The sequence below is a fragment of the Sulfitobacter aestuarii genome (assembly GCF_042685005.1).
In the GTDB taxonomy this organism is placed as follows: domain Bacteria; phylum Pseudomonadota; class Alphaproteobacteria; order Rhodobacterales; family Rhodobacteraceae; genus Sulfitobacter; species Sulfitobacter aestuarii.
Map to the genome: position 1 here is coordinate 56,549 of NZ_JBHUMP010000011.1, position 55,293 is coordinate 111,841.

Consider the following 55,293-nt stretch of genomic DNA (forward strand, 5'->3'; position numbering starts at 1 on the left):
CCTCGTGTTTGGTTCTGTTCGATATGGAGGTCTGCGGGAAATGCGCAAGTTCATGCTGGGGATTGTCATCATTTTCGGCCAGATGGCCAGCGCCGAAGAGGTGGTGATAGCCGCCCTGGGCGATTCGCTGACTCAGGGCTACGGGCTGGCGCCTGCCGAGGGCTTCGTGCCGCAGTTGCAGGGCTGGCTCGACGCGCGCGAGGCGCAGGTGCGGCTGATCAATGCGGGTGTGTCGGGGGATACGACGGCGGGCGGGCTGGCACGGGTCGGCTGGACCCTGACGCCCGAGGTCGATGCGATGATCGTCACGCTCGGCGGCAATGACATGCTGCGCGGACTCGACCCTGCCGAGGCGCGGCGCAATATCGGAGGGATCCTGCAGGCGGCCGAGACGGCGCAGATCGAGGTGCTGCTCATCGGTATGCAGGCGCCGGGCAATTACGGCAGCGACTACAAGAGCGCCTTCGATGCGCTCTATCCCGAACTCGCGGCGCAGCATGAGAGCCTCTATGTCGAGAATTTCTTTGCCGCCCTGATCGAGGCGGCGGGCAGCAGCGACCCTTCCGCGCTCAGGGCGTATTTCCAGCCTGACGGGATTCATCCCAATGCCAAGGGCGTTGCACTGATCGTGAAGGAGATCGGACCCCAGGTTCTGGCGCTGGCCGCGGCGGCGCGCTGATCCCGCTTCGGCGCAAGCCGTGGCCCTGAAACGAAAAACGGGCGTTCGCACGCCCGCCTCCAGATCCGAAGTCCAGCCCTCTTCAGGCCAGCGAGATGTTGCTCGCGCTCTCGCGCCCATCCCGGCCGGCTTCGATGTCGAAGGTCACTTTCTGGTTGTCAGCCAGGCCGGTCAGACCCGCACGTTCCACCGCTGAGATGTGAACGAAAATGTCCTTGCCGCCCCCGTCGGGCGCGATGAAGCCGTAACCTTTAGTCGTGTTGAACCATTTGACGGTGCCAGAAGCCATGCTCCGTGTCTCCCATTGTTGCTCTGCCCGCAGGATGCGGCAGCTCGGCTCAGTCGAATATTGATCGTATCCAAGCCGTGGTCAGCAATGGTCGATAGTCTTCGCGTCGCATGTCGATATTGGATCCATATCTGTGAAAATCAAGTTTTTTCGCGGTCGGCGTACAATCGGCGATGGTTTGCAACGCGGCTTTTTCCCCTCCGCAGAAATTTTACCAGTTGATAAAAAAATGATTCCATGTGAGCATTTTTGCATAATCACGAAACTTCAGGGATCAATGACATGGCACGAGACGTCTTTGAGGCGGGAATTACAGCGGGGCGGCTGACGGCGGAGGAATACGCCAGCGGTTTCTCGGATCTGCATCTACCGCTCGACCAGCATGAGGCTTTGGTGGCGGCGGACCGCTGCTATTTCTGCCATGACGCCCCCTGTATCACCGCCTGTCCGACCGACATCGACATTCCGATGTTCATCCGGCAGATCGCCACCGGCACGCCGGATGCGGCGGCGAAGACGATCCTCAGCCAGAACATCCTCGGCGGCATGTGCGCGCGGGTCTGCCCGACCGAAACCCTCTGCGAGCAGGTCTGCGTGCGCGAGGTCGCCGAGGGCAGGCCGGTGCTGATCGGGCAGTTGCAGCGCTATGCCACGGACCATCTGCAGCAGCAGGGCAAGCACCCGTTCCTGCGCGCCGCGCCGAGCGGCAGGAAGGTGGCCGTGGTGGGTGCCGGACCTGCCGGGCTCGCCTGCGCGCATCGTCTGGCGATGCTCGGCCATGACGTCGTGATACACGAGGCCCGGCCCAAACCCGGCGGGCTCAACGAATACGGTATAGCGGCCTACAAGAGCACTGGAGATTTCGCCCAGGCCGAGGTCGATTGGCTGCTGCAGATCGGCGGCATCGAGATCCGCCATGAATCTGCGCTGGGTCGTGACGTGACACTGGACGCGCTGCGCGAGGAATACGACGCGGTGTTCCTCGGCGTCGGGCTGGGCGATGTCAACGCGCTCGACGCGGCGGGCGAGGACAAGGACAATGTGCGCGATGCGGTGGATTTCATCGCCGAACTGCGCCAGGCCGAGGATCTCGCCGCCCTGCCGATCGGCCGCGACGTGGTGATCATCGGCGGCGGCATGACCGCCATCGACGCGGCGGTGCAGGCCAAGCTGCTCGGCGCGCTCAACGTGACCCTGGTCTATCGCCGCGGTCGCGACCGGATGAATGCCAGCGATTTCGAACAGGATCTCGCGGCCTCCCGGGGCGTGCGCATCGTGACCCATGCGGTGCCTGTGGCGCTGCATGGCAACGGCGCGGTGCGGGAGATCGAGCTGGAATATGTCGATGAGGCGATGCAGGGCACCGGCGAGACGCTGCGCATGGCAGCCGACCAGGTGTTCAAGGCGATCGGCCAGAGCCTGCAGCGCGAGGGGCTGCCGGAGCTCGACGGACGCAAGCTGCGCGTCGACGGCGCCGGGCGCACGTCGCTCGAACGGGTCTGGGCCGGGGGCGATTGCACCGGTGTCGGCGAGGATCTGACGGTGACGGCGGTGGCGCAGGGGCGCGATGCGGCGATGGATATTCACAAGGTGCTGGTGGGTTGAGACCCACCCTACGGGAGGAAGACAGATGGCGGATCTGACGAGCAATTTCATCGGGATCAAATCCCCCAACCCGTTCTGGCTGGCCTCGGCGCCGCCGACGGACAAGGAATACAACGTGCGTCGCGCCTTCGAGGCGGGATGGGGCGGGGTGGTCTGGAAGACGCTGGGCATGGAGGGGCCGCCGGTGGTCAACGTCAACGGTCCCCGCTACGGCGCGATCTGGGGCGCGGACCGGCGTCTGCTGGGGCTCAACAATATCGAGCTGATCACCGACCGCCCGCTGGAGGTGAACCTGCGCGAGATGAAGGCGGTGAAGCGTGACTACCCGGACCGCGCGCTGATTGCCTCGATCATGGTGCCTTGCGAGGAGGAAGCCTGGAAGGCGATCCTGCCGCATGTGGAGGAGACGGGCGCCGACGGGATCGAGCTGAACTTCGGCTGCCCGCATGGCATGGCCGAGCGCGGCATGGGCTCTGCCGTGGGGCAGGTGCCGGAATATATCGAAATGGTCACCCGCTGGTGCAAGATGTACACGCGGATGCCGGTGATCGTGAAGTTGACGCCGAACATCACCAATGTGCTCTACCCGGCGGAGGCGGCCAAGCGTGGCGGCGCCGATGCGGTGAGCCTGATCAACACGATCAATTCGATCACCTCGGTGGATCTGGATCTTTTCGCACCCGAGCCGATGATCGACGGGAAGGGCACCCATGGCGGCTATTGCGGCCCGGCGGTGAAACCGATCGCGCTGAACATGGTGGCCGAGATCGCCCGCAACCCGGAAACGGCAGACCTGCCGATCAGCGGTATCGGCGGGGTCACGACCTGGCGCGACGCGGCGGAGTTCCTCGCGCTCGGGGCGGGCAATGTGCAGGTCTGCACGGCGGCGATGACCTATGGTTTCAAGGTGGTGCAGGAGATGATCTCCGGCCTGAGCGATTACATGGACAGCAAGGATCTGACCTCGGTCGATCAGATCGTGCGCCGTGCGGTGCCGAATGTGACCGACTGGAACCAGCTCAATCTCAACTATGTCGCCAAGGCCAAGATCGATCAGGACCTGTGCATTTCCTGCGGCCGCTGCTTTGCCGCCTGCGAGGATACCAGCCATCAGGCCATCGCCATGTCCGAGAACCGCACCTTCAGCGTGATCGAAGAGGAATGCGTGGCCTGCAATCTCTGCGTCAATGTCTGCCCGGTCGAGGATTGCATCACGCTCGAGGCGATGACGCCGGGCAGTGTCGATCCGCGCACCGGGCTCGTGGTGCAGCAGGAATATGCCAACTGGACGACACATCCCAACAACCCTTCCGCGAAGGCTGCCGAATAGGCGTCCTATTCGCCCGTGAGGGTTCAGGCCCGAGCGGGCTCAGGCCTGTTTCAGGAAGGGAGATGTCGGCAGCGGATCCGGCATCCTGACCTTGGGAAGTTTTTTGTGGAACGGAAAATTCTCAGGCAGCGCGGTCGGGTCGGATTGCCCGGCCCCGGCCGGGGGGCTCCCTTCATCCGCCTCGACCTGTGCGGCGAGGATCGAGCGGGGCGTCGCATCCGGCGGGCGGTTCGGCGCCAAAGGGAGGCTGTCGCGCGGGCGGGTCGGCTCCGCGCGCGGCGCAGGTGCATGACCCCCCGCATGGCCGCTGCCCGAACCCGAGCCGCCCGAATGCGACGCGGTGCTGCCGGTGCTGCTGCCTGCCGCCATGCCCTGCGCCGGGACGATCACCAGCGGGGTCTGCGCGGCTGTATGGATCGGCGGCGGGGGCGGCGGAGAGATGAAGGGATTGGCCAGTATTACAGAACTCATTTTCCTGCTCCTATCTCGATGAAGACAAATGCTGCACGCTGAGGAACAGGCTGCGCCGAAAGAATGAACCAAGGATTAAAGTGGCGGTGAATCTTCAGTTTTGGTTAATGCCCGGCACCTCCGGACCCGGCCTGTCGGAAAGCAGCGTCTCGAACATTTGCTTCAGATGCGCGGATGCGCCTGCATGCGGATTGCCCTGCGTGCCGAGCAGCACGCGGACCTGTGCCTCGAAATCGGCGTAATGCTGGGTCGTGGCCCAGATCGAGAAGATCAGATGCGCCGGATCGACCGGCGGCAGGCGATCCTGGCGCACCCAGCGCGCGATCAAGGCGCATTTCTCCTCGAACAGCGGCTTCAGCGCGTCCTCCAGCTGCGGCTGGATGCGGGGTGCCCCCTGCAGGATCTCGTTGGCGAAGAGGCGGCTCTCGCGCGGTAGATCGCGGGCCATGTCGAGCTTGCGCTGCACATAGGCGAGGATCTCGGCCTTGGGGTCACCCTCGGGGTCGAGCGCGACCAGCGGGTCGAGCCAGGTGGTCATCAGCTTGCTCAGCAGGGTGACGTGGATGTCTTCCTTGCCGTCGAAATAATAGAGGATATTGGGCTTGCTGAGCCCGGCCTCGGCCGCGATCTGATCAAGCGTGGCACCGCGGTAACCATGGCGCGAAAAGACTTCGAGCGCGGCATCGAGAATGGCGCGGCGGTTGCGTGTCTGGATCCGGCTGGGTTTCTTAGTGGCACCATCTGGCAAGGTGGCTCTCCGCATAATTTGTCGCAAAATTCAGCGCTTGGGGGGAGGCGCGCCGCTGTCTTGAAAGCAGTTCTTGACAGATAGAAGCCTAATCGCAATCGTGGATTTACCAAATGGTAAAATTTTGCGCTGCTGAAGCGCACAAGGAGGAAGCTGGTTATGGCCGCGCCCGGAGAGAACCTCAAGATCAATCCTGACCGTCTGTGGGACAGCCTGATGGAGATGGCGCAGATCGGCCCCGGCGTGGCGGGTGGCAACAATCGCCAGACATTGACGGATGAGGATGCCGCAGGACGCGCGTTGTTTCAGAAATGGTGTGAAGAAGCGGGCTGCAGCCTGGGGCTCGACCAGATGGGCAACATGTTCGCGCGTCGCGAGGGCGAGGACCCGGAGGCGCTGCCGGTCTATGTCGGCAGCCATCTCGACACCCAGCCGACGGGCGGAAAATATGACGGGGTGCTCGGGGTGCTCGGCGGGCTCGAGATCATCCGCACGCTGAATGATCTCGGCATCAAGACCAAGCACCCGATCGTGGCAACCAATTTCACCAATGAGGAAGGCACCCGCTACGCGCCCGCGATGCTGTCCTCCGGCGTCTTTGCCGGGATCCACACGCAGGACTGGGCCTATGAGCGTCAGGATGCCGAGGGCAAAAGCTTTGGCGATGAGCTGAAACGCATCGGCTGGCGCGGCGAGGAGGAGACCGGTGCGCGCAAGATGCATGCGTTTTTCGAACTGCATATCGAGCAGGGGCCGATTCTGGAGGCCGAGAACAAGGATATCGGCGTCGTTACCCATGGTCAGGGGCTGAGCTGGACCCAGGTGACGCTCATCGGCAAGGACAGCCACACCGGCTCGACCCCGATGCCGATGCGCAGGAATGCCGGGCTCGGCATGGCGCGGATTCTCGAGAAGGTCGACGAGATCGCCTGGTCCCATGCGCCGCACGCGGTGGGGGCGGCCGGGCATATCGATGTCTACCCCAATTCGCGCAACGTGATCCCCGGCAAGGTGGTCTTCACGGTCGATTTCCGCTCGCCGGACCTGTCGGTGATCGAGGATATGGAGCAGCGGCTGCGGCTCGACGGACAGACGATCGCGCAGGAGATGGGGCTGGAGATTTCCTTCGAGAAGGTCGGCGGTTTCGATCCGGTGGCCTTTGACGAGACCTGTGTCAGCGCGGTGCGCAGCGCGGCGGAGCGGCTCGGCTACAGTCACATGGACCTGATCTCCGGCGCCGGGCATGATGCCTGCTGGATCAACCGGGTGGCCCCCACGGCGATGGTCATGTGTCCCTGCGTCGATGGGCTGAGCCATAACGAGGCGGAGGAGATCTCCAGGGAATGGGCGAAGGCCGGTGCCGATGTGCTGCTGCATGCGGTGGTCGAGACCGCGGAGGTCGTCGGCTGAGCGTCTGGACAGGAGGCGGGCGCCACGGCAGGATTGCAGATGAAGAGGGATTGATGCGCGGGCCGTGGGTGATCCTTGGGAGGGGATGACCGGAATACACGGGCCGTGCAGCGAGGAAAACAATGCGCCGGGGGCCAGCCCCCGGACCCCCGGAGTATTTCGGGCATAAAGAAGCAGGCCCGCGGGGACGGGCCGCGACAGGGAGAATGAAGATGAGCAAGGTGATCAAGGGCGGCATGGTCTGCACCGCGGATCGGACCTGGAAGGCCGATGTGCTGATCGAGGGGGAGAAGATCAGGCAGATTGGCGAGGATCTGCAGGGTGATGAATATATCGATGCCGAAGGCACCTATGTGATCCCCGGCGGGATCGATCCGCATACCCATCTGGAAATGCCCTTCATGGGCACCACCGCGGCGGAAACATTCGAGAGCGGCACCTGGGCGGCGGCGGCGGGCGGCACCACGATGGTGGTGGATTTCTGCCTGCCGGGCGCGGATGGTTCGATCAGGAACGCGATCAACGAATGGCATCGCAAGAGCGCGCCGCAGATCTGTTCGGATGTCGGCTATCACATGGCGATCACCGGCTGGAACGAGGATGTGTTCAACGAGATGAAGGATGCCGTCGAGATGGGCGTCAATTCCTTCAAGCATTTCATGGCCTACAAGGGCGCGTTGATGATCGAGGATGACGAGATGTTCGCCTCTTTCAAGCGTTGTGCCGAGCTGGGCGCGCTGCCGATGGTCCATGCCGAGAATGGCGATCTGGTGGCCGAGCTGCAGCAGAAATATTTCGATCAGGGGATCACCGGGCCGGAGGGCCATGCCTATTCCCGTCCGCCCGAGCTCGAGGGCGAGGCGGCGAACCGGGCGATCACCATTGCCGATACCGCCGGCGTGCCGCTTTATATTGTCCATGTGTCCTGCGAGCAGACCCATGAGGCGATCCGCCGGGCGCGGCAGAAGGGGATGCGGGTTTACGGCGAGCCGTTGATCCAGTTCCTGACGCTGGATGAATCCGAATATTTCAACAAGGATTGGGACCATGCGGCGCGCCGGGTGATGTCACCGCCGTTCCGCTCGAAGGACCACCAGGACAGTCTCTGGGCCGGTTTGCAGGCGGGGAGCCTGCAGGTGGTGGCCACCGATCACGCGGCTTTCAATACCGAGCAGAAACGTGCCGGGCGCGAGGATTTCAGGATCATTCCCAACGGCTCGAACGGGCTCGAGGAACGTCTTGCCGTGCTCTGGACCGAAGGCGTGGAGACCGGGCGGCTGACGCCGAATGAATTCGTCGCCTGCACCTCGACCAATGTGGCGAAGATTCTCAACATCTATCCGCGCAAGGGCGCGATCGTGGAAGGCGCGGATGCCGATATCGTGGTCTGGGACCCGAAGATCAGCAAGACGATCAGTCCAAGCAATCATCATTCGGTGCTGGATTACAACGTCTTTGAAGGCTTCGAGGTCAAGGCGCAGAGCCGTTATACGTTGAGCCGGGGCGAGGTGATCTGGGCCTGGGGGCAGAACAGCCAGCCCAATCCGGGGCGCGGCAGGTTCATTCCGCGACCGGCGTTTCCCTCGGCCAATGTGGCGCTGAGCAAGTGGAAAGAGCTGAATTCGCCGAAGATGATCAAGCGTGATCCGCTCAATATCCCGGCGGGGATTTGAGCGACATGCGGGATCTTGCGGGCCGTCCGGAGGGCGGGGAGGCTGCGCGCGAAGGCGTGTCGGCCGTAAAACGGGACAGCGTGATCAGCGCCCGGCATCTGGATCTGACCTTTCAGACCAATGACGGGCCGGTTCATGCGCTGAAGGATGTCAATCTCGAGATCGAGGCGGGGGATTTCGTCAGCTTCATCGGCCCGTCGGGCTGTGGCAAGACCACCTTCCTGCGGGTCATGGCGGATCTGGAACAGCCGACCGGCGGCGAGGTCTTGGTCAACGGGGTGAGCCCCGAGGAGGCGCGCCGCGCACGGGCCTATGGCTATGTGTTCCAGGCTGCCGGGCTCTATCCCTGGCGCACCATCGGCGGCAATATCAGACTGCCGCTGGAGATCATGGGGGTGCCGCGCGCCGAACAGGCGGAACGGGTGCGGCGGGTGCTTGAACTGGTCGAGCTGGCCGGGTTCGAGCGCAAGTTTCCCTGGCAGCTTTCGGGCGGCATGCAGCAGCGCGCCAGCATTGCGCGGGCGCTGTCCTTTGATGCAGACATTCTGCTGATGGACGAGCCTTTCGGGGCGCTGGACGAGATCGTGCGGGACCATCTCAACGAGCAATTGCTGAAGCTCTGGGAGCGCACCGGCAAGACAATTGCCTTCGTCACCCATTCGATCCCCGAGGCGGTCTATCTGTCCACCAAGATCGTGGTGATGTCGCCGCGGCCGGGGCGGATCTCGGATGTGATCGACTCGCCGCTGCCGCGCGAGCGGCCTCTGGAGATCCGCGAGTCACCGGAGTTTCTGGCGGTGGCGCATCGGGTGCGCGAAGGGCTGCGGGCGGGGCATTCGGATGTCTGAGGTGAGACAGGTTGCGGCCGCGGAATTGAGTGCTTTCGGCATGAAGAAATCGGGGGGTCGGGCATGAGACGCAGTGTCGTTCCGGTTCTGGCGGTGCTCGGGTTCCTGTTGCTGTTCTGGTATGCGGCGGCGGTCTGGCTGAATGCGCCCTGGGCCTATGACAAGGCGACGCGTTCGGGCGCGGTGCTCGATGCGCGCAGCCTGGTGCTCGACACCTGGACGCAGGACAAGCCGAAATTGCCGGCGCCGCACCAGGTCGGGGCCGAGCTCTGGGCGACGGTGGTGCAGAAGAACATTACCTCGAAACGCTCGCTGGTCTATCATTCCTGGGTGACGCTCAGCGCGACGCTGCTGGGCTTTGCGCTGGGCACCGGGCTTGGCGTGTTGCTGGCGGTGGGGATCGTCTTCAACCGGACCATGGATATGTCGGTGATGCCCTGGGTGATCGCGAGCCAGACCATTCCGATCCTCGCGATTGCGCCGATGATCATCGTGGTGCTCAACGCGGTGGGGATTTCCGGTTTGCTGCCGAAGGCGATGATCTCGATGTATCTGTCGTTCTTTCCGGTGGTGGTGGGCATGGTCAAGGGGCTGCGCAGCCCCGATGCGATGCAGCTCGATCAGATGCGCACCTGGCATGCCTCGAAGGCGCAGAGCTTCTGGAAGCTGCGGCTGCCTGCCTCGATGCCGTATTTCTTCACCTCGCTGAAGATTGCCATGGCGGCGTCGCTGGTCGGCGCGATCATCGGGGAGCTGCCGACCGGCGCGGTGGCCGGGCTCGGGGCGCGGTTGCTGGCCGGGAGCTATTACGGGCAGACGATCCAGATCTGGTCTGCGCTGATCATGGCGGCGGTGCTGGCGGCGGCGATGGTCGGCAGTATCGGGCTGATCCAGCGGGTCACGCTGAAACGGATGGGGATGGCGGGATGATCTGGCTTGGTTTTGCGGTTGTGGCCTGGATCGTCGGGATGGCGGTGAACATGGCGCTGGCACGCAGGCCTGCCGGGCGCGGGGCGGCGCTGGCGGCGCCGCTGGTCTTCGGGCTGACGCTCATCGCGGTCTGGGAGGGGGTGGTGCGCGGGTTGCAGATCAACCAGGTGCTGCTGCCTGCGCCATCAGCAATCGCGGCGCGGCTGGTCAATTCCGTCGATCTGCTCTGGGTGGATTTCGTGCAGACCGTGCTGAAGGGCGCGCTTTCTGGCTATGTCATCGGCTGCGGCGCGGCGTTCCTGATCGCGCTGGCGATCGACAGGTTTCCCTTCCTGCAGCGCGGGCTGCTGCCGGTAGGCAATTTCGTCGCCGCCCTGCCGGTGATCGGCATGGCGCCGATCCTGGTGATGTGGTTCGGTTTTGACTGGCAATCCAAGGCCGCCGTGGTGGTGGTGATGGTGTTCTTTCCGATGCTGGTCAACACGGTGCAGGGGCTGCAGGCCAGCGATGCGATGCAGCGCGACCTTATGCGTACCTACGCCGCCGGATATTGGCGCACGCTGCTCAAGCTGCGGCTGCCCGCGGCAATGCCGTTCATCTTCAACGGGCTGAAGATCGGCACCACGCTGGCGCTGATCGGGGCGATTGTCGCGGAATTCTTCGGCTCGCCGGTCAAGGGCATGGGCTTTCGCATTTCGACCTCGGTGGGGCAATTGGCGCTGGATCTGGTCTGGGCCGAGATTGTGGTGGCGGCGCTTGCCGGTTCGGCGTTCTATGGTCTGATGGCGATGGCCGAGAAAACGGTCACGTTCTGGCATCCAAGCCAGCGCAAGTGAGTGAAGATACGATCAACAAGGGAGAGACGCGATGAAGATGATCAACAGCCTGGCCGCCGGGGCCGCCCTGGGGCTCTGGGGGACCTTGGCGCAGGCCGCCGATGATGTGACGCTGCAGCTCAAATGGGTGACCCAGGCGCAGTTCGCCGGATATTACGTGGCCCAGGACAAGGGGTTCTACGAGGAAGAGGGGCTCGATGTGACGATCAAGCCGGGCGGGCCGGACATCGCGCCGACCCAGGTGCTCGCCGGGGGCGGGGCCGATGTGGTGGTCGAGTGGATGCCCGCCGCGCTGGCGGCGCGTGAAAAGGGGCTGGCGATGGTCAATATCGCCCAGCCTTTCAAGAGCTCGGGCATGATGCTGACTTGCCGCAAGGATGCCGGGGTCGAGAGCACCGATGATTTCAAGGGCAAGACGCTGGGTGTCTGGTTCTTCGGCAATGAATTCCCGTTCCTGAGCTGGATGAGCAAGCTCGACATCTCCACCGAAGGGGGCGAAGACGGGGTCACCGTGCTGAAACAGGGGTTCAACGTCGATCCGCTGCTGCAGAACCAGGCGGCCTGTGTCTCGACCATGACCTATAACGAATATTGGCAGGTTATCGACGCCGGGCTGACGCCGGAAGATCTCAATGTCTTCAAATACGAGGACCAGGGCGTCGCGACGCTGGAAGACGGGCTCTATGTGCTGGAAGACAGGCTCGAGGATCCGGAATTCGAGGACAAGATGGTGCGGTTCGTCCGCGCTTCGATGAAGGGGTGGAAATACGCCGAAGAGAACCCGGACGAGGCGGCCGACATCGTGCTCGAGAATGATTCCTCCGGCGCGCAGACCGAGGAGCATCAGAAGCGGATGATGGGCGAGGTGGCCAAGCTGACCGCGGGCAGCAATGGTGCGCTTGATGAGGCCGATTACGAGCGCACGGTGCAATCGCTGCTCTCGGGCGGGTCGGATCCGGTGATCACCCAGGAGCCGGAAGGGGCCTGGACCCATACGATCACCGACAAGGCGCTGAACTGAGACCGGGAGGAGGGCTGTGATCGGCCGTCACCCCTGAGATTCGTACCTCAAACGCCAAGGGCCGATGCATGCATCGGCCCTTTCGCGTCGTTTCATCGCGGCGCCGCTTTACCGGCGCGTCGCCTCAGAGCACGGTGACCTTGGTGCCGATCGGAACGCGTTCGTAGAGATCCTTCACATGTTCGTTCAGCATACGGATGCAGCCGCTGGAGACCGAGCGGCCGATCGAGCTTGGCTCGGTCGTGCCGTGGATCCGGTAATAGGTGTCGCGGCCGTTCTGGAACAGGTAGAGCGCCCGGGCGCCGAGCGGATTGCCGGGGCCGCCGGGCTGTGCCTCGGTGTTGCCGATGAACCGCTTGTATTGCGCGGGATCGCGCTCGATCATCTCGTCGGTCGGGCGCCAGGTCGGCCATTCCTTCTTGACCTGGATGGTCGCGGTGCCGGTGAAGTCGAGTCCCGCCTTGCCGACACCGACGCCATAGCGCAACGCCCTGCCCGGTTCGGTCACGAGGTAGAGGTAGTGGCTGCGTGGCAGGACCAGCAGTTGCCCCGGCGTATATTGCGCCTTGATCGGAACGATCTGCGGGGTCGGATCATAAACGGCGCCCTGGGCCGGGAGGATCTGCGGCAGGGTCGCGGCGGCCAGACTGCTGGCCAGAAATGTACGGCGGCGCATATAATGCTCCATTATTCATTTGAATCAGGGTTGTAGTTTGGCGCAGCCAGCGATCTTGACAAGCCTTGACATTAAAAAACCGGCCGACCCATGGGGGCGGCCGGTCAGAACATCTTGCCGGAGGCCGGAGCCTCCCGCGGGCCTTAGGCCAGCTGGATGTTGGACGCCGATTCGCGGCCGTCACGGCCGGCTTCGATGTCGAAAGTCACTTTCTGGTTGTCGGCCAGGCCGGTCAGGCCCGCGCGCTCAACGGCAGAGATGTGCACGAACACGTCTTTGGTGCCGCCATCGGGCGCGATGAAGCCGAAGCCTTTAGTTGTATTGAACCATTTTACGGTGCCAGTGGCCATATCCGTAGTCTCCATTTTAATGCCATCCGCGGTAGTGCGATGGCCCGGCGTGGTCGGTCTATGATCGAAGACTGAGCGCCTGTTACGGAGACAGCGGGTCGAAAAAGAATAACGTCTGCCCGGCCTATATGGCAGTTGTGGGAGATTCGTTCAAGAGGCGGCGGAAATGCCGGTGCTTTGCGCTCTGGCACGGCATCATGCTGCCATAATTTCGGTTAACCTTTTGTTTCGCCACGGGCTGCCTCTCGCGGCACTTTCTCAGGATTGTCTTAATCGTGTCGCATTGGTGCCCGGTCTGCATGGCCTGTTGGCGATACGACGTTAACGATGTTGTCGCGGCCCGTTCGGTCCGGCATTTGGGGAAGGTTGAGACAAGATGCGTATTCTGGCTGTTGACGATGACCCGGTCATTTTGGACCTGCTGACAGGCTGTCTCACGGAACATGATCAATATGATCTGGTCTGCTGTGATTCCGCCGAGGCCGCATTCGAGAAGATCGAGGGGGCCTTGAGCCCGTTCGACTGTTTGCTGCTCGACATCATGCTGCCCGGGGTGGACGGGATCGAGATGTGCGAGGTGCTGCGGGCGCGCAAGAGCTATCGGACTACGCCAATCATCATGATCACCGCCAGCAAGGAGCCCGACCTGATGCTGCGGGCCTTCGATGCCGGGGCGACCGATTTCATCTGCAAGCCGCTCGACGGGGTCGAGCTCGGCGCGCGGATCAATTCCGCCGGGATGCTCAACGCCAGCCTGCTGCGCGAGCGCAATGCCCAGCACACGCTGGCCGAGCTCAGCGAGATGGCGAAGATCCGCTTCGACGAGGGGTTCGCGCTCGATGTCGAGGAGGTGAGCGACTTCCTGTCGCTGGAGAACTACCTGCTGCGCCTGCCTGCGGGCTGTTTCTCCATGTCGCTGTTTTCCATCGAGGTCGAAGGGGCGCGGGGGATCTATCGGTCGGTCAAGGCCGCGGCCTTCCGCGACAATCTCGAACAGGTGGCCCGCGCCGCGATCGACGGGCTGACGGAGTCGAATTTCCGCCTCGCCTATGCCGGTTCAGGGCGCTTTGTCGGGGTGGTGCTGGGGCGCCAGCGGCTCGATCTGCAGCGGCTCGCCGAGCGGATCGACAGCCATCTGATGCTGCATTGGAACCCGCGCAGCAGCCGGATCATGATGCCGCCGGTGCTGCGTGTCCGGGCGGTGAGCGAACAGCGTTTGTGGTCCGGTCTCGCGGCGAGCGACCGTCTGCGCGATCATCTGGCACACTTCGACCCGCTGCACGGGCTGGCGCGCGACAGCGAAGACGATCTCTTCGCCCGGCTCGAAACAGTGATCGAGCGCAAGGCATAGCGGCAGGGGGCCGGGTTGCGGCCCCTTACGCTGTTGCCGAGGGGGGCGCTTCTTCCACGCCGGGAAGGCACGTCCTGCGCCGCCCGGATCGGTGTGACCTGTTCAGGTATATTTTGGATATCCGGGGTCGGCCGCGTGCGTGCAACGCCCGAGACAGGTCCTGTCGGCCGATTCAGGCAGATGCCGGTGCGCGCGCGGTTTCCGCTGTTTCGCCGCTACGCGACTGCGCCAGCATCGCAATGCAGAGGCTCAGCAGGCTGACCGCCGTGCCGACCCCCATGTAAAGCCCGAGCGCCGCCAGGAAACTCGTATCGAGCAGCAGCAGGCTGCCGAGAAACGCCAGCACGCCCGCGATTCCTCCGATCAGAAACGATGCGATTGCCATGTGCTGCTCCCCTGTCGATCCGGTTGGATATCCGCCACAAGAGCGTGAATATGTGGCGAAATTCGGGCCGGGGACGGGAAATTGGCAGGCGGGGGCACCGCCGTTTTCGTTCGCTGTCGCTTTGAGCGGAATTGACGTAGACTGTCGGCCTGCAAGAGGAGGAGGAGATCATGCGATATGTCACGATAACCACCTGGGAAATCGCGGACGGTAACGACTATGACGTGGCGATGCAGAACATCCGCGAGAAGCGGCTGCCCGCGCTGAAGGAACTCGGCGCCAGCCGGGTGACCGTGGTGCGTACCAGCGAACGCACCTCGGCGGCGATCAGCGAATGGCCCGATGAGGCGACCCGCGATGCCGCGGAGCAGGCGATCGAGGAGGTTCGCCGCAAGGTGCATAGCGAGGATTTCGCCCGGATGACCGGCGAGATGAAAGGCGCGGTGGTTGCCGAGGTTTAAAAGGACCGAAGTGCGGTACCAAGCAGGATGGGTGATTTCACCCATCAATGATTAATCGACCCCCATCCGGCGCGCGCAAGACACCCTAAATGTCACCCGATGCCAAAAAAAAGGCGGGAGAAACTCCCGCCTTTCGCTATCCACCCAACATTCCCTACCGCACGAACTTCTTGTGTTTCAGACGCTTGGGCTCCAGCGCATCGGCACCGAGCCGCCGCTTCTTGTCCTCTTCGTAATCCGCGAAGTTGCCTTCGAACCATTCGACATGCGCCTCGCCCTCAAAGGCCAGGATATGGGTGCAGATCCGGTCGAGGAAGAACCGGTCGTGGGAGATCACCACGGCACAGCCGGCGAAATCGACCAGCGCGTCCTCGAGGGCGCGCAGGGTTTCGACGTCCAGATCGTTGGTCGGTTCGTCGAGCAGCAGCACGTTGCCGCCCGATTTCAGCAGCCGCGCCATATGCACGCGGTTGCGCTCACCGCCCGAGAGCAGGCCGACCTTCTTCTGCTGATCGCCGCCCTTGAAGTTGAAGGAGGAGCAGTAGGCCCGCGAGTTGACCTCGGCATCCCCCAGCTTGATCAGCTCGGCGCCGCCGGAGATCGCCTGCCAGACATTGTCGTCGGGGTTGAGATCGTCGCGGCTCTGGTCGACATAGGACAGATCCACCGTCTCGCCGTATTCGATCGTGCCCGCGTCGGGCTCTTCTTGGCCGGTCAGCATCTTGAACAGGGTGGATTTGCCGGCGCCGTTGGGGCCGATCACGCCGACAATGCCGCCGGGCGGCAGCGAGAAGTCGAGCCCGTCGATCAGCTGCTTGTCGCCCATGTGTTTCTTCAGCCCTTCGACCTCGATCACCTTGTTGCCGAGCCGCGGGCCGTTGGGGATGACGATCTGTGCGCGGGTGAGCTTCTCGCGCTCTGATTGCTCCGCCAGCTCGTTATAGGACTTGATCCGGGCCTTGGACTTGGCCTGCCGCGCCTTGGCGCCTTGGCGCATCCATTCGAGTTCGCGTTCCAGCGTCTTCTGCTTGGACTTGTCCTCGCGGGCCTCCTGTTCCAGCCGCTTGGCCTTCTGTTCCAGCCAGTCGGAGTAATTGCCCTCATAGGGAATGCCGCGGCCGCGGTCGAGCTCGAGGATCCAGCCGGTGATGTCATCGAGAAAATAGCGGTCGTGGGTGACGATGAGGATCGTGCCCTTGTAATCGATCAGGTGCTGCTGCAGCCAGGCGATGGTCTCGGCATCGAGATGGTTGGTCGGTTCGTCGAGCAGCAGCATGTCGGGCGCTTCGAGCAGCAGTTTGCAGAGCGCCACGCGGCGCGCCTCGCCACCAGAGAGCGAGGTGACATCGGCATCGTCGGGCGGGCAGCGCAGGGCCTCCATCGCCACGTCGATCTGGCTGTCGAGATCCCAGAGGTTCTGCGCGTCGATGTCGTCCTGGAGCTTGGCCATCTCGTCAGCGGTCTCGTCGGAATAATTCATCGCCAATTCGTTGTAGCGATCGAGGATCGCCTTCTTCCCGGCGACGCCGAGCATGACGTTCTCGCGCACCGTCAGCGCGGGGTCGAGCTTGGGCTCCTGGGGCAGATAGCCGACCTTGGCGCCTTCGGCGGACCAGGCCTCGCCGGTATAATCCTTGTCGAGCCCGGCCATGATCTTGAGCAGGGTCGATTTACCGGCACCGTTGACGCCGACGACACCGATCTTCACGCCGGGGAGGAAGTTGAGATGGATGTTCTCGAAGGTCTTCTTGCCGCCCGGGTAGGTCTTGGACACTCCGGACATGTGATAGACATATTGATAAGCGGCCATGGTAGATTCCTGACTGGTCCAAAGTGGGTTTGCACCGCAATATCTCCCCCTCGACACAAGATCAACGCCAGCGGCGTTTCGGCGCGCGGGGGCCGGGACCGGGTGCCCTGTCGGCCCTGCGGCGGCGGACGTTGCAGTGATTTTCGCTAAAATGTTCGGAATTTGCGCGAATTTGCGCTATCGTCGCGGGATTCCGGCCCTGTCCCGCAACGGACGCGGTCGGAGTCCATGGCCGCCCGCGCGCCAGCATCGACGGGGATGCGCGTTGCAAGCGGCGCAGCAACAGGGAAATATTCATGTCGAATACCACGATTATTGTGGGTCTGGACGGGTCGGAGGCCGGCGCCCGGGCGCTGGCATTCGCCAAGGACCGGGCCAGGCTGATCAGCGATGCCAGGATCGTTCTGTGTTACGTGATCGAATGGTCACCGTTTTCCTTCCAGACTCCTGAGGAAAACGAACAGCGTCACAAGCGGCGCGAGGAGGAACTCGCCCTGGCGCATGAGCGGGTCATCGATCCGGCGGTAAAGGCGGCCGAGGCGGAGGGTTTCGATGTCAGCGGGCTGGTGAAACACGGCGACGTGGCGGAGATCCTTGAGGATGTCGCGCAGAAGAACCGGGCGAGCCAGATCGTCGTCGGGCGGCTCGGCGCGCGGGGCATCAAGGAACGGCTGTTTGGCGGGGTGACCGGGCGGCTGGTCGCGACGGCCTCGGTGCCGGTCACAATCATTCCCTGAACAGAGGTGAGCAAGATGAGACATACCCTGAAATTCGGGCTCCTCGGCGCCGCGCTGGGCCTGCCGGGCCTGGCGTCGGCGCAGGAAGCACTGACGCTCGACCAGCGGATCAACGATACCTTCGCCAGTTCGACGGGCTGGTTCGTGAACCTGATCTTCGCGCCGCTGCCGGGCACCGCTTTCCCGTGGATCGTGCTGTGGCTGGTGGTCGCGGCGAGCGTCTTCACACTCTATTTCGGCTTCATCCAGATCAGGGCCTTCGGCCATGCGATCCGGCTGGTGAAGGGCGATTATTCCGATCCGAACGACGCCGGCGAGGTCAGCCATTTCCAGGCGCTGGCGACCGCGCTTTCCGGCACCGTCGGGCTCGGAAACATCGCCGGTGTCGCGGTGGCCGTGGGCATCGGCGGGCCCGGGGCGACCTTCTGGATGGTCCTTGCCGGGCTGCTCGGCATGGCGTCGAAATTCACCGAATGCACGCTCGGGGTCAAATACCGCAATGAATTCGCCGACGGCCATGTCTCCGGCGGTCCGATGTATTACATGACCAAGGGGTTCAAGGAACGCAGCCTGCCCGGGGGCAAGGTGCTGGCGGTGATCTTCTCGATCTTCTGCATCGGCGGCGCGCTGGGGGGTGGCAACATGTTCCAGGCCAATCAGGCCCATGCGCAGATCTCCGGCATCGTCGGCGATTATCCGGGCTGGATCACCGGGCTGATCTTCGCCGCTGTCGTCTTCGTGGTGATCGTCGGCGGGATCAAGTCGATCGCGCAGGTGACCGAGAAGGTGGTGCCGTTCATGGGCATCCTCTATGTCGGCGCGGCGCTGGTCATCCTGGTGATGAACGCGGGTCAGATCGGTTGGGCCTTCGGGCAGATCTTCGCGGGTGCCTTCACCGGGCTCGGTGTGGCAGGCGGTTTCGTCGGGGCGCTGATCCAGGGGTTCAAACGGGCGGCCTTCTCCAACGAGGCCGGGGTCGGTTCGGCGGCAATCGCCCATTCGGCGGTGCGCACCAAGGAGCCGATCACCGAGGGCGTCGTGTCGCTGCTGGAACCCTTCATCGACACGGTGGTGATCTGCACGATGACCGCGCTGGTGATCACGATCTCCGGTGTGCTGGTGATGGACCCGGAGACCGGGCGTTTCGTGCTCAACGAGGCCGGGACCGCGATCCAGACCGTTGACGGATCGAGCGGCGTCAGCCTGACCTCGGCGGCCTTTGCCACCGGGTTCAGCTGGTTCCCCTATGTGCTGGCAATCGCCGTGGTGCTCTTTGCCTTCTCGACGATGATCAGCTGGTCCTATTACGGTCTCAAGGCCTGGACCTACCTGTTCGGCGAGGGCAAGAACAAGGAGCTCACCTTCAAGCTGATCTTCTGCTTCTTCATCGTAGTCGGGGCGGCGGCGCAACTCGGCGCGGTGATCGACTTCTCCGACGCGATGATCTTCGCCATGGCGGTGATCAACATCACGGCGCTCTATTTCCTCATGCCGGTGGTGAAACGCGAGATGCAGAGCTATTTCGGGCGTCTCAAGACCGGGGAGATCGTGCGCCACGCCCATTGATCGCGCCCTAAACGCGATTGACAAACCGGGTACTTGCCCCTCCATTCGGCCCCTGATGCAATTCGGGGGCCGTTTTCTTGCGCCATGACTATCCATATGCAGCCCCCGGCCAGGTGGTGGGGCTGCTCGGCGGCTCTTTCGACCCGGCGCATTCGGGCCATGCGCATATCACCCGCGAAGCATTGAAGCGGTTCGGGCTCGACCGGGTCTGGTGGCTGGTCAGCCCCGGCAACCCGCTGAAGGAACACGGGCCCGCACCGCTGGAACAGCGCATGGCGCATGCCCGCGCGGTGATGCGGCATCCGCGGGTCACGGTCACCGATATCGAGGCGCGGATCGGCACGCGCTACACGGCGCAGACCCTGGCGCGGCTGGCAGCACTCTACCCCGGGGTGCGTTTCGTCTGGCTGATGGGGGCCGACAACCTGGCGCAACTCCATCTCTGGCAGGACTGGCGGCGGATCATGGCGCAGGTGCCGCTCGGGGTGCTGGCCCGGCCCGGACAGCGGATCTCGGCGCGGATGAGCCGGGCGGCGGCGCTTTATGCCAATGACCGGATTCCCGGCAACCAGAGCCAGCTTCTGGCCCATGCCCCCCCGCCGGCCTGGTGTTTCGTCAACGTGCCGATGGTCGATATCAGCTCCTCAGCGATCCGCGCCGCCGGGCGGTGGAGCTCCGCGCGGACCCGCTGAACCGCGCCGCGACCGGCGCGGGGCACCGCGTGCCCAGCCGGGCTGGCGGGGATTTGCATATTTGATCCGCAGGTGCTTGTGGACGGAGGCGCGCTGCGATTTAACTCGGCTGCATGAGCAGAATGATTTCCAGACGGTTTTTCCTCGGATCGGCGGCGGCATTGCTGGCGACCCGAGGTGGTGCGGCAGAGACGGCGGCGCAGGCGCCCGAGGCCTCGCTGCGCCCGGTGCTGCGCGGCACCGATCATTACAAACAGGCGATCCCCAGCGTTGCGGAGATCCTGAAGGGGCAGAACCTCACCGGCAAGGTGAGTTTCGCGGTGGCCGATGCCAGGACCGGGCTGCGGCTCGAGGAGGAGGGCGCGCAGGAAGGCCGCCCGCCCGCCAGCGTCGCCAAGGCGCTGACGGCGCTCTATGCGCTCGACGCACTGGGTCCGGAACACCGGTTCGAAACCCGGCTGCTCGCCACCGGCCGCATTGTCGATGGCGAAGTACAGGGCGACCTGGTGCTGGTCGGCGGCGGCGATCCGACGCTCGATACCGACGGGCTGGCGGATCTGGCCGAACAGCTCAAGACGGCCGGCATCCATGGCGTGAAGGGCGGGCTCAAGGTCTATCAGGCGGATTTCCCGGTCCAGGCGCAGATCGATCCGGAACAGCCCGATCATGTCGGCTACAACCCGGGCGTCTCGGCGCTGGCGCTGAATTACAACCGCGTGCATTTCGAGTGGAAACGCGCAAGCAGCGGCTATGACGTGACAATGGAAGGGCGCTCGGCGCGGCACCGCCCCAGCGTCAGCATGGCGTCGATGGAAGTGGTCGACCGGCGTGGCCCGGTCTATACCTATCATGACGGCGGGCAGCGCGAGGACTGGACCGTGGCGCGCACGGCGCTGGGTACGGGCGGCGCCCGCTGGCTGCCGGTGCGCAAACCCGGGCTCTACGCGGCGGATGTCTTCGCGACGCTGGCCGGATCGCAGGGCATCAGGCTGCGCGATCACGAAATCGTGCAAACCCGCCCCGAGGGCGAAGTGGTCGCGACCTTGCAGAGCGACGGCCTGACCTCGATCCTCAGGGACATGCTGAAATATTCCACCAACCTGACCGCCGAGATGGTCGGGCTGGCGGCTACCGGCAAGCGGATCGGCAAGGTGGAGAGCCTGCGCGCCTCGGCGGCGGAGATGAACCGCTGGGCGATCGCCGAGCTGGGCCTCACGGCGCCGAAGCTGGTCGATCATTCGGGGCTCGGCGATGACAGCCTGCTAAGCGCGGCGGACATGACCAGGGCGCTGATCGCGGCGCAGGGCGCCGGGCTGCGGCCGATCCTCAAGAAAGTGGCGCTGCGCGACGCCAAGGGGCGGCCGCAGCCCGATCATCCGATCCAGATCGTCGCCAAGACCGGCACGCTGAATTTCGTCTCCGGTCTGGCGGGCTACCTCACGGCGGAAGACGGCACCGACATGGTCTTCGCGATCTTCGCCGCCGATATCGAGGAACGCAACAAGATCCCCCGCGAGGCGCGCGAAGGCCCGCCCGGGGCGCGGGCCTGGAATGGCCGGGCCAAGCGGGTGCAATATGCGCTGCTGGCCCGCTGGGGGGCGCTCTACGGGAGTTGAGGGTGTTGTGATGGCGTGATGCCGTGATCGGTGCTAGCACCCATCCTACGGTGCTTCACCCTTTTGCAAATACTCTAGAACCCAAGTTTCAGGAGATGCTCAGGTGACGTGGCGCGCCCTGGCGCCGCGTTCGATGGCGGCGGCATGGAGCCGGTCGAGATTGAGCTGATAGCGGATCTCCTCGAGCAGGCGCAGCTCGGCCTCCTCGATCCGGCCATCCGCGGCAGCCACGTCGCAGGCCAGCGCATAGGCGGTCTCGAAAAGCCGTTCGGGCAGGGACTCGCGGATCAGCCCGAACAGCGCGTCGAGCCCGTCCTCCTGTTCGAAAAGGTCGAAGACCGTCTTGCTGACGGTCGAGATCCGGTCGCTGTCGTAATTGGAGAAGACCGGCAGCAGGTTCACCGCCGCCTCGATCTTGATCAGCTCGGCGGTGCGGATGTTCTCATCCGAGGCGGAGACCGCGATCATCAGCGCCAGCAGCGAATCCTGCGCGCTCAGCGAATGGGAGGTATCTTCGGGCATGGGCGCATCCTTTGGCGGCTGTGTTGCAGTGCAGAATATTGACGCAACCGGGGGGAGGCAATAGGAACGGGCGCGACTCCGCGCGATGTGCGGCGGGGCTAAACATGTGGGAATCCGAGATGTCCGAGATGCGCGACGCAGCAATGACCAGCAAGGCATGGCCTTTCGAAGAAGCGCGCCGGGTGCTCAAACGCTATGCGAAACAGCCACCCGAGAAGGGCTATGTGCTGTTCGAGACCGGCTATGGCCCTTCCGGGTTGCCGCATATCGGCACTTTCGGCGAAGTCGCCCGCACCACGATGATCCGCCGCGCCTTCGAGGCGATCAGCGACATTCCGACCCGGTTGATCTGCTTTTCCGATGACCTTGACGGGATGCGCAAGGTGCCGGGCAACGTGCCGGACCCGGAAAAACTCGCCGAGCATCTGCAGCGTCCGCTGACCAGCGTGCCGGACCCGTTTGGCACCCATGACAGCTTTGGCGATCACAACAACGCCATGCTGCGGCGGTTTCTGGACACGTTCGGTTTCGAGTATGAATTCTACTCGGCCACAGAATTCTACCGCACCGGGCAGTTTGACGAGATCCTGTTGCGCGCCTGCGAGAAATACGACGAGATCATGGCGGTGATGCTGAAGTCGCTGCGCGAGGAGCGGCGGCAGACCTATTCGATCTTCCTGCCGATCCATCCCGAGACCGGGCGGGTGATGTATGTGCCGATGAAGGAGGTCAACGCCAAGGACGGCACGATCACCTTCGAGGACGAGGACGGCACCGAGATGACGCTGCCGGTCACCGGCGGCAATGTGAAGCTGCAGTGGAAGCCCGATTTCGGCGCGCGCTGGGCGGCGCTCGGGGTCGATTTCGAGATGTACGGCAAGGATCATTCCACCAATACGCCGATCTATGACAGTATCTGTCGCATTCTCGGGGCGAAAGCGCCGGAGCATTTCACCTATGAGCTGTTTCTTGACGAGAATGGTCAGAAGATCTCCAAATCGAGCGGCAATGGCCTGACCATTGACGAATGGCTGACCTATGCCAGCACCGAATCGCTGTCCTATTTCATGTATCTCAAGCCGAAGACCGCGAAGCGCATGTATTTCGACGTGATCCCCAAGGCGGTCGATGAATATCACCAGCAGCTGCGCGCTTATGAAACGCAGGATATCAAGGCGCAACTCAACAACCCGGTCTGGCATATCCACGGCGGCGACGTGCCCAAGTCGGATATGCTGGTGCCCTATTCGATGTTGCTGAACCTTGCCTCGGTCTCGAGCGCCGAGGACAAGTCGCAGCTCTGGGGGTTCATCCAGCGTTATGCGCCTGAGGCGACGCCGGAGACCAACCCCGGCATGGATGCCGCGGCCGGGCACGCGGTGCGCTATTACAACGATTTCGTCAGGCCGACCAAGGTGTTCCGCGCCCCGAGCGAGCTGGAACGCGAAGCGCTTGTCGATCTGCGCGACCGGCTCAAGGTCTGGGACGGGGGGCTTGACGGCGAGGCGCTGCAGAGCATGGTCTTCGCGGTCGGCAAGGAGCGGTTCGAGCCGCTGCGCGACTGGTTCACGGCGCTCTACGAAGTGCTGCTCGGCGCCAGCCAGGGGCCGCGGTTCGGCGGGTTCATCGCGCTTTACGGCGTCGATGAAACCGTGGCGCTGATCGACGACGCGCTGGCGGGCAAGCTCGCCGCGGCTTGAAACTCTCCGCCGCTTTGCCCCGTGACTTGCTATCATGGGGCAGAGCGGGAGAGGGGAGATGCGCAACGGGTGGATTTCCGGACTGGCGGGATTGTGCCTCTCGGCGCTGCTGAGCTTTGCTGCGGCGGCGCAGGAGGGGCCGATCGAGGATGTGATCCGCCGACAGATCGAGGCATTCAAAGCCGATGATTTCGCCACGGCGTTCGAATTTGCCTCGCCCCGGTTGCAGAGCCTGTTCGGCACGCCGCAGAATTTCGGCCGTATGGTGACCGAGGGCTATCCGATGGTCTGGCGGCCTGCGGAGTTGCGGTTCCTGCAATTGCGTGAAGGGGACGGTGGCTTTCAGCAGCTTGTGCAGATCATCGATGCGGAGGGGCGGGTGCATCTGCTGGCTTATACGATGGAGCAGGGCGCCGACGGCTGGCGGATCGCGGCGGTGCGGATCCTGCCGCGGCCTGGGGTTGCGGTATAGCCTTGGACTTTGCGTAACTAGTTGTTTTCTTTGGAAGAAAACGTTTCGGAATCCTGGAAATATTCCGGTGTTGCTTTTGCGGCGTACGGCGGGCTTCGGTGGCGTTAGGAAATGACTGATATCCCTTGATCCTGCTTCGGAGCTGTCCGGGGCAAAAGGAGACACAGCGTCGGGCGAAGGTCCGGGAAGGGGATATAGATGAACAAGGCGATCACCGAGGAGCTGGCGCTGATGCCGCCTGTTTTTGCACAGGGTCTCGACGTCTATTCCAGCGGCGATGGCACGCCGGGTTCGGACACCTATGCCAATGCGGCCAACGCGGCCTTCGTCCCGGCGGATCAGGATTTCGGCGGGGCGCTGGAGCTGCAGAAAATTCATGACGTGCAACGATTGCGCTACATGGGCGAGACGCCGCTGTTGCCGGGGTGTTACCTGCGGGTCACGGCGCGAATAAAGGCGGTGAGCGGCAATCTTCCGGCGGTGCAGATCGCCGCCTATCCGGCGCATGCGGACGGTTCCAGGGTCACTGGCGTTGCGGAATACGGGCCGACAGTGGCGCTTGGCAGCTATGGCGAGGTGGTCGAGGTTAGCGCGATCATCGGCAGTGGGCTGCGCAGCGGTGTCGATATGGTCTGGGGCACACAGCCGCTTTACGGGCATGTCGGGCTTGATCTGACCGGGCAGAACGGCGGGGTGGTGCGGATCGACGATCTCGTGGTCGAGGATGTGACCTCAGTGTTCCTGGGCGACATGCTGGCGCGGGTGGATGTACGCGATTACGGCGCTGTCGGGGATGGCAGCACCGACGACACCGCGGCTTTCGAGGCAGCCAATGCGGCGGCAGGGGGGCGCGAGGTGCTGGTGCCAGAGGGGGTCTATCGGCTTCTGGGGGATGTGACCTTCGATGCGCCGGTGCGGTTCGAAGGGCAAGTCAGCATGCCCGCCACGGCGATGTTGCTGCTGCGCAAGGATTTCGGCCTGCCGCAGTATATCGCCGCTTTTGGCGACGAGGAGCAGGGCTTCCTGAAGGCGTTTCAGGCATTGCTGAGCAATTCGGACCATGAATCACTGGATATGGGCGGGCGCAAGGTGAGCGTGCGGGCACCGCTCGACATGCAGGCGGCGGTGCCGGACAAGACGAGCTATGCAACCCGGCGGGTGATCCGCAACGGACAGCTCGAAGCGGCCGCGAGCGCGGCCTGGGACGACGTCGAGGTGACATCGCAGGCGAGCTATACGCCCTCGGATGCGCGCAGGCTGAGCAATGTTGTCAATGTCGCCAATGTGCCGGTCGGTGCGCGGGTAATCGGCACCGGGGTGGGGCGCGAGATCTATGTGAAGGCAAAGAATGTCGCGACCGGGCAGGTGACGCTCAGCGCGCCGCTCCATGACGCGGCGGGGACGCAGAATTTCACCTTCCGCAAGCACCGGTATCTGGTCGATTTCAGCGGTTTCGCCTCGCTCAGCAAGATGGTGCTCGCGGATGTCGAGCTGCAATGTAACAACCGCTGCAGCGGCATCAACCTCGCGCCCTCGGGGATCACTTTCCATCTGCGCGATTGCTTCGTCAGTCGTCCCAAGGACCGCGGGCTGACCTCGATCGGATCCGGCTGCCAGGGAATGCTGATCGATCGCTGCCAGTTCCTGTCGGGGGAGGATGCGCTCGACGTGCCGCAGCGCAGCAGCATCGCGCTCAACGCCAATTCCAACGACGTCAAATTGCGCGACAACCGGGCGACCAAGTTCCGCCATTTTGCCGTTCTGGGCGGTGGTAACCCGATCATCACCGGGAATCACTTCTTCCAGGGAGACGGCGTGGATAACGGGGTGCGCTCGGCCGGGCTGGTGCTGGCGGAGAATTACGTTTCCGGCATCGTCACCGGGAATTACATCGACAATTGCTTCATCGAATGGACCAACGAGCGCGACCCGACGCCGGGTTTCACCAGCGGTTTCTCCTTCAGCGCGCTGAGCATCACCGACAATATCTTCCTCTCTGGCGAGGTGGCGCCCTGGTTCAGCTATATCGTGGTCAAGCCGCATGGAGCGGGGCATTTCCTCAACGGGGTGACGATCACCGGCAACCGGTTCCGCAGCATCAACGGGGCCATCGACCGGGTCGAGCGCATCGATACGAGTTTCGCCGATTTCGACATGTCGCGCTGCAAGGATGTGGTGATGCGCGGCAATTCCTTCCACGCGGTGGGCGAACAGGTGAGCAACGCCGCCGAGATCAGCTTCAGCCAGGGGAGCGTGTCGGATACCTGGGTGATCGGCACGGCGGGGCGGCTGCCGTTCCGGGGGCAGGCGCTGAGCGTTGATCATCTGGTGGCGCAGGGGGCGATCCGCGACGGCAGCAATGTCACGCGCCATGCCATGCCTTGGGTGAAGCTGGCGCAGGGGCCACAGAGGGACGAGTTGCATCTGGTCTGGCCGGAGCCGGTCAAGGGCAAGGGCAAGGTGCTGCTCGGGGTGCGGATGGACAATCGGTGAGGGGCGCAATGCTGTCAGAAATCGCGCCAGAGCGCGAGTTTGAGCGCAGTGTCGTAACGGTTGCGCAGCGGAATTTCCGCACCGATCTGCAGTCGGGTCTTGCCCTTGCCCAGGGCGACGACGAGCGCCGGGGCGAGCTTGGCATAGCTGCGGGTGTTTTCGTGGGTCAGGTAGAGCTGCATCATGCCGGTAAAACGCGCGTTGAAGGACAGGCCGATGGTGCTGTCGAGCTTGATCCGGTGGCTTTTCTCTACAAGGTCCCAGAGGATCGCGGCGTCGATATTGCTCCAGCCATGACGTTCGCCGAGCGTCAGGCCGCGCCCCCAGGACAGGCCGGTTTTGAGGTGCGGCAAGAGGGCGAATTGGGACCAGCGGGCGCCGAGACCGAGCTCATAGGCGAAGCGATGCACGCTTTCGGAATCACTCAGGGGTCGGCGGAAGAACAGGGTCGCCTCGCCGGAGGGGGCGCCGTAGCGGTCGGTATAAAAGGAGATATCGGCGCCGAGGGTGAGGTCGTCCCGCCATGCGTATTCGAGGTAATTCGCCTGGGCGGTGTCGAGAAAATAGGTGCCCGAATAGGACAGGGAGGTGAAACCGCTTCCCTCATCGCGCAGCCATGGTCCTGCCTGCGCCACGTTGACGGCAAGGCAGATCGACAGGATGGCGAGGGACAATCGGCAGCGCATCTTCTCCTCCGCGTCCGATCTTGGTTAACGGCGGTTAAGAAAGCGTTACGGCAGGCGGGAGGGAAAAGAAAAAGGCCCGAAGCGATGCTCCGGGCCTTGGGCTTGGGTAGTGGTCGGTTCGTGGCGGCGCAGAGACGACCTCAGGTGCGGACGGACCCGCCGCGCGGACCGGCAATCAGCCAGGCGATGAAGCCAAGGACCGGCAGAATGATGATTGCCAGTGTCCAGATGACCTTTGCCAGCATCGAGCTGCCGGACGTGAGGACCTGGTAGATCGCGTAGATATCCGCGATCAGCACGATCAGGCCGAGAATACCATATTCCATGTTGGTGCTCCGAAATCTGTTTCGATTGCTGTCTGGCGGCTCAACACGGGGGCCGCGGCATTGGTTCCGCCCATGGGTTTCGCCTCCCGCTCAACAGTTTGCGCAAAGCAGGTGCCAGCTGGGGTCCGGGTGGTGTGATGTGAACATGACAGGCGGAACATCTCGAACCGCTGCGGCGTTTTGATAGCAGGGACATCCATACAGAAAGGAACATGCTATGACTGGGACATCCTCTGCAGCATCGATGGTTTCTTCGAACGATGTGAATGGCACTGCTGTCTATGGCGCCGACGGGACCCAGGTCGGCCATATAGATCACCTGATGATCGACAAGAAATCCGGCAATGTCGCCTATGCGGTGATGGGATTCGGCGGGTTTCTGGGGCTGGGCGAGGATCACCATCCGGTGCCTTGGAACGCTCTACGCTATGATCCGGCGCGTGAAGGTTTCGTAACCGATATCACCGAAGCGCAGCTGCGCGATGCGCCGGATCGCGGCGATGATTGGCAGCGCGACCGTGCCTGGGAGAAGCGCACTTTCGATCATTACGGCGTGCCGTACTACTGGTTCTGAAAATGGCAAATATTCGATGGGCTCCCGCGTCAGGAATGGCGCGGGAGTTTTGCGTGAAACCTAGCGCTTGCGCCGCTTGACCCCGCCGCGCATGCCGCCGCGGCCCATGGTACTCCGGCCGCTGGCCTTCTGCGCATCGTCCACCGCCTTTTCCACCGCATATTGTCGCGCCATCGGATCATCCGCGATGGCCAGATCGACGGCTTCGAGACGTTTCACTTCGTCGCGCAGTCGCGCGGCTTCCTCGAATTCGAGATTCTCCGCGGCCTTTCGCATGTCGGTACGCAGCCCGTCGAGTACCGCCTGCAGGTTGCCCCCCGCCGCGCGGCTGTCGATCTTGGCGGTGACGCGCGACTGGTCGGTGTCGCCCTTGTAAAGCCCGGCAAGGATGTCATCGACATTCTTCTTCACCGTCTGCGGCGTGATCCCGTGTTCCTCGTTATAGGCGAGCTGTTTGGTACGGCGGCGTTCAGTTTCGCCGATTGCGCGTTCCATGGAGCCTGTGATCCGGTCTGCATACATGATGACGCGGCCCTCGGCGTTGCGCGCGGCGCGGCCGATCGTCTGGATCAGCGAGGTCTCGGAACGCAGGAAGCCTTCCTTGTCCGCATCGAGGATCGCCACCAGCCCGCATTCGGGGATGTCGAGGCCCTCGCGCAAGAGGTTGATGCCGATCAGCACGTCAAAGGCGCCCAGCCGCAGGTCGCGCAGGATCTCGATGCGTTCCAGCGTGTCGATGTCGCTGTGCATGTAGCGCACCTTTATGCCCTGTTCATGCATGTATTCAGTCAGATCCTCGGCCATGCGCTTGGTCAGCGTGGTGCAGAGCGTGCGATAGCCGTCGGCGGTGACCTTGCGCACCTCGTCGAGAAGGTCATCGACCTGTGTCTCGACCGGGCGGATCTCGACCTCGGGATCGATCAGCCCGGTGGGGCGGATCACCTGTTCGCTGAACACGCCGCCCGCCTGTTCGATCTCCCAGGCCGCCGGGGTGGCCGAGACGAAGACGGATTGCGGGCGCATCGCATCCCATTCCTCGAACTTGAGCGGGCGGTTGTCCATGCAGGAGGGCAGGCGGAACCCATGCTCCGCCAGGGTGAACTTGCGCCGGTAGTCGCCCTTGTACATGCCGCCGATCTGCGGCACCGAGACGTGGCTTTCATCGGCGAAGACGATGGCGTTGTCGGGGATGAATTCGAACAGGGTGGGGGGCGGTTCGCCCGGCGCGCGCCCGGTGAGATAGCGCGAGTAATTCTCGATCCCGTTGCAGACGCCGGTGGCCTCCAGCATCTCCAGATCGAAATTCGTCCGCTGTTCGAGCCGTTGCGCCTCAAGCAGCTTGCCCTCGGCGACGAGCTGGTCAAGCCGGATGCGCAGCTCCTTGCGTATGCTGATGATCGCCTGCTGCATCGTCGGTTTCGGGGTCACGTAGTGGCTGTTGGCATAGACCCGGATCTGATCGAACGTATCGGTCTTTTCGCCGGTCAGCGGGTCGAATTCGGTGATGTTCTCCAGCTCCTCGCCGAAGAAGGACAGGCGCCAGGCGCGGTCTTCGAGGTGGGCCGGGAAGATTTCAAGCGAATCGCCGCGCACCCGGAAGGAGCCGCGCTGGAAGGCGGCATCGTTGCGTTTGTATTGCTGGGCAACGAGATCGGCCATCACCTGACGCTGATCATAGGAAGAGCCGACCTTGAGATCGAGGGTCATCGCGCCGTAGGTCTCGACGCTGCCGATGCCGTAGATGCAGGAGACCGAGGCGACGATGATCACGTCGTCGCGTTCAAGCAGCGCGCGGGTGGCCGAATGGCGCATCCGGTCGATCTGCTCGTTGATCTGGCTTTCCTTCTCGATATAGGTGTCGGAGCGGGCGACATAGGCTTCGGGCTGATAGTAATCGTAGAAGCTGACGAAATACTCGACCGAATTTTCCGGGAAGAAACCCTTGAACTCGCCATAGAGCTGCGCCGCCAGCGTCTTGTTCGGCGCCAGGATGATCGCCGGACGCTGGGTTTCCTCGATGATCTTGGCCATGGTGAAGGTCTTGCCGGTGCCCGTGGCGCCGAGCAGCACCTGGTCGCGCTCGCCGTTGCGCACGCCCTCGCTCAGCTCGGCAATGGCGGTGGGCTGGTCACCGGCGGCGGAAAACTCGGTATGCAGCTTGAACCGTTTGCCGCCTTCGAGCTTCGGGCGGTTGCGCACATCCGGTGCCGGTGCGTGCAGCATCGGCATGGATTGCGACTTTTCGGTATGGGCATAGGGCATGGGGGATCCTCACTCCGGCCGCGTTCGGGACCTCCCCATAGGTGTCATGTTTCACCGCATATTCAAGGGCCGGCTGCTTCGCCGGTGGGCCGCTTCACGAGACGACCGCGCGGGCAAGGCGCTACTTGCTCAGCCGCTTGCGATTGGCGCGCACCTTGCGGCCCAGCGGCGCCATTGACGCGGCCAGCACCTGATCCGGTCGCTGCCCGGCCAGCATGGCACTGGTGGCGGCGCTCCAGGCCTCGTTCCAGGCCGGGGCCTTTTCCGCCAGCATCCGCTGGTTCTCCCCCCGCCGCGCGGGGAGAATACCGCCAATCGCCAGCAGGCGCAGGGCGATAACGGCCTGGGTATCGAGCATCAGAGCGGTCATCCGCAGATTGAGATCGAAGAGCGTGAAGGGCGACATTGCGGGGGGCTCCTGAAAGGGTATCACATCAATTAATGCTGCGCTGCGGCACGACAAGGGCGGCGGTGTGGAATTCGCGCCTGCCCTTGCCCCCCTGCGCGGAATATCGGATAAACGCCCAGCCATTCAGACTGGAGCAGCCCCATGCGCGCACGTATCTTCCAACCCGCCCGGACCGCGATGTCTTCGGGATCCGCCAAGACCCGGGTTTGGCTGCTGGAATTCCCCCATGAAAACGCGCGCGAGATCGACCCGCTGATGGGCTGGACCTCCTCGAACGACACGCAGAGCCAGGTGCGGTTGCAGTTCGATACGCTGGAAGAAGCGGTGGAATATGCCCGCGAAAACGGCATCGACGCGCAGGTCTTCGAACCCAACAAACGCAGACCCAACGTCCGCCCCGGCGGCTATGGCGAGAATTTCGCAACCGGACGGCGCGGCGCCTGGACGCATTGAGGGCATTACGGCTTCGCTACGTCGGGCCTGTGACCCTCACGGTGACATTGTCCGACGATCACGGCGCAACCGATCCGGACCGGCGCCGACAACCGATTTGAACCAATCCCGGCCTGCATGTGTTATCCTGCAAAGATGGGGCAAGTCATTTGGAACCGGTAAAGATCCTTCTCGCGCAGCTCAGGGACATCGCCCGCTCGGCAATCGAGCTGCTGCCCCAGATCGTCGTGGCCCTGCTGGTCATTCTGCTGACCTGGGGCCTGTCGAAACTGATCAAGTACCTGATCGAACGGACCCTGCGCGGCACCCGTCTGCGGCCCAGCCTGAAGGAGCTCTTTTCGCTGCTGAGCTCGATCCTCGTCTGGGTCTTCGGCATCATGGTGGCGGCGATCATCGTCTTCCCCGGGCTCACCCCGTCAAGCATCCTGGCCGGTCTCGGCATCGGCTCGGTGGCGATCGGTTTCGCCTTCAAGGACGTGTTCGAGAATTTCCTGGCCGGAATCATCATCCTGTTCCGCCGCGAGATGCGCATCGGCGATCATATCGAATGCGAAGGGCTCGAGGGCAAGGTGTCGCATATCGCCATCCGCGAGAGCCATATCCGCCAGACCGACGGGCAGCTGGTGATCGTGCCCAATTCGATCCTATTCAAACATCCGGTCAGGATCCGCACCGAACAGGATCTGCGCCGCGTGACGATCATCTGCGGGGTCGCCTATGACGAGGACGTGGATGAGGCGCGCAGCGTGATCGCGGACGCGGTGGAGCGCTGCGGGACGGTCACGGCAGAGGACAAGCCGATCGAAATCTTCGCTCAGGAATTTGCCGATTCCTCGATCAATTTCGAAGTGACCTGGTGGACCGGATCGACACCGGTGGAAGTGCGCAGATCGAAGGACGAGGTCGTCGCCGCGGTCAAACGCGCCCTCGATGACGCCGGGATCGAAATTCCCTTCCCCTATCGCACGCTGACCTTCAAGGAACCGCTGCCCGAAGGGCTGCAGCGCGATTGACGCGGTCAATGTGATCTCTGACACAGGCTGACGCGGCGGCGATGGGCTATACTGCCGCTCGTTATCATGAGGACCGGCTGCGGCGTCCGTTTGGGGGCCGGGGACGGTCCCGGGCATTTTCGCGAGTATCTGGAATTTCTTCGGGGCATGAAAAGACGGCCGGGAAGGCCGCATGTCGGGCATCGGAGCGAAACCGCGCCGGGAGCCATCCGGCGCCTTTATGCGGAGCCAGTTCATGACACCCTGGGAAATCAACGGTCGCGAAGCGGTCAATTGCAACTGCAACTTCGGCTGCCCCTGCCAGTTTGGCGTCCTGCCGAGCAAGGGCCATTGCGAGGCGGCGGTCGTCTATGAGATCGACAGCGGCCATCACGGCGAGACACGGCTCGACGGGCTGCGCGCGGCGGCGGTCTATCACTGGCCGGGGGCCATTCACGAAGGCAACGGCGAGATGCAGCTGATCGTCGATGAAGGCACGAGCGAAGCGCAGCGCGCCGCGCTGGAGGCGATCATGACCGGACAGGACACCGAGGAAATGGCCACCATGTGGTTCGTCTATGCCAAGATGTGCCCGACGAAGCACGAGACGCTGACCGCGCCGATCCGGGTGGAGATGGATATCGACAGGCGCGTCGGCGAAGGCTCGGTCGAGGGGATCTTCGACATCGCGCTGCAGCCGGTGCCCCATATCGTGACCGGAGAGCCGCACCGGGCGCTGATCAAGCTGCCCAACGGGTTCGAGTTCGAGGAGGCGGAGATGGCCAGCGGCCGCACCCGGCTGCGGGGCGGGGCGATCTCCTTCGATCCGCTCGACGACAGCCACGCGCATTTCGCGCATCTGCATCTGACCGGGCAGGGCGTGCAACGCGGCCACGCCGGAGCGGCCTGAGGCGCGCGCGATGGCGCGGCGCACGGGAACACGCGAGGAGCGTATCGCGCTGGCGCTGGTCGCGGGGCTGGGGCTGGCGGCCGCGCTCTATACCTGGTTCGGCGTCGGCATGCCGATGAGCCTGCCGCAGATGACCGCGATGGGCGGCAGGCTCGGCGACCCGATGCGCATGGCGGCACCCGAGCAATGGGGCTTCGCACGCATCCTCGCGCTTTTCGCCATGTGGTGGATCATGATGATCGCGATGATGCTGCCGAGCGCGGCGCCGGTGATCCTGCTCTTCGCCGCCCTGCGACGCGTCTCGGACAGGGGCGGCGCCGTCACGACCGCCATCGCGGCATTCGGGGCCGGATACCTCGCGATCTGGGCCGGGTTCAGCGCGCTGGCGGTGCTGGTGCACTGGGGCCTGCGGGACAGCGCGGCCTTCGCCTCCGGCATGATGGCCTTGCGCGGCGAGATGTTGGTGGGACTGCTGCTCGTCGCCGTCGGGCTCTACCAGCTGACGCCGCTGAAACGCGCCTGTCTCCGGCAATGCCAGTCGCCCGCGCAATTCCTCACGCGCCATTACCGCCCCGGCCTGCACGGCGCGGCGCGGATGGGCGCGCATCACGGGGTCTTCTGCCTCGGTTGCTGCTGGGCGCTGATGCTGCTGCTCTTCGCGGGCGGGGTGATGAACCTGTGGTGGATCCTCGGCCTTGCCCTGCTGGTGCTGCTCGAACGCCGCGCCGCCGCCCATCCGCTTCTGCCCGCGCTGGTCGGGGCAGTGCTGATCGCCGCGGGGCTGGCGGTGATGCTGCCGGGCGCGGTCGGTCCGGGCTGATTAAAGCTATGTGGTATGGGCAGTTCGTGTGATAGTGAACAGATGGAACCCTCGTTGATGTCATTCATCTGGACCCATTCGAAACGCGACCAATTCATTCTGACATGTCTGACGCTGCTGCTGTTTCCGCTGCTCTACCTGACCCTCGAACTCCCCAAACGCATCATCAATGACGCCATCGGCGCCGCCGCGCCGAACCTGCGGTATCTCGGGCTCGACATGGCCCAGACGACGCTGCTGATCGCGCTCTGCCTCGCTTTCCTCGCCTCGGTCATCGCCCATGGCCTGCTGAAGATGCGGGTCAACAGCTACAAGGGTGTGCTCGCCGAACGGCTGTTGCGGCGGTTCCGCTATACGCTGATCGGGCGCATCCTGCGCTTTCCGCGCAGCTATCAGAGCCGGGTGTCGGAGGGCGAGCTGGTCTCAATGGTCACCGCCGAGGCGGAACCGCTCGGCGGGATCATGGGCGATGCAATTGCCCATCCGCTGCTGCAGGCCGGGCAGATGGCGACGATCCTGCTGTTTCTCTTCGTGCAGAACCTCTGGTTCGGCCTTGCCGCCGTGGCGCTGATCCCGGTGCAGGCCTGGCTGATCCCGCGGCTTCAGGCGCGGATCAACCTGCTGAACCGCAGCCGCATCCGGCAGGTCCGGGTGCTGGCCTCGGATATCGGCGAGCTTGCGGCGGGGGCGGCGATCCTGCGTCAGCACGGCGGCTGGCGCTACCGCATGGCGCTGATCGGACAGCGCCTCGGCGGGCTCTTCGACACGCGTTTCGAGATCTACCGCCGCAAATTTTTTCTCAAGTTCATCAACAACCTGCTGACCCAGCTCACGCCGTTCTTCTATTTCCTCGTCGGCGGTCTGCTGGTCATCAACGGGCAGCTCACCATCGGCGCGCTGGTCGCGGCGCTGTCGGCCTTCAAGGACCTGTCCAGCCCCTGGAAGGAGCTGCTGACCTATTACACCGCGGTGCAGGAAATGGCGCAGCGCTATCACCTGATCATCGAACGTTTCGCCCCGGCCGAACTGCTCGGCGATTTTCTCGCAGATGAGCCCGATGCCGCGGCGCCCGACATCCCGGTCCAGGCGGCGCTGACGCTTGAGGGGGTGGTGCTGCAGGACGAAGGCGGGCGCAGCCTGCTCAACGATGTGGATCTGGCCATCGCCCCGGGCAGCTGGACCTGTATCCTGGCCCAGGACGAGGAGGACCGCAGCGCTTTTTCGCAATTGCTGCTGCGCGAGCTCGCCCCCAGCGCCGGGCGGGTCCTGATCGACGGCACGGCGCTGACGGATTTTTCGCAGACGCGCATCGCCGCGACTCTCGCCCATGTCAATTCCGCGGTGCATGTCTTTGACGGCACGGTCGGGGATAACGTGATGGTGCCGCTCTGCACCGCGCCGCAGGAACAGCTCGACGGCGTGGCGCTCAACGAGGCGCTGCGCAGCGGCAACAGTCTCGACCGCGCCGACGGACCCTGGCGTCCGGCCAATGGTGCCGCGGAACTGCTGGTCGCGGCGCAGGGCGACTGGCAGCGGCTGGTGACCATCACCGGAGCGCAGAAGAACCTGTTGAGCCGGGTGCTCGACCGCAGGCTTGCCGGACCCGAGGAACGCGCCCTGCAGGAGCAGCTGATCGACGCCAGACTGGCGGTGCGCGGGCGGCTGCGCGAGGCCGGGCTTGCCGATGCGATCCATGCCTTCGGCACGGATGTCTATGTCGATGAACTGACCCTGCCGGAGAACCTGCTCTTCGCCATTTCGCGCAGGGACGGCTGGCTTCCCGAGGAAACCGGCCGCCTGCTCGCGGCGCTGATCGACACGCTCGGCCTGCGCGATCAGGTGCTGACGCAGGCGGTGGCGCTGGCGCGGATGCTGATCGAGGTCTTCGACGCGGAGGCCACCGGCAGCGCGCTGTTTCGCCGTCTCGGCCTGCCGAAGGAGCTGCTGGCCCGGCTGCGCCCGGTGCTCAAACGCCGCGACGGGCGCTCCGTCGCCCGGTCGCGCAGCCGGGCCGCCGACGAGCTGCTGCTGCTGTCGCTGGTCTTCAACCTGCCCGCCAGCCATTTCGACGGGGATTTCTCCGCCGCGCTGAAACAGGCGGTGGTGGCGGCGCGGCGCGGCGCGACGGCACAGGCCGATCCGGTGCTGACGACCGGTTTCATGCCGCTTGACGAGACCGCCTGGAACCCGCGGCTCAGCGTCTTCGAGAACATGATTTTCGGCAAGATCGCCCCGACCTCGCGGCCCCGGCGCGAGGAGATCAAGGCGCTGGTGGTGGAGATACTCGGCGCGCGGCTCGACGATCTGACGCTGTCCGAGCTGATCCGCAAATTGCCCACCGGGCTGCGCGGCGCCAATCTCTCGCCGCAGCTCATGGAGCAGATCAGCCTGAGCCAGGCGGTGATCAAACGGCCCGCCATCCTGATCCTCGAACGCGCGCTGGCGAGCCACGACGAGGCCGCCCGCAGCCGCGCCTTCGCGTCGCTGCGCGATCTTCTGCCCGAGGCGACGATCATTCAGCTCGAGGCGGAATTGCCGCAAAGCGGACATCACGATCATGCGCTGGAGCTGCGCAGGGGCCGGATCGTGACGCTGGGCGACGAGCTTGGCGGTGTGGAAGAGGGCGAGGCGCGCGATGATCTGCACCGCAAGTTCCAGGCGCTGCGCAAGGCGCCGCTGTTCCGTGATCTCAGTCGCCAACAATTGCGGATGCTGGCCTTCAGCGCCCGCTGGGTGGAATTTGCCGCGGACAGCTACGTTTTTCGCAAGGGCGATCTGCCCGACGGGGCCTTCCTGATCTATCGTGGCGCGGTGGAGCTGATCGAGCGGACCGAGACCGGCGAGGTCGCCTTCATCCTGCGGCCCCCCGAAGGCACGCTGGTCGGCGAGCTTGGCCTTTTGCGCAACGATCCGCGGCGGCTCGACATGCGTGCGCAGGGCGATCTGTTGCTGTTGCGCATCGATGCCGGGGACTTCCTTTCGGTGGTCGAAACCGATGCGCGCACCGCGTTCCGGCTGATCCAGAACCTGATCGGCTATCTCGACCGGCCGCAATAGGAGGCAACGATGGAGGCTGCGTGCGAAGCGGGTGACGAAAAGCGGCTCGAGCGCGGGCTGCACCGGATCTGCTCGGCGGAGACGACGTTGCGGCGCATCCGGCCGCTGATGGGGCGTTTCGGCATCACCCGGCTTGCCGATGTTACCGGGCTCGACCGGATCGGCCTGCCGGTGATGCTGGCGATCCGTCCCAATGCGCGCTCGATCGCGGTGTCACAGGGCAAGGGGCTGACCCGGGCCCAGGCCGCCGCCTCGGCCCTGATGGAGGCGATCGAGATCTGGCATGCGGAGCATTTCGACGGGCCGGTCTTTTTCGCAAGCCATGCCGACCTCGCGCGCAGACATGATTTCGTCGATCTGGCGCGCCTGCCCGCGCAGCGCGGCGGCGGTTTTGACTCTCATGAGCGTCTGCATTGGGTGCAGGCGTCGGACCTGCTCGGCACCGGGCCGAAACTGGTGCCGCGCGAGATGGTCCATGCCGATTACACCCATCCGCTGCCGCCCGGGGCCGGACATTTCCCGGCCAGCACCAACGGGCTTGCGTCGGGCAATCACCGGCTCGAAGCGATTTGCCATGGCATCTGCGAGGTTATCGAACGCGACGCGCTGGCGCTCTGGCATCGGCAGGACCTGTCGGCGCGGCGCGCGACACGGCTCGATCCCGACAGCCTTGAAGGGGCCGAACTGCCTGGGCTGATCGCGCGTTTCGCGCGGGCCGGACTGGAGACGGCGCTCTGGGACGTGACCTCGGACATCGGCATCGCGAGCTTTCTCTGCGTGATCCGGGAGCCGGGCGGGGAGGGCCATCTCGGCCTCGGCTCCGGTAGCCATCCCGACCGCGCCATCGCGCTGCGCCGCGCCTGTACCGAAGCGGCGCAGACGCGGCTCAACTACATTTCCGGTGCGCGCGAGGATCTGTCCTTGGCGGAATATGGCAGCGCCGGGAGGGCGGAAAAGGCGCAGAGCTTCGCCGCGCTGTTCGACGCACCGCCCGGTAGACGCCGCTTCGTCGCGGTGCCGAGCCGCCGCAACCGGCATCTGCAGGAGGATCTCGACCATCTCCTGCGCCTGCTGCAGCGCGCGGGGATCGCCGAGGTGGCGCTTGTCGATCTTGCCCGCTCGGAGCATGACATCCCGGTGGTGCGGGTAATCATCCCCGGGCTCGAAGCGCCGCATGATGACGCAGGCTACGTGCCCGGCGCCCGGGCGCGCCACATCGACCGGGGGCGCGCATGATCGTCTTCGCCGGGCCCTCGCTGTCCCATCTCGAAACGCTTCCCGAAACGCTGGAACCGCGGGCGCCGGTGCGGCAGGGCGATGTCTATCTCGCCGCACTGGAGGCGCCGCGCGCCATCGGGATCATCGACGGCTATTTCGACGGTATGCCCTCGGTCTGGCACAAGGAAATCCTCTTCGCGCTGAGCCGGGGCATCGCGGTGTTCGGCGCGGCAAGCATGGGCGCGCTGCGGGCGGCGGAGCTTGACGTTTTCGGGATGACAGGCATCGGGGAGATCTATGCGGCCTATCGGGACGGCACGCTGCGCGATGATGACGAGGTGGCGCTGGCGCATGGTCCGGAAGCGCTTGGCTATCCGCCGCTGAGCCTCGCGATGGTCAACCTGCGCGCCACCTGCGCGGCGGCGCTGCGGGCCGGGGCGATCGACGCGACGCTGGCGGCGCGCCTGCTTAGGGCAGGAAAGGCGCAGTTCTTCAAGGACAGAACCTGGCGGAGCGTGATCGCGGCGCTCGACCTGCCCGAGGATCGGGCGCGGCATCTGCGGGGGCTGATCGAGAGCCATATGGTCGATCAGAAGGCGCGGGACGCCGAGGCGCTGCTCGACCGGATGGCCGCGGCGGATTTCCCCGCGCCGCGCAGCAATTTTCATTTCGAGCGCTCCGATCTCTGGCTGCGCTTCACCGCGCAATGGCGGCGGCGCCGCGCCGAGCCGGAAGCGCAGTCCGGGGGCTATCGCCTGCTCGGAGAGGGCGGCTCCTTTGGCTGAAACCGCAGAAGATGCTAGACTGGCCCGGCGAGGATGGAGGAGGGCGAATGGAAGGCACGAGGTTCAAACTCTTTCCGCAGCCGGGGTTCCTGCGCGATTTCGCGGAGCCGGAAGTGGTCATGGTCTCCTCGCCCCCCGGCAGCCTGATGCCCGGCCCCGCCGATGCGCGGATGTATGCGATTTTCCCGATCGGCAAGAGCGCGCCCTATGGCATTGCGCCCGACGGCTCCGCGCTGCTCACACCAGCTTGGACCGGCGCCATCGAGGACCCGGCGGAACCGGACGGGGAGGGGCATTTCGACCATCTCACCCCCGGCACGCCGCAATTCGAGACCGCGCATCTCTTCGGCGCGGTGCGTTTCGTGATGGACATCTGGGAGGGCTATTTCGGCCGCGAGATCCCTTGGCAGAGCGACGGCACCTATGAGCGGATGGAACTGACCATCCTGCCGAGCCTCGAGAACGCCTATTCGGGTTTCGGTTTCCTGGAGATGGGTGGCGATTGGCAGGAAGGGGTCTTCACCCCGTTCAGCCTGAATTTCGACGTGATCGCCCATGAGGTCGGCCATGCGATCATCTATTCCGAGGTCGGGGTGCCGGACCCGGCCAATGTCACCGGAGAATATTTCGGATTTCACGAGAGCGCGGCCGATCTCGTGGCGCTGGTCTCCTCGCTGCATTTCAATTCGCTGCTCGACCTGCTGCTCGCGCAGACGCAGGGCAATCTCTATATGCTGAACGCGGCCAACCGGATCGCGGAATTGTCCGAGAACAAACAGATCCGCCTTGCCGCCAATGACCGCCGCCTTTGTGAATTCGTGCAGGGCTGGGAGAAGGAGCACCATCTGGCGGAGCCGCTCACCGGGGCCTTTTTCGATATCCTGGTCGATCTGTTCCACGAGATGCTGCTCGATTACGGGGCGATCACCCCCGAGGTGGAGGAATTGTCCGACAGGCTGCTGGCCACGCAGCAATATGCGCCGGTCATGCAGGAGCTCTTTGCCGAAGCCTACGCCGCCAATCCGGATCTGTTCCGGCGGGCGCTGATCGACGCGCGGGACATTCTGGGCACCTATCTCGCGGACAGCTGGATCGCGCTCAGCGGCAGCGACATTACCTACGCGGAGATTGCCGAGGTCTTCCTGGCGGTGGACCGGCGCCACAGCGGCGGGCGCTATGCGCGGTTGATCCGCGGCAATTTCGATCTGCGCGATATCGGCTTCGTGCTGGTCGGTCCGCAGCTGCGCCCGCTCGACGAAAAGAGCCATGCCAATTCGGTCCGCACCCTGGTTCCGTAGACGGCTCGCGGCAATTTTGCTATGCTCGCGCGATAATAGATTTGAGGAGCAGTCCATTTCAATCACCAAAGGATTGAGGCCATGAGTGAGAAACTTGATACCTCTTCAGAGATTGTAATTTTTGGACGTGTTGTCGAAGATTTGAGCGTGAAAGGTGCCACCGGCACCACGACCACCGGCACAGCGGCAGATGCCGGAGATACCGGCGACGGCACGGCGGGTGAGGCGGGCAGCAGCGCGCATGCGCCGGATCGCCAGTTCGTGCGGGCCTACGGGTTCAGCTTCGACGGTATTTATTACGAGGTGCCGACGCCGGTTCTGTTCCTGCTGAAGGGCGCCGGGATCGCCGCCGACAAGGCCGACGTGCCGGGGCCGAACCCGCGCAACAAGGAGTTTTTCGCACAGCTCAAGGCCTGGCGGGTCCGGCGCAGCGATGACACCGTGCGGCTCGATGTGGACAGCGGCAAGTTCGAACATCTGCTGCTCGATCCCGGCGGCGAGGGAGCCGCGGTTTCCGGAGCACGGGTTTCCGGGGCGCGCGTCAGCGGGGCAAGGGTCAGCGGCGCGCGGGTATCGGGGGCGCGCGTCTCCGGGGCACGGGTCAGCGGCGCGCGCGACGCCAGCGATTGAGCGACAGGTCCGGGCTCACAGCCCCGCGCGTTTCAGCCCCTCGACGAAATGGGTGACATCCTCGGGGTTGCGGTCCGGCTGCACCGCGCCCCAGCGATCGAGCGAGAAATTCGGATGCGCGGCCCGCACCCGCGCGGCCTCGCGGCGGGCCTCCTCGAGCCGCCCAAGATGCCCATAGCTCGCCGCCAGGATGCGCCGCCCCTCGGTCGGGTTCTGCATCTCCTGAATGCATTTGATCGCCTCTTCATAGCGCTTGAGATTGAAATAGGCGCCGCCGAGGTGCCAGATATATTGATCGGGATAGAAGGGGTTGAGCCGCATCGCCTTCTGAAGCAGCTCGATCGCCTCTTCGGAGCGGCCGGAATGGGCCAGCGCATCGGCCATGTCCGACATCAGGTCGGCGTCATTGGGGTTGAGCTTGCGGGCGCGCTCATAGGCGCGGATCGCGGCGTCATGCTCCTTGCGATAGAGATGGGCGTAGCCGAGCTCGCCATAGCCCCGCGCATCGGACGGGTCGAGGTCGATGGCGCGCAGCGCCAGGGCAAGCGCCTCGTCGAGCGCCGTATCGGCATTTTCGGCCCAGTCGTAGCGCCAGTCGAGGTTGAAGGTGCGCGACTTGGCGGCGAGGGCGCGGGCATAGCTCGCATCACAGGACAGCGCCGCATCATAGAGCGTGCGGGCCTCGCGCACGTCGGTCTGGGTATAGCGGTTGATGTGGCGATGCCCCTGCAGCACAAACCCATATGCCTTGAGATTGGTCGGCGGCAGCAGGCGGATGCGCTCGCATTCGGTGGCCTCGATCTGGGTCGCTGTGGCGGAGACGATGATCTGGGTGATCTCGTCCTGCAGATCGAAGAGATCCTCGATATCGCGGTTGTATTGCTCGCCCCAGATGGTGCGGTCCTGCAGCGCGTCGAGCAGCTGGATGGTGATCCTGATCCGCGACCCGGCCTTGCGCACCGTGCCGCCGACGGCATAGCGCACACCGAGCTCGCGTGCCGCCTCGGAGGGGGAGCGGCCTGGATCGCGATAGAGATAGGCCGAGCCGCGGGCGATCACGAAAAACTGGTGAAAGCGCGACAGGCTGGTGGTGACATCCTCGGTCAGCCCGTCGGCGAACCATTGGTCGTTCTGATCGCTGCCCTGGAACCCGAAGGGCAGCACCACGATGGAATGGTTGGAGACATCCTGGAAATCCAGCGCCGGCACCCGGTCGCGGCGCAGCCCCGGGGTCATCGCGGCGCTGGTGGGGTTCTCGTGGACCTGAAAGACGTCGATCGCGCGGTTGATATTCTTGAACCGCTGCCCGCCGAGATATTCATAACCATAGCCGAGCTTGTTGCTGACATGGTCATAGACCGCGCCGGAGATGCAGACCTGACCGGGATTGGCGAAGGCTTCGATGCGCGAGGCGATGTTGATGCTGTCGCCGGTGATCTCGTCGCCGCGCACCAGGATCTCGCCGATGTTGACACCGAAGCGGAAGCGGATCTGTCGGTCCTCGGGCAGGTCCTCGTTCAGCCGGGCCAGCGCCTTTTGCATGTCCACCGCGAAGCTCACCGCATCGACGCCGGATTCGAAGATCATGAAGGCATTGTCCCCGGCCGAGCTGCGGAACTCGCCGGAATATTTGCCGATCTCGCGGCGGAACATCGCCAGACGCTCATCGACCGCGATGGTGGTGCCGATTTCGTCCATGCCCATCAGCGAGCTGAAGCTCACCACATCAGCGAAGACCAGCGCGACGAGGCGGCGCTTGTGCTGATGCTCGGGCGGTTGATGACTGATGGCACTATGCACGGGCGGCGTTTCCACCTTGTAGACAACAGATTGCGCGGCAGGTTTCGGGCAGCTTGGCGAGCACCCGGTCGCGCCGCCCGGCCCATTCGCTGGCGAGGAGTCCGACGATCACCACATCGCGCCGCGTCCCGCCCACGAACCAGCCCTCGCGGAACCGGCCCTCCTCGGTGAAGCCGATGGTTTGCAGGGCGTTGAGCGTGGCGGTATTGCCGTCGCGGTAATAGGTGGTCAGACGGTGCAGGCGCAATTGCTGGAAGGCGAGTTCGATCAGTGCCACGGACATGGCCGTCGCCAGCCCTTTCTTGCGGAAGGGTTCGGCGACGAAGGCCGGGACGATCGCATCGCCGTGGATGTAGTTCACCGCCTCCAGCCCGGCGATCCCGGCGGGGGTCTCGTTGGCATCCTCGGCGATGAACCAAAAGGCGCGCGGTGTCTGGGCATGATCGAGCGAGGAGCGCCAGCTCTCGCGCATCGCGTCGATATTGACCGGCACCGGCAGGCCGCGGTCAAAGAGTGCGACATCCTCGAAATCCCAGAACCAATCGGCAATCTTCGAAATATCCTCGAGCCCCAGCGGGCGCCAGGTGAAGGGGCTTGAGGTTTTCGTGGACATGTCCCGATCCTGCTTTCGTCTGCTTGCCTCGCATTGCCGGAAAGCGATGCGCCGGATGTCGAGATCCGGTCATTCCTCGGTAACGCAACAAGATACGGGTTACTCAGCCCCGGCAGAGCGACGATGCCCCGGCCGTCCGTGTGACCACGCTTTGGCGACAAGCGTTCGGCCCCTGCGGACCCCCGATTATAGACGCTACCGGGGAAATTTTCCAATGTTTATGCGAAAGCCGTGCGCGCAAAGCGGCAGGGCGTCGGGGGGCGCCCTGCCGCTATGGGGCATCATGGCCGGTTCGGAGGCTTACTCGGGTTTCTGGAACACGCCGCAGGCGATCCGCGATCCGGCATCCCCGCCCGGCTGCGTGGCGTAATCATCGGCCTTTTCATGGATCATAAAAGCGGCACCGTCGTCGTCGAAGATCATCCCGTCGATGTCGATCCCGGCGAGGATCACATCGGCCTCCAGCACCCCGTCGGCGCCGACATGCACATTGGGCAGATCGCCGGGATGCGGGCCGTTCTGGCTCAGCACGCCGTGCTCGCGATCCCCGGCGATATGACCGCCCGCGGATTCGAAGTCGGGAGCGGTGCAGTCGCCGGTCTCGTGCAGATGCACGCCATGGGTCCCTTCCGGCACCCCGGTGATGTCGAGCTTCAACAGCATCTCGCCGGATGGGGTTTCATTGAGCGTCGCACTCCCAGCTATCGCACCGTCGTGACCGCTCACCAGGGCACTGGCGCTCGGTTGCAACTCCTGGGCGAAGGCGGGCAGGGCGAGGGTAAGGGGCAGGGCGGTGCAGAGGATCTTGGCGAAGGGCGTCATCATCATTCTCCTGTTGGGGTCAAGGGCAGAACCGATGGTGACGGCGAAGGTTCCGGGGCGCGCCCAGGAGCGCCGCCCGGCGAGGGCGGACGGCGCGGTTTCGCTCAGCGCTGGTAGATCACCGGAAACCAGTCCTCGCGCAGGCGCTGGCCGGGTTTCATGTCATGGCCCGGGAAGGGCGGCGAGGTCGGGCCGGGACGCTCGACATAGCGCGCGTCATCGCCGAGCAGGCGCAGCGAGAAGGCCCGGCGGCGGGAATTGCGGGTATTGCCGCGCGCCCCGTGCAGGGTGCCGTAGTTGAACGCCACCGCGTCGCCCGGCTCCATCTGCCACTCACGGATATCCATGCCCTCGGCGTCGGGGTCAGGCACCGGCATGTATTTATCCTCGTCGGGATAGAAGTTAGTCTCCGACAGCCAGCGGGTCGGCAGCACCGGTTTTTCCCAGGCATGGCTCCCCGCGACGCAGCGCAGGCTGGCCTCGGTAACCGGGTCGAGCGGCGACCAGAAGCTGACGTTCTGGACGCCATCGACGAAGTAATAGGGGCCGTCCTGATGCCAGGGCGTGGGCTTGGACGTGCCGGGTTCCTTGACCAGCACGTGATCGTGAAACATCTGCACCTTCTCCGAGCCCATCAGGTCGGCAGCGACCTCGGCGGCGGGGGAGTCGCGGATCACCTCCTCGAATTCGGGGATGCGCGTCCAGTTGCAGTAATCGTCGAAGAACCGCCCGCCTTCGCCTTCCTTGAGGTTCTCGGCGGCATAGGGGCCGGGCTCGTTCATGTTGCGCTCGATCCCGGCGCGGAGGGTTTCGACATGGTCCTTGAACAGACCCTTCACCAGCACGACGCCCTCGCGCTGGAAGGTCTCGATCTGTTCGTCGGTGAGAAGCGGGTGGGTCATCTGGCTCTCCTTTGTTTCGCGGATCAGGCTAGCCTGCGTCATTATTAGCTTCAAATAATGTTTGCTGCGGGTATGAATAGTCTAATGCTATACGTTACCCTGCGCCAATATGAATATGTGACCGCCGTCGCCCACACCGGCAGCCTGACCGAGGCGGCCAGCCGACTGGCGGTGTCGCAACCCTCGCTGTCAGTGGCGATCAGCCGTGTCGAGCAGCGGCTCGGGCAGCGGATCTTCCTGCGTGGCAAGGGCGCGGCGCTGCGGCTCACGCCCTTCGGGCATCGCTTCGTGGCGGGGGCGCGGGCGCTGCTCGACATGGCGGCGGAGCTCGAACAGGGGCGCGCCGGGGAGGCGCCCTTCGTGCTGGCCTGTTTCGAGGATATCGCGCCCTGGTATCTCGCCCCCGCGCTCTCCGCGCTCACGGCGGCGTTGCCGAATGTCCCGTTCAGCATCCGCGAGGGGCGGTTCGAGACGTTGGCGGCGGATCTGGCGACGGGGCGGGCGGATATCGCGCTGAGCTATGACCTTGGCTTCGGGCCGGAGTTCGACCGGCTGGCACTGAAGCAGGTCGCGCCGGTGGCGTTCCTGAGCCAGAACCACCCGTTGGCCTATCGCCGGGCGCTGCGCATTGCCGATCTGGAGGGGCAGCCGCTGGTGCTGTTTTCCGAGGATCAGTCGCTGCGCCATATGATGACGCTCTTCCGCCGCCTCGGGTTGCGCATGGACATCGCCCATCGCACCGCTTCGCTGGAGATGATGCGCTCGCTCTGTGCGCAGGGGGCCGGGGTGGGGATCAGCTATTCGGTGCCGCCTTCCGGGGTGAGCTATGACAAGCGACCGCTGGTCACCATCCCGATCGCCGACAAGGAAGCGCTGGCGGAGATATCGCTGATCTGGTCCTGCCTGTCCCCGCCGCATGACGCCTTCGACGAGATCAAGACGCTTCTGCAGAAGCTGGCATGACGCGCGGCGTTCTGGCTGTTGAGAATCTTGGAAAATCGCTGCCGTCTTTCAAAAATTTGCGAAGATTGCTTTAGCCATTCCAAGCCTTGGCGCAGCCCCGCTTTGCGGCGATCTTTGCCCCAGCAGTTTCAAGGAGCCTATGATGAGCAATTCTACCTATTACGCGCCCAAGGGCGGCCACCCGCCGCAAACCGACCTGCTGTCGGATCGGGCGGTCTTTACCGATGCCTATGCGGTCATCCCCAAGGGCACGATGCGCGACATCGTCACCTCCTTCCTGCCGTTCTGGGAAGGCACGCGGCTCTGGGTGCTGGCGCGGCCCTTGAGCGGCTTTGCCGAGACTTTTTCGCAATATATCATGGAGGTGCAACCCGGCGGCGGCAGCGACAAGCCGGAGCTCGAGCCAGAGGCGCAGGGCGTGCTCTTCGTGGTCGAGGGCGGGTTTTCGCTGACCATCGAGGGGCAGAGCCACGAGATGCGCGAAGGCAGCTATGCCTATATCCCTGCCGGGGCCGACTGGTCCCTGCGCAATGACAGCGGCGCGGTGACGCGGTTCCACTGGGTGCGCAAACGCTATCAGGCGGTGGCCGGGCTCGACCGGCCGGAGCCGCTGGTGCTCAACGAGCGCGAGATCGAACCCTCGGTGATGCCCGATACCAACGGCGCCTGGGCAACCACCCGCTTCGTTGACCCCAACGACGTGCGCCACGACATGCATGTCACCATCGTCACGCTGCAGCCGGGCGGGGTGATCCCGTTCTGCGAGACCCATGTGATGGAACACGGGCTCTATGTGCTGGAGGGCAAGGCGGTTTACCGGCTCAACCAGGATTGGGTCGAGGTCGAGGCCGGGGATTTCATGTGGCTGCGCGCGTTCTGCCCGCAGGCCTGCTATGCCGGGGGGCCGGGGCCGTTCCGCTATCTGCTCTACAAGGACGTGAACCGGCACATGACGCTCTGAGGCAGGACGGCGGCTAATCGGCCGCCGTTTCGTATGGCGTCCCGAAGGCGGCGGGGGCACCGATGGCGGCGGAGACCGCGTGGCCGGCCTTGATCACCATATCCGCCAGTTCGCGCACCTGATCGGGGGAGACCCGGCTGGTCGGGCCGGAAACGGAAATCCCGGCCACCACCTCGCCATGCGGATTGCGGATCGGGGCAGCGATGCAGCGCATGCCCATGTTGCGCTCCTGATCGTCGATCGCATAGCCGCGCCGGCGCACCTCCGCGAGATCATCGGCCAACGCGTCGGGGTCGGCGCGGGTATGCGGGGTGAAGACTTGCAGACCTTTGGCCGTAAACCTGTTTACGTAGGCTTCGCCAGCATAGGCGAGCAGCACCTTGCCGATGCCCGACGCATGCAGCGGCGACAGCGTGCCGGGCGGAAAGAAGGCGCGGATCGGGGCAGAGGTCTCGACCTGCGAGAGGAACAGCACCGAGCCGTCCTTCTCGACGCCGAGGTTGGCGGTCTCGCCGCTGTCTTCCATCAATTGCCGCAGGATCGGGCGGCTGCGGTCCACAAGGCTGGTGCGGCGCAGGAAGACCGAGCCGATGAGGAAGGCGTCGGGGCCGATCTGCCAGGTCTGTGCGCGTTCGTCGCTCTCGACCATGCCGTGCAGCGCGAAGGTGGTCAGCACCCGGTAAACGGTCGCCGGGGATTCCCCGAGGCTCTGGGCCAGCTCGCTGAGGGAGGCGCTTTCCACCCGCGCCAGCTCGCTCAGCACCACCAGCGCCCGATCCAGCGCCTTGATGGTGTTCTGTTCGGTCTTTTCGGCGAAGGCGCGCGGGCGGCCGCGTTTGCGGTCGCCGTTTCCGGGATTGTTCGGTAAAGCCATAAAGTCTTGCCTATTATACGTGAAATACAAATTCATGATATGAAAAACGCAAGCCTTTGACAATAAAGGAATTACCTAAATTAACAGGAAATGAAATGGGATTTCAAAAAAATTGATCGGGCATCGGGCGGGGGCTAGGCTGTTGGTGAAACTTTCCGATGGAGGGAACCATGAGCTTTCAGAACCCGGTCTTCATTCCCGGCCCGACCAACATGCCCGAGGCGATCCGTCAGGCCTGCTACATGCCCACGATCGACCATCGCTCGCCGATCTTCGGGTCGATCCTGCATCCCTGCCTTGAGGGTGTACGCAAGGTGCTGAAATCGGAGAGCGCGCATATCTTCATCTTCCCCGCCACCGGCACCGGCGGCTGGGAAACCGCGCTCAGCAACACATTGTCGCCCGGCGACGGGGTGCTGGCGGCGCGCAATGGCATGTTCAGCCATCGCTGGATCGACATGTGCCAGCGCCACGGGTTGGACGTGCAGGTGATCGAGACGCCTTGGGGCGAGGGGATTGCTGCGGACAGATACGAAGAGATCCTCAGGGGCGACAGGGACCACAAGATCAAGGTCGTGCTGGCGACCCATAACGAGACCGCCACCGGGGTGAAATCCGACATCGCCGCGGTGCGCCGCGCGCTCGATGCGGCGAAGCATCCGGCGCTGCTGTTCGTCGATGGGGTCAGTTCGATCGGCTCGATGGACTTCCGCTTTGACGAGTGGGGCGTCGATGTTGCGGTGACCGGTTCACAGAAGGGCTTCATGCTGCCCGCCGGTCTGGCGATCGTCGGTTTCAGCGAAAAGGCCATGCAGGCGACCGAGAGCGCCGGGCTGCCGCGCACCTTCTTTGATGTGCATGACATGGCCAAGGGCTATGCCAACAACGCCTTCCCTTACACGCCGCCGGTGGGCCTGATGAACGGGCTGAAACTGTCGCTTGAAACCTTGCTCGACGAGGGGCTGGAGAATGTCTTTGCCCGCCATACCCGGATTGCCACCGGCGTGCGCCATGCGGTGAAAGCCTGGGGGCTGGAGCTCTGCGCGGTGTCGCCTGAGGTCTATTCGGACAGCGTTTCCGCGATCCGCACGCCCGAAGGGTTCAATGCCACCGATATCGTCACCCGCGCCGCGGATGAATACGGCATGGCCTTCGGCGTCGGCCTCGGAGAGGTCGCGGGGAAGGTGTTCCGCATCGGGCATCTCGGGTCGCTGACCGATGCGATGATGCTGTCGGGGCTCGGCGTGGCGGAGATGGTGATGGTCGATCTCGGGCTCGACGTGAAGCTCGGCTCGGGCGTTGCGGCGGCGCAGGAATATTACCGGCACGGTGCCAACAAGGCCAACAAGGCGGCGGCATGATGAAGGATCACTCGGAGATGTATGTTCCTACATTCGACGACATGAAGGCGGCGCATGAGCGCATCCGGCCCCATATCCACCGCACCCCGGTCTTGACCTCGAGCTATCTCGACGAGCTTGCGGGGTGCGAGATGTTCTTCAAATGCGAGAACTTCCAGAAGGCCGGGGCGTTCAAGGTGCGCGGGGCGTCCAATGCGGTGTTCGGCCTGTCCGAGACGCAGGCCGCACGCGGGGTGGCGACGCATTCCTCCGGCAACCACGCGCTGTCGCTGTCCTATGCGGCGGGGCGGCGCGGTATCCCCTGCCATGTGGTGATGCCGCGCACGGCGCCGCAGGCCAAGAAGGACGCGGTGCGCGGCTATGGCGGGATCATCACCGAATGCGAGCCCTCGACCTCTTCGCGCGAAGAGGTCTTTGCCAAGGTCCACGCGGAGACCGGCGCCGACTTCGTCCATCCCTACAACGATCCGCGGGTCATCGCGGGGCAGGGGACCTGCGCGCGCGAGCTGCTCCAACAGATGGCGGATTTCGGCGGCAATCCGGATTTTGTCGTCGCGCCGATCGGCGGCGGCGGGATGATCTCGGGCACCTGTCTGACCCTGTCGAACCTGGCGCCGGAGGTGAAGATCATCGCCGCCGAGCCGGAACAGGCCGACGATGCGGCGCGCAGTTTCCGGGCCGGGCATATCATTGCCGATGATGCGCCCGAGACCGTGGCCGACGGGCTCAAGGTGCCGCTGAAGGATCTGACCTGGCATTTCGTCAAGGGCCACGTGAGCGACGTGCTGACCGCGACCGAGCAGGAGATCATCGACGCGATGAAACTGATCTGGCAGCGCATGAAGATCGTGATGGAGCCGAGCTCGGCAGTGCCACTGGCCACGATCCTGAAGAATCCCGACACCTTCGCGGGCAAACGCGTGGGTGTCATCGTCACCGGCGGCAATGTCGATCTGGCAAAGCTGCCCTGGATGCAGAGCTGAGGAATGACTGACATGAAAGATATCAACTACGACGAGCTCGACGTCGGCTTTGACGCACCGGCGGTGCCGGGGATGGATGAGGCCGATATCCAGACGCCCTGTCTGATCCTCGATCTGGACGCGCTGGAGCGCAACATCAGGAAGATGGGCGATTACGCCAAGGCCCATGGCATGCGCCATCGCAGCCACGGCAAGATGCATAAATCGGTGGATGTGCAGAAGTTGCAGGAAAAGCTGGGCGGGGCCGTCGGCGTCTGCTGTCAGAAGGTCAGCGAGGCCGAGGTCTTCGTACGCGGCGGCATCAAGGATGTGCTGGTCTCCAATCAGGTGCGCGAGGCGGCCAAGATCGACCGGTTGGCGCGGCTGCCCAAGCTCGGCGCCAAGATCACCGTCTGTATCGACGACATCGCCAATGTCGCCGAGCTGTCGGACGCGGCCCGGAAGCATGGCACCGAGCTGCATTGCTTCATCGAGATCGACTGCGGAGCCGGGCGTTGCGGCGTGACCAGCACCGAGGCCGTGGTCGAGATCTCCAAGGCAATCGATGCGGCGGAGGGGCTGCATTTCTCGGGCATTCAAGCCTATCAGGGCGCGATGCAGCACATGGACAGCTACGCGGACCGCAAGACCAAGCTCGACGCGGCCATCGCTCAGGTCAGGGAGGCGGTCGATGCGCTGCCCGAGATCGGGCTCAAGCCCGAATTCGTCTCCGGCGGCGGCACCGGGAGCTATTATTTCGAGAGCAATTCGGGCGTCTATAACGAGCTGCAATGCGGCTCCTATGCCTTCATGGACGCCGATTACGGGCGCATCCATGACAAGGACGGCAAGCGGATCGACCAGGGCGAGTGGGAAAACGCGCTGTTCATCCTGACCTCGGTGATGAGCCATGCCAAACCCGACAAGGCGATTGTCGATGCCGGGTTGAAGGCGCAGTCGGTGGACAGCGGGTTGCCGTTCATCTTCGGGCGGGACGATGTCGAATATGTCAAATGCTCGGACGAGCATGGCGTGGTGGTCGACCCCGAGGGTGTGCTCAAGGTCAACGACAAGCTGCGCCTCGTGCCCGGCCACTGCGACCCGACCTGCAACGTGCATGATTGGTACGTGGGCGTGCGAAACGGCAAGGTCGAGACGCTCTGGCCGGTGTCGGCCCGTGGCAAGGCCTATTGAACCCGGCCTTGCGACATGAGATCGGGGGGCCGGGAGTTCCGGCCCCTTTTGCAGAACTTACCCGAGGTATCTAAGATGATTATCGTTCCAGAAAAAGAGATTGCCGCGCTGATGACCCGCAGTGCCGCCTTTGAGGCCGTCGAGAAGGTCTTTGCCTCGATGGCGTCGGGCAGCGCCTATAATTTTCCGGTGATCCGCGAGGCGATCGGCCATGCCGATGCGCTTTACGGGTTCAAGTCCGGCTTTGACCGGGCGGCGCTGAACCTCGGGCTGAAATCCGGCGGTTATTGGCCGGGCAATGCCGCCAAGGGCATTACCAATCACCAATCGACGATCTTCCTGTTCGATGCCGATACCGGCAAATGCCGCGCCATCGTCGGGGGCAACCTGCTGACCGCGCTGCGCACGGCCGCCGCGGCGGCGGTGTCGGTCGCGCATCTGGCGCGGCAGGATGCGAAAGTGCTCGGCATCATCGGGGCCGGGCATCAGGCGAGCTATCAGCTGCGCGCGGTGGCCGAGCAGCGCGGCTTCGAGAAGATCGTCGCCTGGAACCGGTCGCCCGAAAAGCTCGACGGGCTGCGCGATGTCGCTGCCGAGCTGGGGCTGCCCTTCGAGAGCGTGACGCTCGATGAGCTCGGCGCGCAGAGCGATGTGATCGTGACCATCACCTCGAGCTTCGATCCGATCCTGCGCGCGGCGCAGGTACGGCCCGGCACGCATATCGCCTGCATGGGCACCGATACCAAGGGCAAGCAGGAGGTCGACAACGCGCTGGTCGGGGCGGCCAATGTCTTCACCGACGAGCGCGCGCAATCGATCAGCATCGGCGAATGTCAGCACGCCATCGCTGACCGGACCATCCAGGAGGCAGACATCACCGAGCTCGGCGCGGTGATCAACGGCGATCATCCGGGGCGCGGTTCTGATGTGGAGATCACGCTGTTCGACGGCACCGGCGTCGGGCTGCAGGATCTTGCGGTCGCCTCCTCGGTGGTCGATCTGGCGGTTGAGAAGGGCGTCGCGCTGGAGGTTGAATTCTGATGTCGGCGTTGCTTGCCCGGACATCCGCGGCCGAGGCTCTGGTCGGGCAGGCCCTGCCCGCACTGCGTCTCGCCGCCTCCGATGGCAGGCAGGTCGATCTCGCGCGGCTCGACGGCACCAACGTGCTCTATTGCTATCCCCCCGATCCGGCGGCAGGGGCCGCGCAGGCCAGCGGGTTCAGGGATCTCCATGCTGCCCTGCGTCACCTCGGAGTGGATCGTGTGATCGGCGTTTCCGCGCAGTCCCCCGCCGCGCAGCGCGTCGCGCGCGAGCGGCTCGCGCTGCCGTTTCACCTGTTGTCGGATGGCGGCGCGCTGTTGGCGCGGGCGTTTGGCATTTTCGACCCGGACGGAAGCGGCATCATGTCGCCACGGCACCTGACATTGATCCTGCGCAATGGCAGGATCACCGATGTGATCGACCCTGCCGGGAGGGCGGGCGAGAACGCGCAGGATGTACTGGATCTTCTGACAGGAAATTAACGGGGCTGACATGACTCAAACACCACTTCGCATCGTCATCAATGGCTTTGGACGCATCGGGCGCAGCGTGCTGCGCCTGTTGCAGACCGCGCGCGCCGATGCCGGGATCGAGGTGGTGTTGATCAACGACATCGCGACGCTGGAGATGAGCGCCTATCTCTTCGAGTTCGATTCCGTCTACGGGCCGTTCAACGGTGAGGTTGCGACCGACGGAGCGGCGCTGATCGTCAATGGCAACGCGATCCGCTATCGCAGCCAGCCCTCGCTGGAGGGTCTCGACCTGTCCGATGTCGATGTGGTGCTGGAATGTACCGGCACGGCCGATACGCGCGAGGTGGCCGAGGCCGGTTTGCGCGCCGGCGCGCGCCGGGTGTTGATCTCCGGGCCCTCGGCGGCGGCGGATCTGACGCTGGTGCTGGGCGCCAACGAGGACCGGCTGGCCGATCAGAAGGTCGTCTCCAACGCGTCCTGCACCACCAATGCGCTGGCGCCGCTGCTGCGGCTGCTGGATGACGAATTCGGCGTGATCAGTGCCCATATGACCACGATCCATTGCTATACCGGCAGCCAGCCGACCATCGACAAGCCGCGCGGCGAGGACATGGCCCGCAGCCGGGCGGCGGCGCTGTCGATCGTGCCGACCACGACCAGCGCCACGCGGCTGATCGAACAGGTGCTGCCCCAGCTCGGCGGGCGGATCACCGGCAGCGCGGTGCGGGTGCCGGTGGCCAGCGTTTCGGCGGTGGATCTGATCGTGGGGCTCGAAAACCGGCCCGACGATTTCGCCGAGCGGCTGCAGCGCGCCGTGGGCGAGAGCCCCTGTCTCGGCTGGACCGGGAAGCCGCTGGTCTCGACCGATCTGCGTGCCCGGCCGGAATCGCTGATCCTGGCGGCGCCCGAAACAATTCACGGTCCCGATTTCACCCGGCTGTTCGGCTGGTACGACAATGAATGGGGCTTTTCCAACCGAATGATCGACGTCGCGCTGCGCATGGGCGCGGATCGACGCAGGGAGCAAGACGAATGACCGAAGAGACGAAAGCCGCAACCGACCGGCAGGCGGCGCTGGATTATCACGAATTCCCGAGGCCCGGCAAGCTGGAGATCCGCGCGACCAAGCCGATGGCCACGGGGGGCGATCTCAGCCGCGCCTATTCGCCCGGCGTCGCGGAGGCGTGTCTGGAGATCGAAAAGAACCCGCAGGATGCCGCGCGCTATACCGCCAAGGGCAATCTCGTGGCGGTGATCTCCAACGGTACCGCGGTGCTGGGGCTCGGCGATATCGGGGCGCAGGCCTCCAAGCCGGTGATGGAGGGCAAGGCGGTCCTGTTCAAGAAATTCGCCGGGGTCGATTGCTTTGACATCGAGGTGAACGAGACCGATCCGGAGAAGCTGGCGGAGCTGGTCTGCAAGCTCGATCCGACCTTCGGGGCGATCAATCTTGAGGACATCAAGGCGCCCGATTGCTTTACCGTCGAGCGGATCTGTCGCGAGCGCATGGGCATTCCGGTGTTTCATGACGACCAGCACGGCACGGCGATCGTCGCCGCGGCTGCTGCCAGCAATGCGCTGCGCGTCGCGGGCAAGGATTTTGGCGACATCAAGATCGTCGCGCTAGGCGCCGGGGCGGCGGGGATTGCCTGTCTCAAGATGATGATGGTGATGGGGGCCCGGAAGGAGAACATCACCATGCTCGATTCCAAGGGCGTGGTGCATACGCAGCGCAATGACCTGACCCCGGAGAAGGCCGAATTTGCCCGCAGCACCGAGATGCGCAGCACGATGGAGGCGATGGCCGGGGCGGATCTGTTCCTTGGCGTCTCCGGCCCGGGCCTGCTGACCCAGGAGATGGTCAGGAAGATGGCCGATCATCCGATCATCTTCGCGCTGGCCAACCCGACGCCGGAGATCATGCCGGAACTGGCGCGCGAGGCGTCGCCCGATGCGCTGATCGCCACCGGCCGGTCGGATTATCCCAATCAGGTCAACAACGTGCTCTGCTTCCCGTTTATCTTCCGCGGGGCGCTGGATGTCGGCGCGACGCAGATCAACGACGAGATGAAAGTCGCCTGTGTCGAGGCCATTGCCGGGCTGGCCCGCGAGACCGCCAGCGCCGAGCTCGGTGCCGCCTATCAGGGCGAGCGGCTGGCCTTCGGCCCGGAATACCTGATCCCGAAACCTTTCGATCCGCGGTTGCTGCCGACGATTGCCGTGGCCGTGGCCAAGG

The 55,293-nt window shown here is 64.3% G+C and carries 54 protein-coding genes (1 of these 54 running past the window's edge); 37 read left to right on the forward strand and 17 right to left on the reverse strand.

The window, feature by feature from the left end; genetic code table 11:
- Nucleotides 1-40 precede the first annotated feature (40 nt).
- The gene (locus ACFSUD_RS13065; RefSeq protein ID WP_386375047.1) at nt 41-679 is read left to right on the forward strand and encodes an arylesterase; all 639 of its coding nucleotides are present in this window, start codon (nt 41-43) and stop codon (nt 677-679) included.
- An 82-nt stretch (nt 680-761) separates the two neighbouring features.
- Here the strand turns inward: ACFSUD_RS13065 and ACFSUD_RS13070 are convergent, their stop codons facing one another.
- Nucleotides 762-968, reverse strand: coding sequence for a cold-shock protein (locus ACFSUD_RS13070; protein WP_386375048.1), 207 nt, complete (start codon nt 966-968; stop codon nt 762-764).
- 282 nt (nt 969-1,250) lie between these two features.
- On the opposite strand from ACFSUD_RS13070, the gene ACFSUD_RS13075 reads away from it, so the two are divergent.
- Nucleotides 1,251-2,573, forward strand: coding sequence for an NAD(P)-dependent oxidoreductase (locus tag ACFSUD_RS13075; protein ID WP_386375049.1), 1,323 nt, complete (start codon nt 1,251-1,253; stop codon nt 2,571-2,573).
- A gap of 25 nt (nt 2,574-2,598) precedes the next feature.
- Entirely contained in the window at nt 2,599-3,903 is a 1,305-nt protein-coding gene (preA, locus tag ACFSUD_RS13080) for an NAD-dependent dihydropyrimidine dehydrogenase subunit PreA (RefSeq protein ID WP_386375050.1), read from the forward strand.
- A 39-nt stretch (nt 3,904-3,942) separates the two neighbouring features.
- Here preA and ACFSUD_RS13085 read toward each other — a convergent pair whose 3' ends face one another.
- Nucleotides 3,943-4,374: a hypothetical protein gene (locus ACFSUD_RS13085; RefSeq protein ID WP_386375051.1), complete on the reverse strand. Its 432-nt coding sequence runs from the start codon at nt 4,372-4,374 to the stop codon at nt 3,943-3,945.
- Between the two features lie 94 nt (nt 4,375-4,468).
- Nucleotides 4,469-5,137: a TetR family transcriptional regulator C-terminal domain-containing protein gene (locus ACFSUD_RS13090; RefSeq protein WP_386375052.1), complete on the reverse strand. Its 669-nt coding sequence runs from the start codon at nt 5,135-5,137 to the stop codon at nt 4,469-4,471.
- Between the two features lie 144 nt (nt 5,138-5,281).
- Here ACFSUD_RS13090 and ACFSUD_RS13095 point away from each other — a divergent pair, with 144 nt between their 5' ends.
- The 6 genes from ACFSUD_RS13095 to ACFSUD_RS13120 all read left to right on the forward strand — a co-directional run bounded on the left by ACFSUD_RS13095 (nt 5,282) and on the right by ACFSUD_RS13120 (nt 11,840).
- A complete protein-coding gene (locus tag ACFSUD_RS13095; RefSeq protein ID WP_386375053.1) occupies nt 5,282-6,532 on the forward strand; it encodes a Zn-dependent hydrolase in 1,251 nt (416 codons plus the stop codon).
- Nucleotides 6,533-6,744: 212 nt separating this feature from the next.
- A complete protein-coding gene (gene hydA, locus ACFSUD_RS13100) occupies nt 6,745-8,205 on the forward strand; it encodes a dihydropyrimidinase (RefSeq protein ID WP_386375054.1) in 1,461 nt (486 codons plus the stop codon).
- 80 nt (nt 8,206-8,285) lie between these two features.
- Nucleotides 8,286-9,053, forward strand: coding sequence for an ABC transporter ATP-binding protein (locus ACFSUD_RS13105; protein WP_386375120.1), 768 nt, complete (start codon nt 8,286-8,288; stop codon nt 9,051-9,053).
- Between the two features lie 63 nt (nt 9,054-9,116).
- Nucleotides 9,117-9,983, forward strand: coding sequence for an ABC transporter permease (locus tag ACFSUD_RS13110; protein WP_386375055.1), 867 nt, complete (start codon nt 9,117-9,119; stop codon nt 9,981-9,983).
- The gene (locus ACFSUD_RS13115; protein ID WP_386375056.1) at nt 9,980-10,819 is read left to right on the forward strand and encodes an ABC transporter permease; all 840 of its coding nucleotides are present in this window, start codon (nt 9,980-9,982) and stop codon (nt 10,817-10,819) included. Before ACFSUD_RS13110 ends, ACFSUD_RS13115 begins: the two co-directional genes overlap by 4 nt.
- A gap of 37 nt (nt 10,820-10,856) precedes the next feature.
- Nucleotides 10,857-11,840 (forward strand): ABC transporter substrate-binding protein, encoded by a 984-nt coding sequence (locus ACFSUD_RS13120; RefSeq protein ID WP_386375121.1) that lies wholly within the window; start codon nt 10,857-10,859, stop codon nt 11,838-11,840.
- A gap of 124 nt (nt 11,841-11,964) precedes the next feature.
- Here the strand turns inward: ACFSUD_RS13120 and ACFSUD_RS13125 are convergent, their stop codons facing one another.
- Nucleotides 11,965-12,516: a L,D-transpeptidase gene (locus tag ACFSUD_RS13125; protein ID WP_386375057.1), complete on the reverse strand. Its 552-nt coding sequence runs from the start codon at nt 12,514-12,516 to the stop codon at nt 11,965-11,967.
- 143 nt (nt 12,517-12,659) lie between these two features.
- The gene (locus ACFSUD_RS13130; protein ID WP_386375058.1) at nt 12,660-12,866 is read right to left on the reverse strand and encodes a cold-shock protein; all 207 of its coding nucleotides are present in this window, start codon (nt 12,864-12,866) and stop codon (nt 12,660-12,662) included.
- Nucleotides 12,867-13,242: 376 nt separating this feature from the next.
- Here ACFSUD_RS13130 and ACFSUD_RS13135 point away from each other — a divergent pair, with 376 nt between their 5' ends.
- Nucleotides 13,243-14,217 (forward strand): response regulator, encoded by a 975-nt coding sequence (locus ACFSUD_RS13135; RefSeq protein ID WP_386375059.1) that lies wholly within the window; start codon nt 13,243-13,245, stop codon nt 14,215-14,217.
- A gap of 172 nt (nt 14,218-14,389) precedes the next feature.
- Here the strand turns inward: ACFSUD_RS13135 and ACFSUD_RS13140 are convergent, their stop codons facing one another.
- Entirely contained in the window at nt 14,390-14,602 is a 213-nt protein-coding gene (locus ACFSUD_RS13140; RefSeq protein ID WP_386375060.1) for a hypothetical protein, read from the reverse strand.
- Between the two features lie 170 nt (nt 14,603-14,772).
- On the opposite strand from ACFSUD_RS13140, the gene ACFSUD_RS13145 reads away from it, so the two are divergent.
- Nucleotides 14,773-15,063: a hypothetical protein gene (locus ACFSUD_RS13145; protein WP_386375061.1), complete on the forward strand. Its 291-nt coding sequence runs from the start codon at nt 14,773-14,775 to the stop codon at nt 15,061-15,063.
- Between the two features lie 154 nt (nt 15,064-15,217).
- Here ACFSUD_RS13145 and ettA read toward each other — a convergent pair whose 3' ends face one another.
- The gene (gene ettA, locus ACFSUD_RS13150) at nt 15,218-16,873 is read right to left on the reverse strand and encodes an energy-dependent translational throttle protein EttA (RefSeq protein WP_386375062.1); all 1,656 of its coding nucleotides are present in this window, start codon (nt 16,871-16,873) and stop codon (nt 15,218-15,220) included.
- A 296-nt stretch (nt 16,874-17,169) separates the two neighbouring features.
- Here ettA and ACFSUD_RS13155 point away from each other — a divergent pair, with 296 nt between their 5' ends.
- The 4 genes from ACFSUD_RS13155 (at nt 17,170) to dacB (ending at nt 21,484) form a co-directional block, all read left to right on the forward strand.
- A complete protein-coding gene (locus ACFSUD_RS13155; protein WP_386375063.1) occupies nt 17,170-17,610 on the forward strand; it encodes a universal stress protein in 441 nt (146 codons plus the stop codon).
- 15 nt (nt 17,611-17,625) lie between these two features.
- Nucleotides 17,626-19,176: an alanine/glycine:cation symporter family protein gene (locus ACFSUD_RS13160; protein WP_386375064.1), complete on the forward strand. Its 1,551-nt coding sequence runs from the start codon at nt 17,626-17,628 to the stop codon at nt 19,174-19,176.
- Between the two features lie 77 nt (nt 19,177-19,253).
- Complete coding sequence (locus tag ACFSUD_RS13165; RefSeq protein WP_386375065.1) at nt 19,254-19,868, forward strand: nicotinate-nucleotide adenylyltransferase; 615 nt, start codon at nt 19,254-19,256, stop codon at nt 19,866-19,868.
- Nucleotides 19,869-19,981: 113 nt separating this feature from the next.
- On the forward strand, nt 19,982-21,484 hold the full coding sequence (gene dacB / locus ACFSUD_RS13170) for a D-alanyl-D-alanine carboxypeptidase/D-alanyl-D-alanine endopeptidase (RefSeq protein ID WP_386375066.1): 1,503 nt from the start codon (nt 19,982-19,984) through the stop codon (nt 21,482-21,484).
- 99 nt (nt 21,485-21,583) lie between these two features.
- Here the strand turns inward: dacB and ACFSUD_RS13175 are convergent, their stop codons facing one another.
- Nucleotides 21,584-22,006 carry a tellurite resistance TerB family protein gene (locus ACFSUD_RS13175; RefSeq protein ID WP_386375067.1) on the reverse strand — a complete coding sequence of 141 codons (423 nt, stop codon included), beginning with the start codon at nt 22,004-22,006 and terminating at the stop codon, nt 21,584-21,586.
- Nucleotides 22,007-22,125: 119 nt separating this feature from the next.
- Here ACFSUD_RS13175 and ACFSUD_RS13180 point away from each other — a divergent pair, with 119 nt between their 5' ends.
- The 3 genes from ACFSUD_RS13180 (at nt 22,126) to ACFSUD_RS13190 (ending at nt 26,671) form a co-directional block, all read left to right on the forward strand.
- On the forward strand, nt 22,126-23,706 hold the full coding sequence (locus ACFSUD_RS13180; protein WP_386375068.1) for a lysine--tRNA ligase: 1,581 nt from the start codon (nt 22,126-22,128) through the stop codon (nt 23,704-23,706).
- A gap of 58 nt (nt 23,707-23,764) precedes the next feature.
- On the forward strand, nt 23,765-24,178 hold the full coding sequence (locus tag ACFSUD_RS13185; RefSeq protein WP_386375069.1) for a DUF4864 domain-containing protein: 414 nt from the start codon (nt 23,765-23,767) through the stop codon (nt 24,176-24,178).
- Between the two features lie 198 nt (nt 24,179-24,376).
- Nucleotides 24,377-26,671, forward strand: coding sequence for a glycosyl hydrolase family 28-related protein (locus ACFSUD_RS13190; protein WP_386375070.1), 2,295 nt, complete (start codon nt 24,377-24,379; stop codon nt 26,669-26,671).
- Between the two features lie 14 nt (nt 26,672-26,685).
- Here ACFSUD_RS13190 and ACFSUD_RS13195 read toward each other — a convergent pair whose 3' ends face one another.
- Nucleotides 26,686-27,357 carry a hypothetical protein gene (locus ACFSUD_RS13195; protein WP_386375071.1) on the reverse strand — a complete coding sequence of 224 codons (672 nt, stop codon included), beginning with the start codon at nt 27,355-27,357 and terminating at the stop codon, nt 26,686-26,688.
- 140 nt (nt 27,358-27,497) lie between these two features.
- On the reverse strand, nt 27,498-27,683 hold the full coding sequence (locus ACFSUD_RS13200; protein ID WP_386375072.1) for a PLDc N-terminal domain-containing protein: 186 nt from the start codon (nt 27,681-27,683) through the stop codon (nt 27,498-27,500).
- A gap of 217 nt (nt 27,684-27,900) precedes the next feature.
- On the opposite strand from ACFSUD_RS13200, the gene ACFSUD_RS13205 reads away from it, so the two are divergent.
- Nucleotides 27,901-28,257, forward strand: coding sequence for a PRC-barrel domain-containing protein (locus ACFSUD_RS13205; protein WP_386375073.1), 357 nt, complete (start codon nt 27,901-27,903; stop codon nt 28,255-28,257).
- 60 nt (nt 28,258-28,317) lie between these two features.
- Here the strand turns inward: ACFSUD_RS13205 and uvrB are convergent, their stop codons facing one another.
- Together uvrB and ACFSUD_RS13215 are read right to left on the reverse strand one after the other, a co-directional pair.
- Nucleotides 28,318-30,519, reverse strand: a complete 2,202-nt coding sequence (uvrB, locus tag ACFSUD_RS13210) for an excinuclease ABC subunit UvrB (RefSeq protein WP_386375074.1) — start codon at nt 30,517-30,519, stop codon at nt 28,318-28,320.
- Between the two features lie 121 nt (nt 30,520-30,640).
- Nucleotides 30,641-30,925, reverse strand: coding sequence for an antifreeze protein (locus tag ACFSUD_RS13215; protein WP_386375075.1), 285 nt, complete (start codon nt 30,923-30,925; stop codon nt 30,641-30,643).
- 144 nt (nt 30,926-31,069) lie between these two features.
- On the opposite strand from ACFSUD_RS13215, the gene ACFSUD_RS13220 reads away from it, so the two are divergent.
- The 9 genes from ACFSUD_RS13220 (at nt 31,070) to ACFSUD_RS13260 (ending at nt 41,091) form a co-directional block, all read left to right on the forward strand.
- Nucleotides 31,070-31,381 (forward strand): ETC complex I subunit, encoded by a 312-nt coding sequence (locus ACFSUD_RS13220; protein WP_386375076.1) that lies wholly within the window; start codon nt 31,070-31,072, stop codon nt 31,379-31,381.
- 149 nt (nt 31,382-31,530) lie between these two features.
- Nucleotides 31,531-32,394 (forward strand): mechanosensitive ion channel family protein, encoded by an 864-nt coding sequence (locus ACFSUD_RS13225; protein ID WP_386375077.1) that lies wholly within the window; start codon nt 31,531-31,533, stop codon nt 32,392-32,394.
- 235 nt (nt 32,395-32,629) lie between these two features.
- Nucleotides 32,630-33,283, forward strand: coding sequence for a DUF1326 domain-containing protein (locus tag ACFSUD_RS13230; RefSeq protein ID WP_386375078.1), 654 nt, complete (start codon nt 32,630-32,632; stop codon nt 33,281-33,283).
- 10 nt (nt 33,284-33,293) lie between these two features.
- Nucleotides 33,294-34,103: a DUF2182 domain-containing protein gene (locus tag ACFSUD_RS13235; RefSeq protein ID WP_386375079.1), complete on the forward strand. Its 810-nt coding sequence runs from the start codon at nt 33,294-33,296 to the stop codon at nt 34,101-34,103.
- A gap of 57 nt (nt 34,104-34,160) precedes the next feature.
- The gene (locus tag ACFSUD_RS13240; RefSeq protein ID WP_386375080.1) at nt 34,161-37,160 is read left to right on the forward strand and encodes a cyclic nucleotide-binding domain-containing protein; all 3,000 of its coding nucleotides are present in this window, start codon (nt 34,161-34,163) and stop codon (nt 37,158-37,160) included.
- 9 nt (nt 37,161-37,169) lie between these two features.
- Nucleotides 37,170-38,396, forward strand: coding sequence for a YcaO-like family protein (locus ACFSUD_RS13245; protein ID WP_386375081.1), 1,227 nt, complete (start codon nt 37,170-37,172; stop codon nt 38,394-38,396).
- Nucleotides 38,393-39,163 carry a TfuA-like protein gene (locus ACFSUD_RS13250; RefSeq protein WP_386375082.1) on the forward strand — a complete coding sequence of 257 codons (771 nt, stop codon included), beginning with the start codon at nt 38,393-38,395 and terminating at the stop codon, nt 39,161-39,163. Before ACFSUD_RS13245 ends, ACFSUD_RS13250 begins: the two co-directional genes overlap by 4 nt.
- A gap of 47 nt (nt 39,164-39,210) precedes the next feature.
- Complete coding sequence (locus ACFSUD_RS13255; protein WP_386375083.1) at nt 39,211-40,461, forward strand: hypothetical protein; 1,251 nt, start codon at nt 39,211-39,213, stop codon at nt 40,459-40,461.
- A gap of 81 nt (nt 40,462-40,542) precedes the next feature.
- The gene (locus ACFSUD_RS13260) at nt 40,543-41,091 is read left to right on the forward strand and encodes a hypothetical protein (protein ID WP_386375084.1); all 549 of its coding nucleotides are present in this window, start codon (nt 40,543-40,545) and stop codon (nt 41,089-41,091) included.
- A gap of 15 nt (nt 41,092-41,106) precedes the next feature.
- Here ACFSUD_RS13260 and ACFSUD_RS13265 read toward each other — a convergent pair whose 3' ends face one another.
- From ACFSUD_RS13265 to ACFSUD_RS13280, 4 genes are all read right to left on the reverse strand, one after another.
- Nucleotides 41,107-42,891, reverse strand: coding sequence for a tetratricopeptide repeat protein (locus ACFSUD_RS13265; RefSeq protein ID WP_386375085.1), 1,785 nt, complete (start codon nt 42,889-42,891; stop codon nt 41,107-41,109).
- Nucleotides 42,884-43,504 carry a GNAT family N-acetyltransferase gene (locus ACFSUD_RS13270; RefSeq protein ID WP_386375086.1) on the reverse strand — a complete coding sequence of 207 codons (621 nt, stop codon included), beginning with the start codon at nt 43,502-43,504 and terminating at the stop codon, nt 42,884-42,886. The genes ACFSUD_RS13265 and ACFSUD_RS13270 overlap by 8 nt, the downstream gene beginning before the upstream one ends.
- Nucleotides 43,505-43,804: 300 nt before the next feature.
- A complete protein-coding gene (locus ACFSUD_RS13275) occupies nt 43,805-44,326 on the reverse strand; it encodes a superoxide dismutase family protein (RefSeq protein WP_386375087.1) in 522 nt (173 codons plus the stop codon).
- A gap of 104 nt (nt 44,327-44,430) precedes the next feature.
- Complete coding sequence (locus ACFSUD_RS13280) at nt 44,431-45,228, reverse strand: phytanoyl-CoA dioxygenase family protein (protein WP_386375088.1); 798 nt, start codon at nt 45,226-45,228, stop codon at nt 44,431-44,433.
- 84 nt (nt 45,229-45,312) lie between these two features.
- Between ACFSUD_RS13280 and ACFSUD_RS13285 the strand changes: the two genes are divergently transcribed.
- Nucleotides 45,313-46,191 (forward strand): LysR family transcriptional regulator, encoded by an 879-nt coding sequence (locus ACFSUD_RS13285; RefSeq protein ID WP_386375089.1) that lies wholly within the window; start codon nt 45,313-45,315, stop codon nt 46,189-46,191.
- 142 nt (nt 46,192-46,333) lie between these two features.
- Nucleotides 46,334-47,152 (forward strand): bifunctional allantoicase/(S)-ureidoglycine aminohydrolase, encoded by an 819-nt coding sequence (locus ACFSUD_RS13290; RefSeq protein WP_386375090.1) that lies wholly within the window; start codon nt 46,334-46,336, stop codon nt 47,150-47,152.
- Between the two features lie 13 nt (nt 47,153-47,165).
- Here the strand turns inward: ACFSUD_RS13290 and bhcR are convergent, their stop codons facing one another.
- Nucleotides 47,166-48,026 (reverse strand): HTH-type transcriptional regulator BhcR, encoded by an 861-nt coding sequence (gene bhcR, locus ACFSUD_RS13295; RefSeq protein WP_386375091.1) that lies wholly within the window; start codon nt 48,024-48,026, stop codon nt 47,166-47,168.
- A 170-nt stretch (nt 48,027-48,196) separates the two neighbouring features.
- Here bhcR and bhcA point away from each other — a divergent pair, with 170 nt between their 5' ends.
- The 7 genes from bhcA to ACFSUD_RS13330 all read left to right on the forward strand — a co-directional run.
- Nucleotides 48,197-49,387: an L-aspartate--glyoxylate aminotransferase BhcA gene (bhcA, locus tag ACFSUD_RS13300; RefSeq protein WP_386375092.1), complete on the forward strand. Its 1,191-nt coding sequence runs from the start codon at nt 48,197-48,199 to the stop codon at nt 49,385-49,387.
- On the forward strand, nt 49,387-50,370 hold the full coding sequence (gene bhcB / locus ACFSUD_RS13305; protein WP_386375122.1) for a beta-hydroxyaspartate dehydratase BhcB: 984 nt from the start codon (nt 49,387-49,389) through the stop codon (nt 50,368-50,370). Before bhcA ends, bhcB begins: the two co-directional genes overlap by 1 nt.
- Nucleotides 50,371-50,382: 12 nt before the next feature.
- On the forward strand, nt 50,383-51,543 hold the full coding sequence (gene bhcC / locus ACFSUD_RS13310) for a 3-hydroxy-D-aspartate aldolase BhcC (RefSeq protein WP_386375093.1): 1,161 nt from the start codon (nt 50,383-50,385) through the stop codon (nt 51,541-51,543).
- Nucleotides 51,544-51,618: 75 nt separating this feature from the next.
- Nucleotides 51,619-52,584 (forward strand): iminosuccinate reductase BhcD, encoded by a 966-nt coding sequence (gene bhcD / locus ACFSUD_RS13315; RefSeq protein WP_386375094.1) that lies wholly within the window; start codon nt 51,619-51,621, stop codon nt 52,582-52,584.
- A complete protein-coding gene (locus tag ACFSUD_RS13320; RefSeq protein WP_386375095.1) occupies nt 52,584-53,066 on the forward strand; it encodes a peroxiredoxin in 483 nt (160 codons plus the stop codon). The genes bhcD and ACFSUD_RS13320 overlap by 1 nt, the downstream gene beginning before the upstream one ends.
- Nucleotides 53,067-53,076: 10 nt before the next feature.
- Nucleotides 53,077-54,093, forward strand: a complete 1,017-nt coding sequence (locus ACFSUD_RS13325) for a type I glyceraldehyde-3-phosphate dehydrogenase (RefSeq protein ID WP_386375096.1) — start codon at nt 53,077-53,079, stop codon at nt 54,091-54,093.
- On the forward strand, nt 54,090-55,293 hold the 5' portion of the coding sequence (locus ACFSUD_RS13330; RefSeq protein ID WP_386375097.1) for an NADP-dependent malic enzyme. Its footprint extends 1,073 nt past the window's final position; only the first 1,204 of its 2,277 coding nucleotides appear in the window; it begins with the start codon at nt 54,090-54,092; its stop codon lies beyond the right edge, outside the window. The genes ACFSUD_RS13325 and ACFSUD_RS13330 overlap by 4 nt, the downstream gene beginning before the upstream one ends.

Excerpts from the sequence above, each read along its gene's own strand:
- ACFSUD_RS13215 (WP_386375075.1), bottom strand. The coding sequence starts at position 30,925 with ATGTCGCCCTTCACGCTCTTCGATCTCAATCTGCGGATGACCGCTCTG.
- ACFSUD_RS13240 (WP_386375080.1), top strand. The coding sequence starts at position 34,161 with ATGTCATTCATCTGGACCCATTCGAAACGCGACCAATTCATTCTGACA.
- bhcR (WP_386375091.1), bottom strand. The coding sequence starts at position 48,026 with ATGGCTTTACCGAACAATCCCGGAAACGGCGACCGCAAACGCGGCCGC.
- ACFSUD_RS13195 (WP_386375071.1), bottom strand. The coding sequence starts at position 27,357 with ATGCGCTGCCGATTGTCCCTCGCCATCCTGTCGATCTGCCTTGCCGTC.
- dacB (WP_386375066.1), top strand. The coding sequence starts at position 19,982 with ATGAGCAGAATGATTTCCAGACGGTTTTTCCTCGGATCGGCGGCGGCA.
- ACFSUD_RS13320 (WP_386375095.1), top strand. The coding sequence starts at position 52,584 with ATGTCGGCGTTGCTTGCCCGGACATCCGCGGCCGAGGCTCTGGTCGGG.
- bhcB (WP_386375122.1), top strand. The coding sequence starts at position 49,387 with ATGAAGGATCACTCGGAGATGTATGTTCCTACATTCGACGACATGAAG.
- ACFSUD_RS13135 (WP_386375059.1), top strand. The coding sequence starts at position 13,243 with ATGCGTATTCTGGCTGTTGACGATGACCCGGTCATTTTGGACCTGCTG.
- ACFSUD_RS13235 (WP_386375079.1), top strand. The coding sequence starts at position 33,294 with ATGGCGCGGCGCACGGGAACACGCGAGGAGCGTATCGCGCTGGCGCTG.
- ACFSUD_RS13245 (WP_386375081.1), top strand. The coding sequence starts at position 37,170 with ATGGAGGCTGCGTGCGAAGCGGGTGACGAAAAGCGGCTCGAGCGCGGG.
- ACFSUD_RS13230 (WP_386375078.1), top strand. The coding sequence starts at position 32,630 with ATGACACCCTGGGAAATCAACGGTCGCGAAGCGGTCAATTGCAACTGC.
- bhcC (WP_386375093.1), top strand. The coding sequence starts at position 50,383 with ATGAAAGATATCAACTACGACGAGCTCGACGTCGGCTTTGACGCACCG.
- ACFSUD_RS13070 (WP_386375048.1), bottom strand. The coding sequence starts at position 968 with ATGGCTTCTGGCACCGTCAAATGGTTCAACACGACTAAAGGTTACGGC.
- ACFSUD_RS13200 (WP_386375072.1), bottom strand. The coding sequence starts at position 27,683 with ATGGAATATGGTATTCTCGGCCTGATCGTGCTGATCGCGGATATCTAC.
- ACFSUD_RS13140 (WP_386375060.1), bottom strand. The coding sequence starts at position 14,602 with ATGGCAATCGCATCGTTTCTGATCGGAGGAATCGCGGGCGTGCTGGCG.
- ACFSUD_RS13260 (WP_386375084.1), top strand. The coding sequence starts at position 40,543 with ATGAGTGAGAAACTTGATACCTCTTCAGAGATTGTAATTTTTGGACGT.
- ACFSUD_RS13280 (WP_386375088.1), bottom strand. The coding sequence starts at position 45,228 with ATGACCCACCCGCTTCTCACCGACGAACAGATCGAGACCTTCCAGCGC.
- ACFSUD_RS13220 (WP_386375076.1), top strand. The coding sequence starts at position 31,070 with ATGCGCGCACGTATCTTCCAACCCGCCCGGACCGCGATGTCTTCGGGA.
- ACFSUD_RS13175 (WP_386375067.1), bottom strand. The coding sequence starts at position 22,006 with ATGCCCGAAGATACCTCCCATTCGCTGAGCGCGCAGGATTCGCTGCTG.
- ACFSUD_RS13190 (WP_386375070.1), top strand. The coding sequence starts at position 24,377 with ATGAACAAGGCGATCACCGAGGAGCTGGCGCTGATGCCGCCTGTTTTT.
- ettA (WP_386375062.1), bottom strand. The coding sequence starts at position 16,873 with ATGGCCGCTTATCAATATGTCTATCACATGTCCGGAGTGTCCAAGACC.
- ACFSUD_RS13085 (WP_386375051.1), bottom strand. The coding sequence starts at position 4,374 with ATGAGTTCTGTAATACTGGCCAATCCCTTCATCTCTCCGCCGCCCCCG.
- ACFSUD_RS13125 (WP_386375057.1), bottom strand. The coding sequence starts at position 12,516 with ATGCGCCGCCGTACATTTCTGGCCAGCAGTCTGGCCGCCGCGACCCTG.
- ACFSUD_RS13120 (WP_386375121.1), top strand. The coding sequence starts at position 10,857 with ATGATCAACAGCCTGGCCGCCGGGGCCGCCCTGGGGCTCTGGGGGACC.
- ACFSUD_RS13180 (WP_386375068.1), top strand. The coding sequence starts at position 22,126 with ATGTCCGAGATGCGCGACGCAGCAATGACCAGCAAGGCATGGCCTTTC.
- ACFSUD_RS13145 (WP_386375061.1), top strand. The coding sequence starts at position 14,773 with ATGCGATATGTCACGATAACCACCTGGGAAATCGCGGACGGTAACGAC.
- ACFSUD_RS13285 (WP_386375089.1), top strand. The coding sequence starts at position 45,313 with ATGCTATACGTTACCCTGCGCCAATATGAATATGTGACCGCCGTCGCC.
- ACFSUD_RS13095 (WP_386375053.1), top strand. The coding sequence starts at position 5,282 with ATGGCCGCGCCCGGAGAGAACCTCAAGATCAATCCTGACCGTCTGTGG.
- ACFSUD_RS13155 (WP_386375063.1), top strand. The coding sequence starts at position 17,170 with ATGTCGAATACCACGATTATTGTGGGTCTGGACGGGTCGGAGGCCGGC.
- ACFSUD_RS13325 (WP_386375096.1), top strand. The coding sequence starts at position 53,077 with ATGACTCAAACACCACTTCGCATCGTCATCAATGGCTTTGGACGCATC.
- bhcD (WP_386375094.1), top strand. The coding sequence starts at position 51,619 with ATGATTATCGTTCCAGAAAAAGAGATTGCCGCGCTGATGACCCGCAGT.
- ACFSUD_RS13090 (WP_386375052.1), bottom strand. The coding sequence starts at position 5,137 with ATGCGGAGAGCCACCTTGCCAGATGGTGCCACTAAGAAACCCAGCCGG.
- ACFSUD_RS13205 (WP_386375073.1), top strand. The coding sequence starts at position 27,901 with ATGACTGGGACATCCTCTGCAGCATCGATGGTTTCTTCGAACGATGTG.
- hydA (WP_386375054.1), top strand. The coding sequence starts at position 6,745 with ATGAGCAAGGTGATCAAGGGCGGCATGGTCTGCACCGCGGATCGGACC.
- ACFSUD_RS13110 (WP_386375055.1), top strand. The coding sequence starts at position 9,117 with ATGAGACGCAGTGTCGTTCCGGTTCTGGCGGTGCTCGGGTTCCTGTTG.
- ACFSUD_RS13250 (WP_386375082.1), top strand. The coding sequence starts at position 38,393 with ATGATCGTCTTCGCCGGGCCCTCGCTGTCCCATCTCGAAACGCTTCCC.
- ACFSUD_RS13275 (WP_386375087.1), bottom strand. The coding sequence starts at position 44,326 with ATGACGCCCTTCGCCAAGATCCTCTGCACCGCCCTGCCCCTTACCCTC.
- ACFSUD_RS13185 (WP_386375069.1), top strand. The coding sequence starts at position 23,765 with ATGCGCAACGGGTGGATTTCCGGACTGGCGGGATTGTGCCTCTCGGCG.
- ACFSUD_RS13115 (WP_386375056.1), top strand. The coding sequence starts at position 9,980 with ATGATCTGGCTTGGTTTTGCGGTTGTGGCCTGGATCGTCGGGATGGCG.
- ACFSUD_RS13130 (WP_386375058.1), bottom strand. The coding sequence starts at position 12,866 with ATGGCCACTGGCACCGTAAAATGGTTCAATACAACTAAAGGCTTCGGC.
- ACFSUD_RS13065 (WP_386375047.1), top strand. The coding sequence starts at position 41 with ATGCGCAAGTTCATGCTGGGGATTGTCATCATTTTCGGCCAGATGGCC.
- preA (WP_386375050.1), top strand. The coding sequence starts at position 2,599 with ATGGCGGATCTGACGAGCAATTTCATCGGGATCAAATCCCCCAACCCG.
- ACFSUD_RS13255 (WP_386375083.1), top strand. The coding sequence starts at position 39,211 with ATGGAAGGCACGAGGTTCAAACTCTTTCCGCAGCCGGGGTTCCTGCGC.
- ACFSUD_RS13075 (WP_386375049.1), top strand. The coding sequence starts at position 1,251 with ATGGCACGAGACGTCTTTGAGGCGGGAATTACAGCGGGGCGGCTGACG.
- uvrB (WP_386375074.1), bottom strand. The coding sequence starts at position 30,519 with ATGCCCTATGCCCATACCGAAAAGTCGCAATCCATGCCGATGCTGCAC.
- ACFSUD_RS13270 (WP_386375086.1), bottom strand. The coding sequence starts at position 43,504 with ATGTCCACGAAAACCTCAAGCCCCTTCACCTGGCGCCCGCTGGGGCTC.
- ACFSUD_RS13160 (WP_386375064.1), top strand. The coding sequence starts at position 17,626 with ATGAGACATACCCTGAAATTCGGGCTCCTCGGCGCCGCGCTGGGCCTG.
- ACFSUD_RS13290 (WP_386375090.1), top strand. The coding sequence starts at position 46,334 with ATGAGCAATTCTACCTATTACGCGCCCAAGGGCGGCCACCCGCCGCAA.
- bhcA (WP_386375092.1), top strand. The coding sequence starts at position 48,197 with ATGAGCTTTCAGAACCCGGTCTTCATTCCCGGCCCGACCAACATGCCC.